The organism is candidate division KSB1 bacterium, assembly GCA_034521575.1.
In the GTDB taxonomy this organism is placed as follows: domain Bacteria; phylum Zhuqueibacterota; class Zhuqueibacteria; order Residuimicrobiales; family Krinioviventaceae; genus JAXHMJ01.
The window spans coordinates 57,672-115,342 of the sequence record JAXHMJ010000003.1 but is presented as its reverse complement, the minus strand read 5'-3'; the positions used below and the strand labels follow the sequence as shown (position 1 = coordinate 115,342).

52 protein-coding genes, 5 tRNA genes and 5 pseudogenes (2 of these 62 cut by a window edge) are annotated in these 57,671 nt (G+C 46.7%); 11 read left to right on the top strand and 51 right to left on the bottom strand.

Annotation, left to right across the window (positions count from 1 at the left end; translation table 11 throughout):
• From tuf (U5R06_08995) to U5R06_08860, 28 genes and pseudogenes are all read right to left on the bottom strand, one after another.
• A protein-coding gene (gene tuf, locus U5R06_08995; GenBank protein MDZ7722921.1) for an elongation factor Tu crosses the window boundary here: on the bottom strand, nucleotides 1–948 show its 5' portion. 255 nt of this gene lie to the left of the window's left edge; the window shows 948 of its 1,203 coding nt (coding positions 1–948); the start codon lies at nucleotides 946–948; its stop codon lies off the left edge, out of view.
• Between the two features lie 46 nt (nucleotides 949–994).
• Entirely contained in the window at nucleotides 995–3,082 is a 2,088-nt protein-coding gene (gene fusA / locus U5R06_08990; protein ID MDZ7722920.1) for an elongation factor G, read from the bottom strand.
• A 188-nt stretch (nucleotides 3,083–3,270) separates the two neighbouring features.
• On the bottom strand, nucleotides 3,271–3,741 hold the full coding sequence (gene rpsG, locus U5R06_08985; protein MDZ7722919.1) for a 30S ribosomal protein S7: 471 nt from the start codon (nucleotides 3,739–3,741) through the stop codon (nucleotides 3,271–3,273).
• A 25-nt stretch (nucleotides 3,742–3,766) separates the two neighbouring features.
• A complete protein-coding gene (gene rpsL, locus U5R06_08980) occupies nucleotides 3,767–4,138 on the bottom strand; it encodes a 30S ribosomal protein S12 (GenBank protein ID MDZ7722918.1) in 372 nt (123 codons plus the stop codon).
• Nucleotides 4,139–4,215: 77 nt separating this feature from the next.
• Nucleotides 4,216–8,466 (bottom strand): annotated as a pseudogene (gene rpoC / locus U5R06_08975) (DNA-directed RNA polymerase subunit beta').
• Between the two features lie 79 nt (nucleotides 8,467–8,545).
• Nucleotides 8,546–12,338, bottom strand: a pseudogene (gene rpoB / locus U5R06_08970) (DNA-directed RNA polymerase subunit beta).
• A gap of 98 nt (nucleotides 12,339–12,436) precedes the next feature.
• Entirely contained in the window at nucleotides 12,437–12,868 is a 432-nt protein-coding gene (rplL, locus tag U5R06_08965) for a 50S ribosomal protein L7/L12 (GenBank protein ID MDZ7722917.1), read from the bottom strand.
• Between the two features lie 24 nt (nucleotides 12,869–12,892).
• Nucleotides 12,893–13,429 (bottom strand): 50S ribosomal protein L10, encoded by a 537-nt coding sequence (gene rplJ / locus U5R06_08960; protein ID MDZ7722916.1) that lies wholly within the window; start codon nucleotides 13,427–13,429, stop codon nucleotides 12,893–12,895.
• Between the two features lie 30 nt (nucleotides 13,430–13,459).
• Nucleotides 13,460–14,158, bottom strand: a complete 699-nt coding sequence (gene rplA, locus U5R06_08955) for a 50S ribosomal protein L1 (protein MDZ7722915.1) — start codon at nucleotides 14,156–14,158, stop codon at nucleotides 13,460–13,462.
• Between the two features lie 32 nt (nucleotides 14,159–14,190).
• The gene (rplK, locus tag U5R06_08950; GenBank protein MDZ7722914.1) at nucleotides 14,191–14,616 is read right to left on the bottom strand and encodes a 50S ribosomal protein L11; all 426 of its coding nucleotides are present in this window, start codon (nucleotides 14,614–14,616) and stop codon (nucleotides 14,191–14,193) included.
• A gap of 70 nt (nucleotides 14,617–14,686) precedes the next feature.
• On the bottom strand, nucleotides 14,687–15,187 hold the full coding sequence (gene nusG, locus U5R06_08945) for a transcription termination/antitermination protein NusG (GenBank protein MDZ7722913.1): 501 nt from the start codon (nucleotides 15,185–15,187) through the stop codon (nucleotides 14,687–14,689).
• Between the two features lie 19 nt (nucleotides 15,188–15,206).
• On the bottom strand, nucleotides 15,207–15,389 hold the full coding sequence (secE, locus tag U5R06_08940) for a preprotein translocase subunit SecE (GenBank protein ID MDZ7722912.1): 183 nt from the start codon (nucleotides 15,387–15,389) through the stop codon (nucleotides 15,207–15,209).
• Nucleotides 15,390–15,444: 55 nt separating this feature from the next.
• Nucleotides 15,445–15,519, bottom strand: a tRNA-Trp gene (locus tag U5R06_08935).
• A gap of 10 nt (nucleotides 15,520–15,529) precedes the next feature.
• The gene (gene rpmG / locus U5R06_08930) at nucleotides 15,530–15,679 is read right to left on the bottom strand and encodes a 50S ribosomal protein L33 (GenBank protein ID MDZ7722911.1); all 150 of its coding nucleotides are present in this window, start codon (nucleotides 15,677–15,679) and stop codon (nucleotides 15,530–15,532) included.
• A 32-nt stretch (nucleotides 15,680–15,711) separates the two neighbouring features.
• Nucleotides 15,712–16,922, bottom strand: a pseudogene (gene tuf, locus U5R06_08925) (elongation factor Tu).
• Between the two features lie 60 nt (nucleotides 16,923–16,982).
• Nucleotides 16,983–17,055: transfer RNA gene (locus U5R06_08920), tRNA-Thr, on the bottom strand.
• A gap of 9 nt (nucleotides 17,056–17,064) precedes the next feature.
• Nucleotides 17,065–17,140: transfer RNA gene (locus U5R06_08915), tRNA-Gly, on the bottom strand.
• 102 nt (nucleotides 17,141–17,242) lie between these two features.
• A tRNA-Tyr gene (locus U5R06_08910) sits at nucleotides 17,243–17,324 on the bottom strand.
• Nucleotides 17,325–17,336: 12 nt separating this feature from the next.
• A tRNA-Thr gene (locus U5R06_08905) sits at nucleotides 17,337–17,409 on the bottom strand.
• Nucleotides 17,410–17,499: 90 nt separating this feature from the next.
• On the bottom strand, nucleotides 17,500–18,936 hold the full coding sequence (gene cysS / locus U5R06_08900) for a cysteine--tRNA ligase (protein MDZ7722910.1): 1,437 nt from the start codon (nucleotides 18,934–18,936) through the stop codon (nucleotides 17,500–17,502).
• On the bottom strand, nucleotides 18,927–19,412 hold the full coding sequence (ispF, locus tag U5R06_08895; GenBank protein ID MDZ7722909.1) for a 2-C-methyl-D-erythritol 2,4-cyclodiphosphate synthase: 486 nt from the start codon (nucleotides 19,410–19,412) through the stop codon (nucleotides 18,927–18,929). The genes cysS and ispF overlap by 10 nt, the downstream gene beginning before the upstream one ends.
• Entirely contained in the window at nucleotides 19,409–20,101 is a 693-nt protein-coding gene (gene ispD, locus U5R06_08890) for a 2-C-methyl-D-erythritol 4-phosphate cytidylyltransferase (protein ID MDZ7722908.1), read from the bottom strand. The genes ispF and ispD overlap by 4 nt, the downstream gene beginning before the upstream one ends.
• A 10-nt stretch (nucleotides 20,102–20,111) precedes the next feature.
• Nucleotides 20,112–21,148 (bottom strand): annotated as a pseudogene (queA, locus tag U5R06_08885) (tRNA preQ1(34) S-adenosylmethionine ribosyltransferase-isomerase QueA).
• A 48-nt stretch (nucleotides 21,149–21,196) separates the two neighbouring features.
• The gene (gene ruvB, locus U5R06_08880) at nucleotides 21,197–22,222 is read right to left on the bottom strand and encodes a Holliday junction branch migration DNA helicase RuvB (GenBank protein ID MDZ7722907.1); all 1,026 of its coding nucleotides are present in this window, start codon (nucleotides 22,220–22,222) and stop codon (nucleotides 21,197–21,199) included.
• Nucleotides 22,222–22,827 (bottom strand): Holliday junction branch migration protein RuvA, encoded by a 606-nt coding sequence (ruvA, locus tag U5R06_08875; GenBank protein MDZ7722906.1) that lies wholly within the window; start codon nucleotides 22,825–22,827, stop codon nucleotides 22,222–22,224. The genes ruvB and ruvA overlap by 1 nt, the downstream gene beginning before the upstream one ends.
• A 5-nt stretch (nucleotides 22,828–22,832) precedes the next feature.
• Nucleotides 22,833–23,327 (bottom strand): crossover junction endodeoxyribonuclease RuvC, encoded by a 495-nt coding sequence (gene ruvC / locus U5R06_08870; GenBank protein ID MDZ7722905.1) that lies wholly within the window; start codon nucleotides 23,325–23,327, stop codon nucleotides 22,833–22,835.
• 1 nt (nucleotide 23,328) lies between these two features.
• Entirely contained in the window at nucleotides 23,329–24,078 is a 750-nt protein-coding gene (locus tag U5R06_08865; GenBank protein MDZ7722904.1) for a YebC/PmpR family DNA-binding transcriptional regulator, read from the bottom strand.
• A 187-nt stretch (nucleotides 24,079–24,265) separates the two neighbouring features.
• Nucleotides 24,266–24,721 (bottom strand): SPOR domain-containing protein, encoded by a 456-nt coding sequence (locus tag U5R06_08860; GenBank protein ID MDZ7722903.1) that lies wholly within the window; start codon nucleotides 24,719–24,721, stop codon nucleotides 24,266–24,268.
• A gap of 535 nt (nucleotides 24,722–25,256) precedes the next feature.
• Here U5R06_08860 and U5R06_08855 point away from each other — a divergent pair.
• The 5 genes from U5R06_08855 to U5R06_08835 are packed head-to-tail and all read left to right on the top strand — an operon-like array spanning nucleotide 25,257 to nucleotide 30,200.
• Nucleotides 25,257–26,618 (top strand): 2-isopropylmalate synthase, encoded by a 1,362-nt coding sequence (locus U5R06_08855; GenBank protein MDZ7722902.1) that lies wholly within the window; start codon nucleotides 25,257–25,259, stop codon nucleotides 26,616–26,618.
• On the top strand, nucleotides 26,615–28,501 hold the full coding sequence (locus U5R06_08850) for a gamma-glutamylcyclotransferase family protein (protein MDZ7722901.1): 1,887 nt from the start codon (nucleotides 26,615–26,617) through the stop codon (nucleotides 28,499–28,501). The genes U5R06_08855 and U5R06_08850 overlap by 4 nt, the downstream gene beginning before the upstream one ends.
• On the top strand, nucleotides 28,485–28,988 hold the full coding sequence (locus U5R06_08845; GenBank protein ID MDZ7722900.1) for a hypothetical protein: 504 nt from the start codon (nucleotides 28,485–28,487) through the stop codon (nucleotides 28,986–28,988). Before U5R06_08850 ends, U5R06_08845 begins: the two co-directional genes overlap by 17 nt.
• Nucleotides 28,989–29,004: 16 nt before the next feature.
• Entirely contained in the window at nucleotides 29,005–29,340 is a 336-nt protein-coding gene (locus U5R06_08840) for a hypothetical protein (protein MDZ7722899.1), read from the top strand.
• The gene (locus tag U5R06_08835; GenBank protein MDZ7722898.1) at nucleotides 29,337–30,200 is read left to right on the top strand and encodes an isocitrate/isopropylmalate family dehydrogenase; all 864 of its coding nucleotides are present in this window, start codon (nucleotides 29,337–29,339) and stop codon (nucleotides 30,198–30,200) included. The genes U5R06_08840 and U5R06_08835 overlap by 4 nt, the downstream gene beginning before the upstream one ends.
• A 163-nt stretch (nucleotides 30,201–30,363) precedes the next feature.
• Here U5R06_08835 and U5R06_08830 read toward each other — a convergent pair whose 3' ends face one another.
• The 17 genes and pseudogenes from U5R06_08830 to U5R06_08750 form a co-directional block, all read right to left on the bottom strand.
• Nucleotides 30,364–30,909, bottom strand: a complete 546-nt coding sequence (locus U5R06_08830; GenBank protein MDZ7722897.1) for a C-terminal helicase domain-containing protein — start codon at nucleotides 30,907–30,909, stop codon at nucleotides 30,364–30,366.
• Nucleotides 30,899–32,671: a DEAD/DEAH box helicase gene (locus tag U5R06_08825; GenBank protein ID MDZ7722896.1), complete on the bottom strand. Its 1,773-nt coding sequence runs from the start codon at nucleotides 32,669–32,671 to the stop codon at nucleotides 30,899–30,901. The genes U5R06_08830 and U5R06_08825 overlap by 11 nt, the downstream gene beginning before the upstream one ends.
• 178 nt (nucleotides 32,672–32,849) lie before the next feature.
• Nucleotides 32,850–34,019, bottom strand: a complete 1,170-nt coding sequence (locus U5R06_08820; GenBank protein ID MDZ7722895.1) for a hypothetical protein — start codon at nucleotides 34,017–34,019, stop codon at nucleotides 32,850–32,852.
• A gap of 501 nt (nucleotides 34,020–34,520) precedes the next feature.
• Complete coding sequence (locus tag U5R06_08815) at nucleotides 34,521–35,099, bottom strand: hypothetical protein (GenBank protein MDZ7722894.1); 579 nt, start codon at nucleotides 35,097–35,099, stop codon at nucleotides 34,521–34,523.
• A gap of 60 nt (nucleotides 35,100–35,159) precedes the next feature.
• Entirely contained in the window at nucleotides 35,160–35,906 is a 747-nt protein-coding gene (locus U5R06_08810) for a BamA/TamA family outer membrane protein (protein MDZ7722893.1), read from the bottom strand.
• A 317-nt stretch (nucleotides 35,907–36,223) separates the two neighbouring features.
• On the bottom strand, nucleotides 36,224–36,874 hold the full coding sequence (locus tag U5R06_08805; protein ID MDZ7722892.1) for a hypothetical protein: 651 nt from the start codon (nucleotides 36,872–36,874) through the stop codon (nucleotides 36,224–36,226).
• Nucleotides 36,875–36,943: 69 nt separating this feature from the next.
• Nucleotides 36,944–37,384: a hypothetical protein gene (locus tag U5R06_08800; protein ID MDZ7722891.1), complete on the bottom strand. Its 441-nt coding sequence runs from the start codon at nucleotides 37,382–37,384 to the stop codon at nucleotides 36,944–36,946.
• A 14-nt stretch (nucleotides 37,385–37,398) separates the two neighbouring features.
• Nucleotides 37,399–38,379 (bottom strand): hypothetical protein, encoded by a 981-nt coding sequence (locus U5R06_08795; protein MDZ7722890.1) that lies wholly within the window; start codon nucleotides 38,377–38,379, stop codon nucleotides 37,399–37,401.
• Nucleotides 38,380–38,523: 144 nt separating this feature from the next.
• Nucleotides 38,524–39,075 carry an alpha/beta fold hydrolase gene (locus U5R06_08790; GenBank protein MDZ7722889.1) on the bottom strand — a complete coding sequence of 184 codons (552 nt, stop codon included), beginning with the start codon at nucleotides 39,073–39,075 and terminating at the stop codon, nucleotides 38,524–38,526.
• Between the two features lie 9 nt (nucleotides 39,076–39,084).
• Nucleotides 39,085–39,390 (bottom strand): thioredoxin family protein, encoded by a 306-nt coding sequence (locus U5R06_08785; protein ID MDZ7722888.1) that lies wholly within the window; start codon nucleotides 39,388–39,390, stop codon nucleotides 39,085–39,087.
• A 24-nt stretch (nucleotides 39,391–39,414) separates the two neighbouring features.
• Nucleotides 39,415–40,212 carry a DUF6544 family protein gene (locus U5R06_08780; protein ID MDZ7722887.1) on the bottom strand — a complete coding sequence of 266 codons (798 nt, stop codon included), beginning with the start codon at nucleotides 40,210–40,212 and terminating at the stop codon, nucleotides 39,415–39,417.
• A gap of 2 nt (nucleotides 40,213–40,214) precedes the next feature.
• Nucleotides 40,215–41,012, bottom strand: coding sequence for a hypothetical protein (locus U5R06_08775; GenBank protein MDZ7722886.1), 798 nt, complete (start codon nucleotides 41,010–41,012; stop codon nucleotides 40,215–40,217).
• Nucleotides 41,013–41,024: 12 nt separating this feature from the next.
• Nucleotides 41,025–41,831: a hypothetical protein gene (locus tag U5R06_08770; protein MDZ7722885.1), complete on the bottom strand. Its 807-nt coding sequence runs from the start codon at nucleotides 41,829–41,831 to the stop codon at nucleotides 41,025–41,027.
• Nucleotides 41,832–41,919: 88 nt separating this feature from the next.
• On the bottom strand, nucleotides 41,920–42,498 hold the full coding sequence (locus U5R06_08765; GenBank protein ID MDZ7722884.1) for a porin family protein: 579 nt from the start codon (nucleotides 42,496–42,498) through the stop codon (nucleotides 41,920–41,922).
• A gap of 322 nt (nucleotides 42,499–42,820) precedes the next feature.
• A complete protein-coding gene (locus U5R06_08760) occupies nucleotides 42,821–43,114 on the bottom strand; it encodes a helix-turn-helix domain-containing protein (GenBank protein MDZ7722883.1) in 294 nt (97 codons plus the stop codon).
• Nucleotides 43,115–43,257: 143 nt separating this feature from the next.
• Nucleotides 43,258–44,613: pseudogene (locus tag U5R06_08755) on the bottom strand (sigma 54-interacting transcriptional regulator).
• Between the two features lie 576 nt (nucleotides 44,614–45,189).
• Entirely contained in the window at nucleotides 45,190–45,348 is a 159-nt protein-coding gene (locus U5R06_08750) for a hypothetical protein (GenBank protein MDZ7722882.1), read from the bottom strand.
• Nucleotides 45,349–45,397: 49 nt separating this feature from the next.
• On the opposite strand from U5R06_08750, the gene U5R06_08745 reads away from it, so the two are divergent.
• The 6 genes from U5R06_08745 to U5R06_08720 all read left to right on the top strand — a co-directional run bounded on the left by U5R06_08745 (nucleotide 45,398) and on the right by U5R06_08720 (nucleotide 52,394).
• A complete protein-coding gene (locus U5R06_08745) occupies nucleotides 45,398–45,853 on the top strand; it encodes a carboxypeptidase-like regulatory domain-containing protein (protein MDZ7722881.1) in 456 nt (151 codons plus the stop codon).
• Between the two features lie 24 nt (nucleotides 45,854–45,877).
• On the top strand, nucleotides 45,878–49,237 hold the full coding sequence (locus U5R06_08740; protein MDZ7722880.1) for an FISUMP domain-containing protein: 3,360 nt from the start codon (nucleotides 45,878–45,880) through the stop codon (nucleotides 49,235–49,237).
• A 79-nt stretch (nucleotides 49,238–49,316) separates the two neighbouring features.
• Nucleotides 49,317–49,568 (top strand): hypothetical protein, encoded by a 252-nt coding sequence (locus U5R06_08735; protein MDZ7722879.1) that lies wholly within the window; start codon nucleotides 49,317–49,319, stop codon nucleotides 49,566–49,568.
• Between the two features lie 70 nt (nucleotides 49,569–49,638).
• On the top strand, nucleotides 49,639–50,097 hold the full coding sequence (locus tag U5R06_08730) for a hypothetical protein (protein ID MDZ7722878.1): 459 nt from the start codon (nucleotides 49,639–49,641) through the stop codon (nucleotides 50,095–50,097).
• Between the two features lie 266 nt (nucleotides 50,098–50,363).
• Nucleotides 50,364–51,671 carry an HNH endonuclease gene (locus U5R06_08725; GenBank protein ID MDZ7722877.1) on the top strand — a complete coding sequence of 436 codons (1,308 nt, stop codon included), beginning with the start codon at nucleotides 50,364–50,366 and terminating at the stop codon, nucleotides 51,669–51,671.
• A gap of 183 nt (nucleotides 51,672–51,854) precedes the next feature.
• A complete protein-coding gene (locus U5R06_08720) occupies nucleotides 51,855–52,394 on the top strand; it encodes a transposase (GenBank protein ID MDZ7722876.1) in 540 nt (179 codons plus the stop codon).
• Between the two features lie 562 nt (nucleotides 52,395–52,956).
• On the opposite strand, the gene U5R06_08715 is transcribed toward U5R06_08720, so the two are convergent.
• The 6 genes from U5R06_08715 to U5R06_08690 form a co-directional block, all read right to left on the bottom strand.
• On the bottom strand, nucleotides 52,957–54,096 hold the full coding sequence (locus tag U5R06_08715) for an ATP-binding protein (GenBank protein MDZ7722875.1): 1,140 nt from the start codon (nucleotides 54,094–54,096) through the stop codon (nucleotides 52,957–52,959).
• An 851-nt stretch (nucleotides 54,097–54,947) separates the two neighbouring features.
• Nucleotides 54,948–55,499 carry a DUF4416 family protein gene (locus tag U5R06_08710; protein ID MDZ7722874.1) on the bottom strand — a complete coding sequence of 184 codons (552 nt, stop codon included), beginning with the start codon at nucleotides 55,497–55,499 and terminating at the stop codon, nucleotides 54,948–54,950.
• 3 nt (nucleotides 55,500–55,502) lie between these two features.
• On the bottom strand, nucleotides 55,503–55,925 hold the full coding sequence (locus tag U5R06_08705; protein ID MDZ7722873.1) for a hypothetical protein: 423 nt from the start codon (nucleotides 55,923–55,925) through the stop codon (nucleotides 55,503–55,505).
• The gene (locus tag U5R06_08700) at nucleotides 55,889–56,368 is read right to left on the bottom strand and encodes an arylamine N-acetyltransferase (protein MDZ7722872.1); all 480 of its coding nucleotides are present in this window, start codon (nucleotides 56,366–56,368) and stop codon (nucleotides 55,889–55,891) included. Before U5R06_08700 ends, U5R06_08705 begins: the two co-directional genes overlap by 37 nt.
• 47 nt (nucleotides 56,369–56,415) lie before the next feature.
• A complete protein-coding gene (locus tag U5R06_08695; GenBank protein MDZ7722871.1) occupies nucleotides 56,416–56,718 on the bottom strand; it encodes a hypothetical protein in 303 nt (100 codons plus the stop codon).
• 196 nt (nucleotides 56,719–56,914) lie between these two features.
• Nucleotides 56,915–57,671, bottom strand: partial view of a SufD family Fe-S cluster assembly protein gene (locus tag U5R06_08690; protein ID MDZ7722870.1) — the 3' portion only. The gene runs 194 nt beyond the window's last position; only the last 757 of its 951 coding nucleotides appear in the window; its start codon lies beyond the right edge, outside the window; its stop codon occupies nucleotides 56,915–56,917.

The following is a 57,671-nucleotide window of genomic DNA, read 5'->3' as shown; positions in this document are numbered from 1 at the left end:
ATAAATCTCTGCCAAAAATTGGGTGTGAGGCGTAATCGAACCCGGCTTTGCAACGACCATACCGCGATCCAGCTCATCCTTGTTAACACCACGAAGCAGCAATCCCGCATTATCACCGGCCTGTCCTTCATCCAGCATCTTGCGGAACATCTCTATTCCGGTACAGACCGTCTTGCGATGCGCTCCCAGACCAATCACCTCGACTTCATCATTCACATGAATCACACCGCGCTCGATTCGGCCGGTACCTACAGTACCGCGACCGGTAATCGAAAAAACATCCTCAACCGGCATCAAAAACGGCTTGTCCTTGTCACGCGACGGGGTCGGTACGTAATCATCAATCGCATCCAACAGCGCTTTCACCGGCCCCCATTCTTCACCTGTAAAATCACCGGATATACCTTTTTCCATCGCCTTTAAGGCAGAACCCTTGACGATCGGAATCTCATCACCCGGAAACTCATAGTTCGAAAGAAGTTCGCGAACCTCCAGCTCAACCAGCTCAAGCAACTCGGGATCATCTACCTGATCCGTCTTGTTCATAAACACCACAATCGATGGCACGTTCACCTGACGGGCCAGCAAAATGTGCTCGCGCGTCTGCGGCATCGGTCCGTCGGCAGCAGATACCACCAGCACGGCGCCGTCCATCTGCGCCGCTCCCGTAATCATGTTCTTGATATAGTCTGCGTGTCCCGGACAGTCAACGTGAGCATAGTGACGCTTTTCTGTCTCATATTCCACGTGAGCGGTGTTGATCGTAATACCACGACTCTTTTCTTCAGGCGCATTGTCAATCTCATCATACTTTTTAATATCCGCCTGACCCATGTTCGCCAAATACATCGTCATCGCAGCGGTCAAGGTCGTCTTGCCGTGATCAACGTGACCGATCGTCCCTATATTCACATGCGGCTTGGTTCGTTCAAATTTTTCTTTAGCCATTGCTATCTCCTTTATTTATTGAGCAACGTCCATTCTTTACAAAATTCTATGCGGTGATGCCCATCTGCTCCAAAAGTTTTTTAAAGATTTCACCGCTAACGGTATTATAGTTTGAAAACTGCATCGTAAATACTGCCCGGCCCTGCGACATATTTCTCAGTGCAGTGGCATATCCAAACATTTCTGAAAGCGGCGCTTTGGCATCAATCACGGTGCTGTCACCGCGTTTACCGTGACCTTGTATTTTAGCACGCCTGGACGCCAAATCACTCAAAATCGTACCGAAATATTCTTCCGGGGTGATTACTTCGAGCTTCATCATCGGCTCCATCAATACAGAATCCCCCTCTCGCAGGGCTGTTTGCAGCGCCTGCGCTCCGGCAATTTTAAAAGCGAGCTCACTGGAGTCACTTTCGTCAAAGTCCGCGTCGATCAGCTTGACTTTAATTCCGATAACCGGATATCCTGCTATACTGCCTCCGGACATGGATTCTCTGATACCATCAGCAACAGGTTTTACAAATACATCTGGGATCTTGCCTTCAGGCAGCTGGTTTTCAAATTCAAAATATTTACCCTCAGCCGGCAAAGGTTCAAATTGAAGCTTTACATGGGCATAATGGTGATCGCCGCTGATCTGCCGTTCAATGGTCATTTCACGTGTAATGGGCTGAGTAATGGTTTCGCGATAGGCGACCTGGGGTTTGCCCACATTGGCGTTCACTTTAAACTCTTCCCGCAGCCTGCGGACCAAAATCTCAATATGAAGCTCACCCATGCCGGATATGATCATTTGACCCGTTTCAGGATCAGTTTTAAACTGAAAGGTTGGATCTTCATCGGTCAGAGCGTTCAACGCTTCAATCATTTTTTCTTCATCAGCTTTACTCTTGGGCTCAATGGCGACAGAAATAACCGGGATCGGGAATTGTAAAGTCTCTAACAAGATCGGATGTTTCGGATCAGTCAGCGTATCACCGGTTTTGGTTTGCCGTAATCCCACGATGGCCGCGATATCGCCGGCAGCTATTTTCTTTACATCATGCTGTTTGTTGGATGACATGAGCAGAATACGTTGAAACCGCTCTTTTTTATTGGCGCCGACATTAATCGCGGTATTTCCCGCCTCAATTTCACCGGAATACACTCGAATATAAGTCAATTTTCCCACATACTGATCGATCTGCACCTTAAAGGCAAGGGCCGCAAAAGGCTCTTCACGACTGGAAACCCGTTTTTCTTCTTTCTTCGTATACGGATTCACACCCTCTATGCTGGGCACATCCGTAGGACAGGGCAAATAGTTCACTACGGCGTCGAGAAGCTGCTGCACACCGATATTACGCAGAGCAGCGCCGCAGAGGACAGGGACTATATCATTTTTCAATGTAGCTTTGCGGATACAGTTATTCAGTTCAGCGGTACCAACCGTTTCTGCGTTTAAATACTTTTCCATCACTGCGTCATCGTATTCGACTACAGAATCCAACAGTTGATTCCGATAAGACCGGGCTTTTTCAAGCAAATCATCAGGAATATCGACAGTTTCCCATTTGGCGCCCTTTGATTCCTTGTCGTACACCAGCATCTTCATATTAAGCAGATCAATGACAGCTCGAAAATCATCTCCGGCCCCGACAGGGAGTTCAATGGGCACCGGATTTACGGAAAACCGGTCTCTCATCATATCCAGCGCATTATAAAAATCAGCGCCAAGTCGGTCCATCTTGTTGATAAAAGCCAGTCTGGGAATATGATACTTGTCAGCCTGCAGCCAGACAGTCTCCGACTGAGGCTCAACACCGCCGACTGCACAAAAAACAGCAACAGCGCCATCCAAAACTCTCAAAGACCGTTCGACTTCTGCAGTAAAGTCCACGTGTCCGGGTGTATCAATGATATTGATCTGATGATCTTTCCATTCGCAGGATATAGCAGCCGAGGTAATCGTTATACCGCGTTCTTTTTCCTGCGTCATCCAGTCCATGGTAGCCATACCTTCGTCGACTTCGCCGATACGATGCACCTTTCCCGTATAGAACAGAAAACGCTCTGTCGTCGTTGTCTTACCGGCATCAATATGCGCCATAATACCGATATTGCGAAATTTTCCCAAAGGTTTCAACTTTGCCATAAAAAAAACCACCAGATTCAAGCTTGGGCTTTGCAAGCCTTTATTGTGAGATACACAGAAAGAGCGCTTCTCACAATAACTTTTCTTGAACCGGATGGTCCTGAAAAATTTATTGAAGCGCCTTTCCCTGCAACTACTTTCCAATCAAACGACACTTTTTGGAGTTGGACTGCAAGGTCGGCAGTCTTTTACCATTTAAAATGCGCAAAGGCTTTGTTTGCCTCTGCCATTCTATGAGTATCTTCCTTCTTTTTTACCGAAGCACCTTCATTATTAAAAGCAGAAATAAATTCCGACGCCAGCCGCTCAGCCATCGTTTTCTCGGAACGATTCCGGGCGAAATTAATCAACCAGCGAATAGCTAAAGCCTGGCGGCGATCTGAACGAACTTCAATCGGCACCTGATAGGTGGCGCCGCCGACACGACGGGATCTTACTTCGAGAATAGGCTTTACATTTTCAAGCGCCTTTTCAAAACTCTCGACACCTTCACCGCCGAGTTTTTCATTGCTTCTGTCAATTGCTTCGTAAAATATCTTTTCGGCAACACTGCGCTTGCCGTCCTCCAACAGTCCGTTAATGAACTTTGTAACCAGCACGCTGTTGTATTTTGGATCCGGCAAAACCTTGCGTTTTGTCGCTCTTTTTCTTCTAGGCATTCAATAGTCTCAGAGTTTAAGTTCTTTATTTCTTTAATTTCGTACCGTACTTTGAACGGCTCTGCATACGATCCTGCACGCCACTCGTATCCAACACACCGCGAACAATATGATAACGAACACCGGGAAGATCTTTTACACGCCCCCCCCGAATCATAACAATAGAGTGTTCCTGCAGATTGTGCCCCTCACCGGGGATATAAGCAGTAACTTCGAAACCATTTGTCAACCGCACACGAGCCACCTTGCGCAAAGCTGAATTTGGCTTTTTCGGTGTTGTTGTATAAACTCTGGTACACACTCCGCGTTTCTGCGGTGAACCCATCAACGCCGGCGAATTTCGCTTCGATACAACTTTTTTCCGGCCCTTGTTTATCAGTTGATTGAGTGTGGGCACAATTCCTCCATTTTTTTCAATAAAGCCTATTAATTTAACAAATAAGTTGATTTAATGCAAGTTTTTTTTTAACTATTTTATTCAACTTGTTCTTCAACCGCTTGCTCGGCTTTTTCAGCCTCAGAGCCATCTGATTCTTCAAAATCTGCTTCGGGCATAATATCAGGCCCGGTTACCCGAATATTCCTAAACTTGCGGACACCGGTTCCGGCAGGTATCATATTACCCATGATTACATTTTCCTTGAGACCATTTAAATTGTCAATCTTGGCCTCCACAGAAGCATCTGTAAGGACTCGCGTGGTCTCCTGGAAAGAAGCAGCTGACAGAAAGCTTTCAGTCGTCAACGACGCTTTAGTAATGCCCAACAATAACGGCTGAAAAGTTGCCGGTTGCGCAGGCCGGGAAACAGGCAAAATCTTTCCGGTTTCTTCAAGTTTTGACAGACTGTCTCTAAATTCGGAAGACTTTACCACATCACCTTTCATGAAATCAGAATCAGCGGCCTCTGTCACAACAACACAGTCACGGATTCTTTCATTCTCTTTCAGGAATTTGAGACGATCCACCTGGTCTCCGGGCAGATACAGGGTGTCACCCGGTTCTTCAATTTTAACCTTTTGCAGCATCTGTCGCACAATCACTTCAATATGCTTGTCATTGATGCGCACACCCTGCAGACGGTAAACTTCCTGGATTTCGTTCACGAGATATTCCTGAACCCGATTTGCACCCATAATAGAAAGAATATCATGCGGCGCCACAGATCCTTCGGATAATTTTTCACCGGCATGAACAAAGTCGCCATCATGCACAAGGATATGTTTCCCATAGGGAATCATGTATACTTTTTCCTCATGTCCATCTTCAGAGGAAATATGTATTTTACGCACACCGCGTTTCATTTCACCATAGCTTACGATACCGTCAATTTCAGTCACAACAGCCGGCTCCTTGGGTTTGCGCGCCTCAAAGAGTTCAGCAACTCTCGGCAAACCACCGGTAATATCGCGTGTCTTGGCAATTTCGCGGGGAATCTTGACAATGGCGTCACCGGCTTCCAACTTGCCTCCGTCATTGATTTGCAGAAAAGAGCCGACAGGCAGCACAAACGAGGTTTTTTTATTGCCGTTCTCATCCAATATTTCAACGGTCGGGTTCAAGTTTCGCACACGGGTTTCAATAATGACCCGCTGTTTCAGGCCGGTGGTTTCATCCAACTCTTCCCGATAGGTTGTATTTTCAATAATATCTATAAATTTCGCATATCCTGTATGTGTGGTGACAATACTGGCCGAATATGGATCCCATTCAAAGATCAGGTCGCCTTTTTTCACCTTTTGACCATCTTCCACCTTGACACTTGCGGCGTACGGAACGGTCAGGCGTTCGATAACCCGATTGTCGTCATCAAGTATCTTGATGCGTCCGTTTCGCCCTAATGTCACCACGTCGCCATTGGATTTTTTTACGCTTTTAAGGTTATCCCATTCCACCCCACCATCCTGTCGCGCGTGAGTCTGGGACTGTGCCGCGATACGTGATGCTGTACCGCCGATATGAAAGGTTCTCAGAGTAAGCTGAGTTCCGGGCTCGCCGATTGACTGAGCTGCCATAACGCCGACAGCCTCTCCATTGGTGACCAGTCGACCGGTCGCCATATTACGTCCATAACAAGCCGCGCACACGCCGCGGTCAGCTTCACATGTCAAGACCGAACGGATCATGACGTTTTCAACACCGGCATCTACAATCTTTTTGGCCAGCGCTTCGGAAATCATGTCACCGGATTCGCAGATAATATCGCTGGTTTCAGGATGAAAGACATCTTCAACAGCCACACGACCCACAATACGATCTTCCATGGATTCAATGACCTCTTCACCTTCCTTAAGATCGCCGACCCGCAGACCGAGAATAGTTCCGCAATCCCGTTCCGTGAATAACATCCTGAGCCACATCCACAAGCCGCCGGGTCAGATAACCCGCATCAGCTGTTTTCAACGCCGTATCCGCCAGACCCTTACGCGCACCGTGCGTAGAGATAAAATACTCGAGCACGGACAATCCCTCGCGAAAATTCGCGGTAATCGGATTTTCGATAATTTCACCGGCGGAACCCGTCATTTTCTTTTGCGGCTTTGCCATCAGTCCGCGCATACCCGCCAGCTGACCAATTCGCTCTTTCGAACCACGGGCCCGGAATCCGCCATCATAAAAATCGGATTAAAACCCTGGCGGTCCTGACGCAGACGGTCAAACATCTTTTCCGCCACATCACTTGTGGTATGAGTCCATATATCTATAATCTGGTTATATCGTTCACCATCGGTTATAATACCACGTTCGTAACGTTTTTGGATAACATCAACGCTCTTGAATGCGTTATCGAGCATTTGCTCTTTTTCATCAGGCACAATGACATCATAAACACCGACTGTTGCGCCGGAACGCATGGAATAAAAGAACCCGGTATGTTTGATATCATCAAGCATCTTGGCTGTACGAAAGTTGCCAATCAGTTCATACGCTTTGGCAATTAGCGCCTCGATGCCTTTTTTGGTCAGCAATTCATTGACAAATCCGAGCTCTTTGGGAAGAATATCGTTCAGAACAACGCGTCCCACGGTGGTATCGATCATTTGGCCGTCAATACGCACTTTAATCGGGGCATTGAGCTCCACACGCTCCTGATTCAATGCAATCAGCACTTCGTCACAGGAAGAAAACATCATGCCTTCGCCTTTGGTGTCGCTGCGCCGCTTGGTCAGATAATAAATTCCCAAAACAATGTCCTGACTGGGAATGGCCAACGGTCGGCCATTGGCAGGCGACAGCAAATTGTGACTGGACAGCATCAGAATACGGGTTTCGATCTGCGCATAGTAGGACAGAGGTACGTGTACCGCCATCTGATCGCCGTCAAAATCCGCGTTAAACGCCGCGCACACCAGCGGATGCAGCTGAATAGCTTTTCCTTCAATGAGCACGGGCTGAAATGCCTGGATACCCAGCCTATGCAGGGTGGGAGCGCGGTTCAGCATAATAGGATGATCTGTAATAATCTCCTCCAGAATATCCCACACTTCCGGTCCCCGGCGTTCCACCTGTTTTTTGGCGCTCTTGACAGTGCGCACCAACCCGCGTTCAACCATCTTGCGGATCACAAAGGGTTTGAATAGTTCAAGCGCCATCTCTTTGGGCAACCCGGCTTCGTGAACCCTCAACTCGGGTCCAACTACAATCACGGAACGGCCGGAATAATCGATACGTTTCCCGAGCAGGTTTTGTCGGAAGCGTCCCTGTTTGCCTTTGAGCATATCGGAGAGGCTCTTCAGCGCGCGATTGCCATCACTGCGCACAGCAGAAGTCTTGCGCCCGTTGTCAAACAGAGAATCGACGGCTTCCTGAAGCATTCTTTTTTCATTTCTGAGGATCACTTCAGGAGCTCGAATCTCCAGTAGTTTTTTCAAACGATTGTTTCGGATAATCACCCGGCGGTACAAATCGTTTAGATCAGATGTGGCAAAACGGCCGCCTTCCAGCGGCACCAACGGACGCAGTTCAGGCGGAATAACAGGCACCACAGTCATTACCATCCAGTCCGGACGGTTTTCCAACCGTTCATTGGCTCTTCGAAAAGCCTCCACCACCCGCAGACGCTTCAGAGCATCGGTGCGGCGCTGAATGGACGTTTCATTGGCCACGGCATAACGCAGTTCTTTGGCAAGCTCGTCCAGTTTTACTTTTTTCAGCATCTCCAGCACAGCTTTGCCGCCCATATCAGCATAAAACCTTTCCGCTTCGGGCAGTTCTTTTTCGCGTTCTTTAACCTGCGCCTGAAGGTCCAGGTATTCTTCTTCAGTGATCAACGTGTTTTCTTCAAGATCCGTTGTTCCCGGATTGATCACCACATAATTTTCATAATATATAATGCGTTCGAGTTTTTTCATACTGATACCCAGAACATAACCGGACTTGGAAGGCAGGGATTTCCAGTACCATATATGAACAACCGGAACGGCAAGTGTAATATGTCCCATACGTTCGCGGCGCACACTTTTCCGCGTAACTTCGACGCCGCAACGGTCACAGACAATTCCTTTATATCGGATCCGTTTGTATTTACCGCAGTGACATTCCCAGTCCCGTACAGGGCCAAAGATTTTTTCGCAAAACAGCCCCTCTTTCTCTGGTTTAAACGACCGGTAATTGATCGTTTCCGGTTTTGTCACTTCGCCGCGGGAACGCTCCAGAATTTTATCCGGAGACGACAACCCGATAGAAATTGAAGTAAACTTTTTTATTGCCTGAGATTTTGATCCCATCAACGAATTCAAATTTTCACCTCCAAACTTACGAATGGTGAGCTTGGTATATTCTACCAAATCACTGTTAACTGTTTTTTTATTCATGGACGAGCTGAACATCCAGCCCCAATCCCTGAAGCTCCCGGATAAGCACATTAAAGGATTCCGGCAAACCCGGTTCAGGTAAATTTTCACCTTTTACGATAGCCTCGTAAGTTCGGGATCGTCCGCTCACATCATCACTTTTAACAGTCAGGATTTCCTGTAATGTATAAGCAGCGCCGTAGGCTTCGAGGGCCCAGACCTCCATTTCTCCAAATCGCTGTCCGCCAAACTGAGCTTTACCGCCCAGCGGTTGTTGCGTAATCAGAGAGTACGGGCCGATGGATCGGGCGTGTATCTTGTCCTCGACCAGATGTGACAGCTTGAGTATATAGATCATACCGACAGTAACACGATCCTCAAACGGCTCACCCGTCATACCGTCGTATAATTGTGATTTTCCGTCTTTGGGAAGCCCGGCTTTTTCCATCTCCTGGCTGATCTCTTTTAGATTGGCTCCGTCAAAAACGGGAGTCGCATAATTAATACCCAGCTTTTCAGCTGCCCATCCCAGGTTTGTCTCCAGAATCTGACCCAGATTCATCCGAGAGGGCACACCCAATGGATTTAGCACAATATCAACCGGCGTTCCATCCGGTAAAAACGGCATATCCTCAATCGGAACGATTTTGGATACAACCCCTTTATTTCCGTGACGTCCGGCCATCTTGTCACCCACCATTAATTTTCTTTTTTTGGCAACATAAACTTTGGCCAGCTGAGTGATACCCGGAGGCAGCTCATCACCTACGACTATTTTAAATTTTTGCAGTTCATATTCTTCTGAAATACTCTCAAGCTTGGCATTATAGCGATCAATGACCTGCTTGGCAAGTTCATTGACCTTCTCATCTTCGACCAGAGGCTGAGAATAGTCCACAGCGTCCAGATCAATCTTTTCCAGATTGGCTTTATTGATTTTAGTATTGGCGCGAATCACTGTCTTGCCGGAATGAACATCGCGTATGCCGACAGAAACCTGATCATCCAAAAGTTCAGCCAGTTTTTCATTACGCATCTGACGCGCTATGGAAATCGTGTTCTTTTTCCAGTTGTCAAGCGCATCGATCAGCTTCTTTTCTTCCTGCTTGGTTTCTGTATCTTTCTTCTTGCGGGAATACAGATGCGTATCAATGACCACGCCTTTTAATCCGGGAGACCCTTTCAGAGAAGCATCCTTGACATCTCCGGCTTTTTCACCGAAAATAGCTTTCAAAAGTTTTTCCTCGGGTGTGCAATCGGTACTTGCCTTTCGGCGTCACTTTTCCCACCAGAATATCGCCGGAACTGACTTCGGCGCCAATCCGGATAATACCATCTTCGTCCAGGTCCCGGGTGGCTTCCTCACTGACATTGGGAATTTCCTGGGTCAATTCCTCTTCGCCGCGCTTGGTGTCCCGAACCTGAAGTTCAAATTCTTCAATATGAATAGATGTATAAATATCATCGCGAACCACGCGTTCAGACAGAATAATCGCATCTTCAAAGTTATATCCCCGCCAGGGCATAAAAGCAACCAGCACGTTGCGCCCGAGCGCCAGTTCTCCGTGATCTGTGGAATGGCCGTCTGCAATGACATCACCTTCCTGAACCACATCACCTTCTTTGACCACAGGTCGCTGATTAATGCAGGTATCCTGGTTGGTTCGCTTGAATTTTGTCAAATAGTAAATACGTTTATCGGATTCATCAAAATCCAGCAACTGATCCATGACTTCTTTTTTGGTTTTTGCTGATTTCTTACGCACCACAATCTTTTGTGCATCCACTTTTTCCACCACGCCGTCCACCTCACTGAGAATAGTGGCGCGGGAATCAGAAGCAACCTTCTTTTCCATGCCGGTTCCGACCATCGGAGCCTCGGGGACAAGCAAAGGCACCGCCTGTCGTTGCATATTGGAGCCCATGAGCGCCCGGTTGGCATCATCGTGTTCCAGAAACGGAATCAGCGCGGCTGCAGCGGACACAATCTGATTGGGCGACACATCCATATAGCTGACTTTATCCGGATCAGTTACAGGAAACTCGCCTCGGGATCGACAAGTCACTTTATCATTGACAAAACTGCCGTCATTGTTGAGTATCTCATTCGCCTGAGCAACGATTTCATTCTCTTCATCGTCAGCGCTGAGAAAGACAATATCCGTGATGGCTTTGCCGTCTTTGACCTTGCGGTACGGCGCCTCGATAAATCCGAATCCATTAATGCGTGCATACGTGGTCAACGAAGAAATCAGACCGATATTGGGTCCTTCCGGAGTTTCAATCGGACACAGACGTCCATAATGGGTATAGTGAACATCCCTGACTTCAAATCCGGCGCGTTCACGCGTTAATCCACCCGGTCCCAGCGCAGACAATCGGCGCTTATGGGTCATTTCAGCAAGCGGATTCGTCTGATCCATAAACTGTGATAACTGACTGGTTCCGAAAAAGGTGTTAATGACGGACAATATCGTGCGTGCATTGACCAGATCCTGTGGAGTCGGATTTTCGCTTTCACGCAAATTCATGCGTTCTTTAATGGTCCGCGCCATTCTGGAAAGGCCAACCATCATCTGGGCGGAGAGCTGTTCACCAACGGTGCGGACCCGTCTGTTGCCCAAATGATCAATATCATCTGCGGCCTGTTTACCGTGCCGCAGACGGATCAAATACTTTAAAATTCCAATCAAGTCATCCTTGGTCAACGCCAGATTTTCGACATCGACTTTAACACCCAGCTTTTTATTCAACCGATGTCTTCCGACTTTGCCGAGTTCATAGCGCTTGGGGTTAAAAAACAAACGTTCGATCAGCTGCTTGGCGGTATCCGAATCGGGCGGCTCACCGGAGCGCAACTGCCGATAAATCAAATCCAGCGCTTCTTCCATGCTGTGGGTGGGGTCACGTTTCAGGGTGCTGGAAATAATTTCATGTCCCAGCTCACGTTCACTTTTCAATATCTCGAGCTTTTTAAGGCCCAGGCTCAGAATAATTTCAACCTTTTCAGGGGTTATTTCTGTATATTTATCAACAATGACCTCACCCGTGCTCATATCAATGAGATCATCGACAACTTTCTCTCCGATCGCTTTTTCAAGGCTGCTCTTGGTGGTCTTGATTTCGCGAATTAATTCAAATGCTTCCAAAATCTGCCGATCAGTTGAAAAACCGATAGCGCGTAAAAGTGTTGAAGCTAAAAACTTTTTCCTGCGGTCGATATAAACGTTTAAAAGATCGTAAATATCAGTGCTGAACTCAATCCAGGAACCTCTCAGCGGGATCACTCGCGCGGAATAAAGCTTGGTTCCGTTGGGATGCACCATTTCGTCAAAAAACACACCGGGAGACCGATGCAGCTGACTGACAATGATACGCTCCGCTCCATTGATAATAAATGTTCCCCGATTGGTCATAAACGGAAGATTGCCGAGATAGACCACTTGTTCGATCGAATTGGCAAGAGGGTCATCACCTTCATATTCATCTTTTATGGAGAGACGAAGTTTGGCTTTTAGTGCCGCGGAATAAGTCGTACCACGCTCCTGACACTCATCAACAGAGTATTTTGGCGTATCGACATTGTACTCCAAAAACTCGAGCTCAAAATTATCTCTGCTGTCCGTAATGGGAAAAACGCTTTCAAAAACAGCCTGCAGTCCTTTATGTACGCGTTTGTCGGGGTCTACACCCTGTTGAACAAACTCTTCAAACGACTTTAACTGAATATCCAAAAGATCGGGAAGTTCAGCCGCTGCAGTAATTTTTGAAAAAGATTTTCTCTCTTTTTTCTTTGTTATCGCCAAAGAGATCACTCCCTTTTAGAATTAGTAAACACTCAAAAACCGGGCTGAAAGCAATTATTCAGCCCGGCTTTTACAGTTTTCTTCAAAGTCGATATGTATTACTTGATTTCAATCTCAGCGCCAGCTTCTTCGAGCTTGGTCTTGATCTCCTCAGCTTCTTCTTTGGTCACGCCTTTTTTAACATCATTAGGGGCGCCATCGACAAGCTCTTTGGCTTCTTTCAGACCCAAGTTTGTGATACTGCGGACTTCTTTGATCACCTGAATCTTTTTGGCGCCGGCTGATTTCAAGACAACATCAAATTCAGTTTGTTCTTCAACAGCAGCTTCACCGCCGCCGGCCGCAGCGCCAGGCATTGCGCCGGCCATCACAGGAGCAGCAGCAGTTACACCGAATCTGTCCTCAAGCGCCTTGACAAGCCGCGAAAGCTGCAGAACGCTCATTTCTTCGATGGACGTTAAGATCTCTTCAATCTTTGGATCATCGATATCGACTTTTTCTTCAACTTTGACATCTTTTTCTTCGGGCATTTCAACCTCCCGTTAATATGATAGTTATAAATCGTTTTCTTCTTTAGACCGTTTAACAGCATCGATTGTGCCGACTAATTGACGCAAGATGCCTTGCAATCCGCCAACAAACCCTGTCAGGGGTGAAGAGACCGCTGAGACGACCTGACTCAACAATACCTCGCGCGGAGGGATGTCTTTGATCTTGGTCGTTTCTTCGGCACTCAAAAGTTGTCCTTCAAGAACAGCTCCTTTGATAGCCGGCTTGCCTTTTTCTTCATGTTCTTTCAAAAAATCGGCTATTACACGAGCCGGAGCAGCCGGATCACCTTTGGCTACAGCTATAGCATTGGGGCCGGTCAGATAGGAATTAAAGCCCGTCAAACCCGCTTTTTCACAAGATCGCCGCGCCAATGTATTTTTTATGACCAAATAAGAGACATCGGCATTGTGAAACGCGCGTCTTAGCTCGGTAATCTCTTCAACAGTCAGCCCTGAATAGTCGGTCAAATAAATTCCTTGAGAAGACTCGAGAAGTTCGGCCAACTCTTCAACTTTTTGAATTTTTTCTGGTCGTGGCATAATTCATTCCCTAGAGAAATACAAGCTATGTTATGTTACATCGATAATCGAATTTTTATCAACCTTAATGCCGGGCCCCATTGTGCTTGCCAGGGTTATATTTTTGATATAAACCCCTTTCGTGGAAACCGGGCGCAAACGATTGATAACGTTTAAAAAAGCACGAATATTTTGAGTCAGACTTTCTTCAGAGAAAGAACGTTTCCCAATTGAGGTATGAACGATTCCGTATCGATCCACCCGAAAGTCAATTTTTCCAGCTTTGGCTTCTTCTACAGCCGATCCGACGTTTTGGGTCACAGTTCCGCTTTTCGGATTCGGCATTAAACCACGCGGACCAAGGACTTTGCCCAACTTTCCGACTTTGGGCATCATATCAGGAGTGGTGATAACCACATCAAAATCGAGCCAGCCGCCTTGTATTTTTTCAACAAGATCGTCAGCCCCAACATGATCAGCGCCGGCATCTTTGGCTTCCTGCTCCTTGTCCGTTGATGTCAACACCAATACCCGTATGGTTTTTCCGGTACCGGCAGGCAACACCACTGTACCGCGGATATTTTGATCGGCTTTACGCGGGTCTACTCCCAGACGCACATCAACTTCTACACTTTCATCAAAACCCGCATTGGCTGTCTCCTGGACTAGAGTGATCGCTTCTTTAAGGCTGTAAATTTTTTCACGATCAACCTTTTCCAGATTTTCTTTATATCTTCTGCTTCGCTTCATTATATCTCCATTAAGCCATTCTGCAGAATCATTTATCCTTCAACAATGACGCCCATGCTTCGGGCCGTACCTTCAATTTGACGCATCGCCATTTCCACTTCATTCGCATTCAGATCAGGCCGTTTAATTTCAGCAATTTCTTTGATTTGTGCTTTGGTGATTTTGCCGACTTTTTCACGATTCGGTTCACCAGAGCCTTTATCCAGACCTATTGCCTTTTTAATCAAAACAGCCGCAGGCGGCGTCTTTGTGATAAAACTAAAGGTATGATCCTGATATACCGTAATGATAACCGGTATGATCAGACCCTGCTGGTCTTGGGTTTTGGCGTTAAACGCTTTACAAAACTCCATAATGTTTACGCCATGCTGACCCAAAGCAGGGCCGACAGGAGGTGAAGGATTTGCACTTCCTGCAGGAATTTGCAGTTTGATGTTTCCAATTATTTTCTTTGCCATAATAAATCCTAAGATTCCAGTTCAACTTGCAGAAAATTCAGTTCGACCGGTGTGGATCTGCCAAAGATACTTACACTGACTCGAACTTTGCTTTCTCTTCATTGACTTCTTCAATACGGCCCGTGAAATCCGTAAAAGGTCCGTCAACGACTTTGATGGGAATTCCAATTTGGAATGGTATATTCGATCGATCCCGAGAGCCTTCGGTCTTGCCGATAATCCGCTCTGCTTCATCCTGCTTAAGAGGGACCGGCTCATCTTTTCTACCAACAAAATTTGTAACACCGGGGGTATTCAGCACAAGATGACGTGTTTGTTTGTCAAAGTGCATGCGTATTAACATATAACCAGGGAACATGATCTTGTTTCGAACCCGTTTTTTGCCATTCTTCATCTCTGTAATCTGTTCAGACGGTATAAGAATCTTTTCAATCTTTTCTTCGATACCGGCATCGACAGCTTCTTTTTCGATAAAGGTCTTTACCTTATTTTCATGCCCGGAGAGCACATGAATGGCATACCATTTTGCTTCGAGTTTATTTTCTTCGAGTTCAGTCACAGGTAAATTCAAATCTCCCTTTCGGTTCACATTAATACAGCAGGTTCATTACCCACGTCAGTACATGGTCTACGATAAATACGAAAAGAGAAAGAAAAAGAGAAAGCATAATCACAATAATCGTCTGTCCCTTTAGCTCTTCCCGCGTAGGCCAGCTCACTTTGGACATCTCTTGCTTTACATCCCGCAAAAATTTGCCGATCTTTTGAATCATAATGTACCATTCCGTGTGGATAGTTCTATCTTGATCTGTTGGATTCTAAAAAAAGCAGGCCTGGAGGGACTCGAACCCCCAACCCCTGGATTTGGAGTCCAGTGCACTAGCCAAATTGTGCTACAGGCCTACATAACATCCTAGCGCGTTTCCTTATGGATTGTGCGCTTGTTACACCATTTACAATACTTTTTTTGCTCGATTCGCCCGGAATGCTTGCGTTTGTTTTTATCGCCAGAGTAATTTCTTCTCTTGCACTCGGTGCATTCCAGGATCACAAGGTCTCTCATAAAGTACTCGTCTATTTAAACGTGAATAAATCCTACTCTATAATTTTGGTTACAACACCGGCGCCGACCGTACGACCGCCTTCGCGAACCGCAAACCGAAGCCCTTCTTCCATGGCGATCTCGGTGATCAACTGAGCCGTCACCTTGACATTATCTCCCGGCATCACCATCTCTGTGCCTTCCGGCAACGTTATCTGGCCCGTCACATCCGTCGTGCGAAAATAAAACTGCGGACGATATCCATTGAAAAACGGCGTGTGGCGTCCACCTTCGTCTTTACTTAATACATAAATCTCTGCCAAAAATTGGGTGTGAGGCGTAATCGAACCCGGCTTTGCAACGACCATACCGCGATCCAGTCGCATCCTTGTTAACACCACGAAGCAGCAATCCCGCATTATCACCGGCCTGTCCTTCATCCAGCATCTTGCGGAACATCTCTATTCCGGTACAGACCGTCTTGCGGATGTCGCTCCCAGACCAATCACCTCGACTTCATCATTCACATGAATCACACCGCGCTCGATTCGGCCGGTACCTACAGTACCGCGACCGGTAATCGAAAAAACATCCTCAACCGGCATCAAAAACGGCTTGTCCTTGTCACGCGACGGGGTCGGTACGTAATCATCAATCGCATCCAGCAGCCTCTTCACCGGCCCCCATTCTTCACCCGTAAAATCACCGGATATACCTTTCTCCATCGCCTTTAAGGCAGAACCCTTGACGATCGGAATCTCATCACCCGGAAACTCATAGTTCGGAAAGAAGTTCGCGAACCTCCAGCTCAACCAGCTCAACAAGCTCGGGATCATCTACCTGATCCGTCTTGTTCATAAACACCACGATCGATGGCACGTTCACCTGACGGGCCAGCAAAATGTGCTCGCGCGTCTGCGGCATCGGTCCGTCGGCAGCAGATACCACCAGCATCGGCGCCGTCCATCTGCGCCGCTCCCGGTAATCATGTTCTTGATATAGTCTGCGTGTCCCGGACAGTCAACGTGAGCATAGTGACGCTTTTCTGTCTCATATTCCACGTGAGCGGTGTTGATCGTAATACCACGACTCTTTCTCTTCAGGCGCATTGTCAATCTCATCATACTTTTTAATATCCGCCTGACCCATGTTCGGCCAAATACATCGTCATCGCAGCGGTCAAGGTCGTCTTGCCGTGATCAACGTGACCGATCGTCCCGATATTCACATGCGGTTTGGTTCGTTCAAATTTTTCTTTAGCCATAATTCCTCCGAACTATTATAATGCTTTTAACGCACATTTGTTCAAATATTCAAAATCGCGAGCCCACGACCGGATTGAAACCGGTGACCTTATCCTTACCAAGGATACGCTCTACCGACTGAGCTACGTGGGCACCTTGCAGAGCGGGAGACGGGATTCGAACCCGCGACCAACAGCTTGGAAGGCTGTGGACTCATAGCCGGCTGAGTTACTCCCGCGAGCAGTCTCTACAGCACAGACTCATAGAGCACCTATGACAAAGAAAATATCGGCTCAACTTTTCCGACACACACTGAGACCGATATTCTTTCAATCTGTCGTGGGGAGGGGAGGATTCGAACCTCCGAAGGCTTCGCCGACAGATTTACAGTCTGTTCCCTTTGGCCGCTCGGGAACCTCCCCGCGATATTTGCGAGCCACCAGCAGGGATCGAACCCGCGACAGCCTCATTACAAGTGAGGTGCTCTACCAGCTGAGCTATGGTGGCCAGCTGCTTTCTCTAAAAATATTTACTATACGAGAAAGCCCATTAGTTTAACGATTTATTATCTAAAAATCAAGATATTTTTTGAAAATTTCATAAATTTTTTATCCTATAGCGTGTTCCCTGCTTGCTATCCCGGATTTCCACGCCGTTTTCCTGCAAGTTATCCCGAATCCAGTCCGCCAATTCCCAGTTTTTCTGTTCGCGCAGATCTTTTCTCAAATTCACCAACATATCAATAAACGGTGTCGCCTGCATCGAATTTTGCTCCGCTGAACTCAGAATTCCAAGAACATCTTCACCCAGACTATAGTAAGCCTGCTGAATAACTGACAAGGTCTCCCGAGACAGGTCATTCTGATCGAGCCATTTGTTGATCTCTTTTGAGAATTCGAACAGCATTCCAATCGCAGAAGGCGTGTTGAAATCATTATTCATTTCCGCTTCGAACGCCTGACGATGTTTTGAAACGCGATCGATGATATTTTGTTCCGCTTTACCCTGTTGAGCAGAATTAAGAGCCTCATTCAGAACGCGCATTGTATTCTGAAGCTTGCTTAATCCCTGCGCGGCAGCGTAAACAGCCTCTTGCGTAAAATCCACAGGACTGCGGTAATGAGTCTGAAGAATAAAGAAACGGATTTGGGTGCCGGAAAATTGTTCCAGGGCCTCGGACAGGGTCGTAAAATTTCCGAGCGATTTTGACATTTTATTGCCGTCCACCAGCACCATATTATTGTGCATCCAGTATCGGGCAAACGGTTTTTCCGTAGCCGCCTCTGCCTGAGCAATTTCGCATTCATGATGCGGGAACTGGTTATCGAGTCCGCCGCCGTGAATATCAAATGTTTCTCCCAGATATTTTGTCGACATCGTGGAACATTCCAGATGCCACCCCGGATAGCCCATCCCCCAGGGACTCTTCCATTGCATGATATGTTCCGGCTCGGCTTTTTTCCACAGAGCAAAATCCGCAGGATGTTTTTTTTCAGTGTTCACATCCAGACGGGCTCCGGCCTGCTGGTCATCGACTTTGCGGCCGGATAGCTTGCCGTATCCGGGCCATTTCGATATATCAAAATAAACCGACCCCTTTACGTTATAAGCATATCCCTTTTCGAGCAAAGTTTCCACCCATTCTATCTGTTCGGGGATGTGGCCGGCTGCATGCGGAGAAATATCCGGCCTGAGGACATTGAGAGCATCCATAGCATCAAAATAGGCGCGCGTATAGCGTTCCACCAGCTCCATAGGCTCCAGTTTTTCGCGTTTGGCGCCCTTTAGTATACGGTCCTCCCCGTCATCCAAGAGGTGGCCCACATCAGTAATATTCTGCACATAGCGGACCTTGTACCCGAGATAGCGAAAATAACGGACAACCACGTCAAATGAAATATAGCTCTTGGCATGACCGATATGCGGATAGTCGTAGACAGTCGGGCCGCAGACATATATATGCACGCGTCCTTTGATAATCGGCTCGAATTCCTGCAGTTCCCGTCCCAGGCTGTTAAATATTTTTAATGACATGATGATTCCTTTTCAATTAACGCGACTGCCATAGCGGCAACACCTTCTTCGCGTCCTGTAAATCCGAGTTTTTCTGTTGTCGTGGCCTTGACCGACACAAGATCAATCGATATGTTCAGCACATCAGATATCGTTTCACGCATTTTATCCACATAACTGAAAACCTTGGGCTGCTGCATAATCAGAGTGCTGTCGATATTTAGGATTCTGTACTTGCGTTCTTTCAAGAGTTCATCGACCTGCTGCAACAGACGCAGGCTGGAGATATTCGCATACCGGTTATCAGAATCCGGGAAATGCTGACCAATATCACCGAGAGCGGCAGCGCCGAGCAGCGCGTCGTTAACGGCATGTACCAACACATCCGCATCCGAATGTCCCTGCAGACCCCGATCATGCGGAACAGTCACACCGCCCAGGATCAGCGGGCGTCCCTTGATGAACCTGTGCACATCAAAGCCTTGTCCGATTCTCATTCTTGGCTCCGTTCTCTGAGCAGCCATTCGGCCACCTTTAGATCTTCAGGTGATGTTATTTTAATATTTGTCCAGATGCCCGGCACCAGGGTCACCGGATATCCGGCCATTTCCGCCAGCGCCGCATCATCCGTACTGAATCGATCGGTGTCGAACGCAGACCGGTTGGCTGCTAAAATCACATCCTTGCGAAAAGTTTGCGGTGTCTGCACCAGGATCAAATCATCGCGTGGAATCGTTTCGACAATCCGGGTATCTTTAACCCGTTTTATCGTATCTTTGGACTGCACACCAACGACTGCAGCGCCGTCTCTGGCCGCGGTATAAATACTGTTTCGGATGATATCGCGCGTGATCAGGGGTCTTACACCGTCATGAATGATAACAATCTCTGTATCATCCGGTAAAGCCTGCAATCCGTTCCACACAGACAAGTGACGCTGACCGGCTCCCGCGACTGTTTGCATCAGTTTGCTGATTTTCCAATCGGACCTAAAGATCGGGTCATAAACACTCACCCATTCCGGGGGCAGAACCACCAAAATATCATCAATATCATCACAGCTCTCAAACACCTGAAGCGTATGCTGCAGGATGGGTTTGCCTGCGATTTCGATAAACTGTTTGGGCGTTTTACACCGCATTCTTTGCCCGGAGCCTGCGGCTACAATAATTGCAGTCTTGTGCATAATCCTTCTGCTATTTGATCAGCATGGCGTCGCCATAACTGTAAAACTGATACTTTTCTTTGATCGCCTCTTTGTAGGCATTGAAAATCATCGAGGTGGACGCAAATGCAGATACAAGCATCAACAAAGTCGAGTCAGGCAAATGAAAATTGGTAATCAGCGCATCGATAATGTGGAAATCATACGGCGGATAAATAAATTTATCCGTCCACCCACTGGACGCCTTGGACCATCCTTCCGAAGTTACACTGGTTTCCAAGGTGCGCACCACACTGGTGCCCACTCCAAATACTTTTTTATTGTTGCGTTTGCTTTCATTCACCGCATCCACGGTTTCTTGGGGAATCTCATAATACTCTGAATCCATTTTATGACGCCCCAAATCTTCCACCACGACAGGCCGAAAACTGCCGAGTCCGAGATGCAGCACAACGGGCACTACCGTTACACCCTTTTTCTCCCAGTTTTTTCAAAAGTCCTTCGGTAAAGTGCAGTCCGGCAGTCGGAGCTGCAACCGCGCCCCGCCGTTTTGCATAAACAGTCTGATAGCGGTCTTTATCCATAGGCTCCGGTTCACGTTTGATATAAGGCGGCAGCGGCGATTTTCCAAGTTCATCCACCCGCTGATAAAAATTGTCAATATCATTAAAGCGCACCACTCGGCCGCCTGATACTGTATTATCAATCACATCGCAGGACAGCACATTGCCGATAGTCAAACGATTGCCCACCCGTACTTTGCGAGCCGGTTTGACCAAATACTTCCCAAAGACCTTGTGAATGTTCAAGTTCCCGAAGCAGAAAAACCTCAACCTTGGCGTCGGTTTTATCTTTGGTTCCCTCCAGACGTGCGGGAAACACTTGTGTTTCATTAACGACCAGAGTATCCCCGTTTTGCATATAATCGACCACATCTCTGAATTTTTTATGGTCTGTATTTCCGGTTTCACGGTCCAGCACCATCAGCCGGCACTCGTCTCGTTTTTTACTGGGATACTGTGCAATCAATTCTTCAGGCAATGTGTATTTAAAATCCGATAGTTTCATGGGGCGTAAACCTCCATTATGTATAGTGTATATAAAATTTCCAGCGCTTTAATTAAAAAGGTCGCGCTGGGACGATATTGTTTTCTCTTTATTAAAATGCTTGTAGGCGCGTTCTGTTGCGATTCGGCCGCGCGGAGTCCGATTGATAAAGCCCATCTGAATCAAAAAGGGCTCATACACCTCTTCGATGGTATCACCTTCTTCACCGATGGACATGGCCAATGTACTCAATCCCACCGGGCCGCCTGCAAACTTTTCAATCAGGGCCAAAAGTATACGTTTGTCCATATCATCCAGACCGTGGCTGTCCACTTCCAGCCTGGAAAGCGCATCCCGGGCCGACGGGAGATCAACTTGTTCTTTGCCGGCGATTTGTGCAAAGTCGCGAATTCGGCGCAGCAGCCGGTTTGCAATTCTCGGCGTGCCGCGCGATCGTCTGGCAATTTCCAGAGCTGCATCCGAATCAATACCGATTCCGAGAATCCTTGCGGAACGCTCAACAATCATCCGCAGGGAATCGGCTTTGTAAAAATCCAGACGAAAGGAAACGCCAAAACGTGCGCGCAGCGGAGACGTTACCAGTCCGGCTCGCGTAGTCGCGCCCACCAGCGTAAAGCGCGGAAGAGACAGCTGCACGGTGCGGGCATTGGCGCCCTTGTCAATTATGATATCCAGCGTAAAGTCCTCCATGGCCGGATACAGATATTCTTCGATCACCCGATTGAGACGATGAATCTCGTCGATAAACAACACATCACGCTCACCCAGATTGGTCAAGATTCCGGCCAGGTCAGCCGGCCGTTCCAGAGCCGGACCGGATGTGGTGCGAATTTCACTGCCCATCTCGCGGGCAATCACATTAGCCAGGGTTGTTTTTCCCAACCCCGGAGGACCGTGAAATATCACATGGTCCAGAGATTCCCGACGCTCAAGTGCAGCTTTGATAAAGACCGAAAGATTTGATTTTAGCTTTTCATGCCCGACAAACTCGCTCAAACGCGTCGGCCTCAAGGTCAAATCAAGATCGTTATCCCCTTGCATCGGGTTTGGGTCAATATAACGTTCGTCTGTCATCAGTTCGATTCCCCGCCAAGTGCAATACGTATCAATTCTTCAACACTGGCCAGGGAACCTTTTACACCCGCAGCGCGCATGATCGCTTTTTCCGCCTCCGAGCGTGTATACCCCAGAGACATCATTGCCCGAACACTCTGCTCTTCGGTTTCCGATTTCAGGTCCATTGTGGAATCCGGCGCCGGAGCGCGCTTCTGCACTTTATTCAAAGCACGGTCTTTCAAATCCAATATCAGCCGCTGTGCTGTTTTTTTACCCAGACCTTTAATTTTGACCAGACTGCTTTCATTTCCATCCGCAATATTCTGATAAATCTGCTGAACGTGACTTTTGGATAGAATTGTCAATGCCAGCTTTGGGCCTATGCCGGATACAGACAACAAGTCCAGAAATAACTGTCTTTCCTCAATCGTTGAAAAGCCGAACAGGTTCATCGCATCTTCACGTACATGCAAATACGTATGCAGTTGCGATTCATGACCCACCTCTCCCAATACCTGGTAAGTAGAGACAGGTATGGAAATTTCATAACCGATACCACCTGTTTCGAGGAGGGCAAACGTCGGTTGTTTTTCAATCAGCAAACCGCGAATAAAAGAGATCATAGGGCCTACAATTTAGAAAAAAGTTCATGCATCTCACGTCTTCGGGCATGACAAACGGCAATGGCCAAAGCATCTGATGCATCCAACGGTCGCACCGGCTCCTGAAAGCGCAAAAGCGACTGTATCATTCTCTGTACCTGCTCTTTGGATGCAGCGCCATTACCGGTCAAAGCCTGTTTTACAGCGCGGGCGGCATAAGTGAATACGGGTTTCTCATTATTCGCAGCGGCAAGTATCGCCGCTCCCCGGGCTTGACCCAACTTGAGAGCAGATTGTATATTTTGACCAAAGAACACATCTTCCAGAGCGATATCCCGAGGATTATATTCACGGATCAGTTCATCCAGGGAACCATAGATGATTTTTAATTTGTCTGCCAGATCTTTTTCATGCGGCGTGCGAATTGCACCGTACGTCACGCATTTTAACTTTTTTCGCTCTGTATCAATAACACCATATCCCGTAACCGCGCTCCCGGGATCAATACCCAGAACAATCATCTCAGGAGTTGTACTCCTCGATCACACTGTCATCAATATCAAAGTTGGCGTAAATATTTTGCATATCATCCTGGTCTTCCAAAGCATCCATCAGCTTTAAAACCTGTTCCGCTTCCTTGCCTTCCACAGCTACCGTATTCTGGGGTTCCATGATTATTTTGCTGTCTATATATTTTAACCCGTTTTCATCCAGCGCACTTTTAACATCCGAGAGATCACCGGGATCTGTTTTGACAATAAAATAATCCGGATCATTCTCAATATCCTCGGCCCCCGCGTCCAGAGCCATCATCATCAAATCATCTTCTGAAATAGAATCCGCGGGCACATTGATCACACCGAGCTTGGTAAACATCCATCCCACACTGCCGCTTTCACCCAGACTGCCGCCGTGTTTGGACAAAATATGACGAATTTCTGCAACGGTACGGTTCTTGTTGTCAGTCAGAGTTTGCATATACAATGCCACACCGCCCGGAGCATACCCTTCATATACCACCTCTTCATAACTGACACCGGGAAGCTCTCCGGTGCCTTTTTTAATCGCCTTTTCTATATTAGAAACCGGCATATTGGCAGCCTTGGCATCCTGAACGGCTGTTCTCAAACGAGGATTCGATTCCTCATCACCGCCGCCTTCCTTGGCAGCCACCGTGATCTCACGAATCAGCCGCGTAAAAACACGTCCTTTTTGTGCATCCTTGGCTGCTTTTTTTCTTTTAATGGTACTCCATTTTGAATGTCCTGACATGCAACCTCCTGTAAAAATAAAAACCCACACCTGCAGGTTCCGAGATGGGGTTTATTGCTAATCTATATTCTGCATCCGTGTACAATTTATCAAGAATAAAGCTTACAAGTCTGGAATATACTAAAAAAAAGGCTCAATTTCAACAAAAAAATTGAGCCCTTTATACGCCGCAGTATTCAAAATCCAACTATATACCTGTTGTATCCGCCTCTGCCTCGGTTGTCTCAAGCGGTTCTCCTTTCCAGACACGTTCCCGCACAACCCAGGCTTCGAGATAATCATTCTGTATGGCCTGCTCTCGCACCTGATCGGCTTTCATTCGAGACACAAAATCACCGATGCGGACCTTGTAATAAGGATCGTCAAAGGTGCGGTATACCCGATATTCAAAGGTGAGAATCGCTTCGCGCATGACGGCATGAGCCTCTTTTTCATCACGTGTGGCGATTAACTGAACACGGTACCCGGATACTTTTTGTGACTCGTTTAAAGCCTCAGCTGTAGACCGACCTTTTAACAGCTGCTCAATATTGACCGTCTCAAGATCCGGTGACTCTTTACGTCCCCAATCTTTTTCATAGTCATCAAGACTGGTCGGATCAAACGATTCATTCAGCTTTTTCTGCTGTTTTTTACTTTTCACATCTTGTCGTTGCTGAAGTTGCTGCAGGTTAGACGGACCCGCACAATAGAATAAAAGCATAGACAGAGCTGAACACACACACAACCGGAACATCATACAAATCTCCTGTACGTTGATATTTTACACCCTTAAATTAGAGAAAAAGAATATGAAAATCAACAGAGATTATTTTAAATCTTGACTTTTGTTAAAAAACAACGTATTATTTAAAGCATATAAACTTATTTTTTGGGAGAACGGGTTGTTACTAAAGCAAATCATTTTTTCAAGCCATCCAACGGAACGGTTTGCGCGCGCCTTGACCGCAACATCCAAAGGCCGTGGTTTGCTTGCCCCTCCCCATCTACGTTTGACCTCATATCGTTCCGGGGGCGGCACGGTCCCTGCGGTATGGATTCTCTATCCTCTTCTATCAGACGACCGACCGCTTGGTCGAATTCTATAACTTTCCTGCACGTAAAACTCTGAATGGTCTGATCGAGGTCTGTTAACTCGATAATCACGGAATAACATTATAAATTAATTTGGAGGGCATATGAGCACAAACGACAAAACAAAGAAACGCAAACATCCCCTTGTTGATGTGCAAGAGCCTAATCTTTGGAGAGAATATTTTCCATATTCAGAAATACCCAGAACTGTATTTGATAATAAAATAGTTGATGTAAAACCAGCCAAAGACATATGGATTACAGATACAACCTTCCGCGACGGCCAACAGGCGCGGCCCCCGTATTCAGCGGAGCAGGTATCAAAACTATTCGATCTGATGCATCGTCTATCCGGCCCGAACGGTATCATTCGTCAATCTGAATTTTTTATTTATTCCGATCAGGATCGGGAAATTCTGGAAGAGGTCCGCAACAAAGGATACCGCTATCCCGAGGTCACGGCATGGATTCGCGCCAATCCCAAAGATTTTGAACTGGCGCGCAAGGTCGGGATCAAGGAAATCGGCATTCTGACATCGATTTCTGATTACCATATCTTTTTAAAATTCCGTAAAACCCGGCGTCAGGTTCTTGAACAGTTCATGAACGTTGTCCAGTCCGCAGCCGACGCAGGACTGGAAACAGTACGCTGTCATTTCGAAGATGTGACCCGAGCTGATTACTGGGGTACGGTGGTTCCGTTTGCAGAGGAATTGATGCAGTTTTCCCAAAAAAGCGGACTCAATATCAAAATCCGCCTCTGCGACACCATGGGATACGGTGATCCGTTCCCCGGTGTGGCGCTGCCGCGCTCTATCCGTAAAATTGTCTATCATCTACAGCAGGAAGTGGGCATCCCCTCGGAAAAACTGGAATGGCACGGCCATAATGATTTCCACAAAGTCCATGCCAATTCACTCTGCGCCTGGCATTCCGGTGTTTCCGCGGTCAACGGCTCCCTGATGGGATTTGGTGAACGTACCGGTAACTCGCCGATTGAGGCCCTGGCGATTGAATACGCTTCGATTAAAGGCGATACAGCAGGGATGGATTTGCTGGCCATCAATGAAATTGCCGAGTACATGAGAGAGATCGGGACGCATATTCCCACCAATTTTCCGTTAGTCGGCGAGCATTTCAACGTCACCAAAGCAGGTATTCATGCCGACGGTGTGATTAAAAATGAAGAGATCTATAACATTTTTGATACCGGAAAAATTCTCGGCCGCCCACTGGACGTCAACATCACAGACCGCTCCGGCATTGCCGGCGTGGGGTTCTGGGTGAACCAACAGCTGAAACAACACGGTCTGCCCCTAGTCGACAAACGCAATCCCCAGGTAGCCAAAATCTTTGAATGGGTCGAAGAACAGTACAGAAAAGGCAGAATCACTGCCATTTCTCCAGAAGAAATGATCGAACAATTTAAACGACATTTTCCGCAAGCCGATCAAAACAAGTCATGAGTGATTCCCCGCAACAACGAGGCAATACAGCAGAGGCCATAGACAAGCTGTTTGTCTATGGTTCTCTGAACAGCGACTATCATCTGCAGCTGCTCACCGGCCGGCATTTCGAAAGCGAACCGGCTGTGCTGCTCAACCATCGCCGCATACAGCCCGAAAAAAGTTTTCCGTTCGCCCTGCCCTGGCGCGGTTACACCATTAAAGGGCGGCTGCTTTACAATATTACGCCGGAAATCATCGAGATACTGGATGAATATGAAAATGAAGGTTCGTTGTACGAACGCCGTATCGGAACCGTCCGGGTGGATGATCATGAAATCCGCGCATTCATTTATATCGGAATTGTCAAGGCAATCAAACCCTATATGAAGCGAGGCTTTCAGGAACGTGATCGGGTAGAAGAATTTGTAGAAAAAAACGTTGATCGCTATTTAAAGAACAAAGCTGATTATCTGCTCAGTTATGACCGCGAATCCCTTTCCGTCAAAGTAACCCGGGAACTCTTGTCTGAAGAGGTGCACAGTCTGATTCGACAGTATTTTCATGATTACGGACTGCCCTGGTTTATCATCAAACATGAAATTGAAAAAGCAAGCATTCCGCGTCTGGACTGGCTGCGCCGGGAACCGGAAGCGCAGCCGTACGCGGACCGATACATGTCGCTTTCTGTGTTTTTTATGATTTTCAGTCGGCTGGAAGAACGCTTCCGCAACGATTATCGCTTTTACGTCAAGGTGACGGACGCGTATTTTTTACACACCATGTCCACGCTTATGGCGCTGAAGCTTATTATTGACAACCATCAGGCGATTCAGGCGGCCATAATGCAGCTCGGCATTGATCACTGGGAAACCAATATGGTGTATACAGACTATGCAGTGGGCGCCATCTTTATCACCGAGGAGCTTTACAGCCGGGAAAAAGGCGATCATATTCTGGAATGGATTCGCCAAAACCGGCATATCGGCCTCACTCCGCTGGGAGCAGAACTCGAATTCTCAAATCTGGGGCATCGAGCCATTGGCGCGTCCTCCGGCCAGGACTCGACGTTTGATGCCTTTTATTATTTCTACGACTTTGACTTGATGCGGCGCGGCTGGAAACTGGGCGCGCATGTGGATGATCATGGATTTTTGACATCAACACATACGCGCACACGCGGATTTCTGGAACTCGCATTTGGACGCTATAAACTGCTGGGCGACGTTTCCAAGCCGGCCACTCAGGACCCCTGGGTGCTTTCCCAGATCATTGATCTGGCGGTACGGTTTCTGGATATCCGGCCGCACAGTGTACATTTAACCTTCGGCGCCCCGGATACGGAGCATTTTAAACGAGTTGAAAAATTAGAATACTATTTATGCCTTTTGATTCTCGGCGGTGATTTGCGCGAGGATGCTCAGGGAAACTTGCGTGAAATGAGAATTTACCGCAATGAAATCATGTCCAGAGAAGGTAATATGCTTTTTTCACGCCTGAACAAACACCATAAAAACCCCGAAGAACGCAAATGGTCGTTTGTGGTGGAATATCAGTTTCCACGACTTTTTTACGAATACGACTATCAGCCGTTGATTATGGCGCTGAAAGGTTTTCAACAGGAACTCAATCCCTATCCTTTTCAGGGATGCCGGGAAATTGAGAATGATCCTGGAATACAATCGCTTCAGGAACAGTTAAAAATATGGGCTGCTTCCCCAACGCCGCTCAGCGATTCGGAGATTAATGAATTTGTTGCGGTCGTTGAAAAAGGGTTAACGGCAGAATCGGAAAAAGTCGACACCTCATACGAAAATTATGCCATGCGCATCATCGGAAGAATAGAAGAACGTCTGAACCGACGTAACAAACGGATCAAGAAATACCATGAATCCAAAAACTGAACTGATTGAAGAAATCAGCGCACATTTTGACGAAATGATCATCAAAATTTGCAATCAGCTGCAGAAACTCTCCCCGTCCCATTATGAAAACATCGACTTTGAACGCCACCAGGAGCGCGAGGAAGATTTTATTCACAAGGTCGAACATTATCTAAAAATCAATGAACCCGACGATTTGCTTTCCTATGTTCGATATCTGGCAGAAAAACGCTCCAATGAGGGCTATACGCTGGAAGAAGTTCAGCAGGCGTTTGACATCATTGAGAAAGAGCTTTGGCGGGTCATTACGGAAAGCAGCAGAGAACACAAAGATATGATCAATATGCTGCGGGTGTGCCGGGATTTATTTGCGAGGGTCCGCAACGAATTTGCACGAACCTACTTGAAAGAACAGCTAAAATTGCAAAAACGCATGAACGAACTCAAGGAACGTTTTTATATTTATCGGCACGACCGAAAAGACCGTTCAGAAAATAACGAACCTTAAAAAAAGAGGACTGATCATGAGCGATGAAATACTGGATCGGGCTGCACAGCATTTTCAAAATCTGGTTAAAGCACAGCTGGACCGGGTTGAACAGCTGAAACAGGCCAAAGACTGGATCGACTATAGCCAGGAAAAACCGATCACCGTTGGATTTTGTTGGGGAGACGGGATTGGTCCAAACATATCGCAGGACACCGAACGGGTATTGCAGCATCTTTTGGAGGATGAAATCAAAAGCGGGAAACTGGAATTCCGCACAATCGACGGGCTGACCATCGAAAACCGGGTCAAACATATGCAGGCCATTCCGGATGATGTGCTCGAGGAACTGCAAGCGCTGTCATGTGACTGAAAGCGCCGACGACGACTCCGGAAAAAGGCGGTCCCTACCCCAATATCGAAAGCGCCAATGTGGCGATGCGCCGGGAACTGGATCTGTTTGCCAATGTGCGGCCGGTCAAGGTACCGTCGCAGGGCATCGACTGGGTATTCTTTCGTGAAAATACAGAGGGCGCCTATGTGCTGGGCAGCCAGGGTCTTCAGGTGACGGAGGATCTGGCCATTGATTTCAAGGTGATTACCAAACAGGGCGCAGAGCGTATCATCCGTATGGCGTTCGATTACGCGAAAAAGAACAGCATCAACTCTGTAACTGTGGTCACCAAGGCCAATGTGGTGAAAACCACCGATGGTCTGTTTCTGGAAACGGCGGAACGCCTGGCCAAGGACTATCCGGACATCAACTGGGAAGGCTGGTATATCGATATCATGACCGCAAAACTGGTTGATCCCAAACGCCGGACTCAATTCAAAGTGATGGTGTTGCCCAATCTGTACGGAGACATTTTGACAGACGAAGCAGCGGAATTCCAGGGCGGCGTCGGCACCGCCGGCAGCGCCAATATCGGCAAACGCTACGCCATGTTTGAGGCCATCCACGGCTCGGCGCCGCGTATGATCAAAGAGGGACGCGGTCACTATGCAGATCCCTCCAGCCTGATTCGCGCCGCCACCATGATGCTCAATCACATCGGTTTCACAGAACGCGGCAAAAAACTGGAAATGGCGCTTGAAATTTGTCAGCAGTATGAAAAGAAATATCAGATCACCGGTCGGGATACCGGCGTGACCGGACGCGAATTCTGCGATTATATTCTCGATACGGTCAAGGACCCGAATCTTGAAAAACGCTACGAATCCTATACACGATAAAAGCATGATCCGTCCGGCCCAATCCCGGGCGGATATTAATTTGCTCTCGAAAGCTATGGGACGTTATGTTCATCAAAGAACAACGTATTCATCTCATGAGAATACCAAAGAAATGAAAAAGGCTTAATACCAGAATCAAGTTAACAGATAAATGTAATAAAATTTACCGTCTGAACCATTTGAAAAATGTCGTGACAATCTTCCCCATGCGACGCAACAGAGATCGTTTCGGCTGTTTTGCCGCCGGTTGTGGCTGCTTTTTTTGTTGAGAGTGAACATTGCGTGTAACCGGATTTTTCCCGGGCCGGCTAACGGAATCAGGTTGATTCGCTTTATCTTTTGAACGCGGTTGAGGTTTACTCTTTATCTTTTTTTCTGTGGATTTATCGTCCTGCGCCTCTTCGCGGGTCAGTGTTTCCACCGTCTCCATAAAACCGCCCATATGCTTGTCATCCAGCCTGACTGTATCTTTTTCTCCGTCCAAAGCGCCGCTGAACAAGGATTTTTTGAATCCCAGCAAATGGTAAATGCGGTTTTCAATGGAATCTCTGGAAATAAAATTGTAAATATAGGCATGCTGATTCTGTCCCAGACGATAAACCCGTGCAATTCGCTGCTCCAGTCGGGCCGGATTCCAGGGCAAATCCAGATTGATGGCAATGTTGGCACATTGCAGGTTCAACCCCAGGCCGCCGGCATCAGTGGACAAAAATATCTTTACGATTCGGCTCCTGATGATAGCGGCTGATGATATGCCTGCGCTGCCGGGGTGACAGTCCGCCGTGCAGATACACGTATTCGATACCGCGTTTTTCAAGTTCAAGGATCACCAACTCGAACATCTTTTTCCATTCGCTGAATATCACCACTTTGTTCTGCGGCGTTTCCAGGATTTCAGTTAGAAGAAACATCAGTTCATCGATTTTGACATCATTACGTACATCCTGATTGAGAATATACGTAGAATCCGCAACCATACGCATACAGGACAAGTTGATTAGCAAATATTCACGTTCTTTTTCCCGAAGAAATCCCTGATTGCGCCATTTAGTGACCAGACGGCACACAACTTCATAATAGTTATCATGATCGCTTTTCTGTTCATTCGTCATATCCACAAACAGGTTTTTATCAATGCGGCCGGGCAGCTGATCAATGATTTCAGTCTTGGTACGGCGAATAAGGATAGGTTTCAGGGTTTTGTTGATGGATTTTAGCTTTTTGTAACCGATAATCTTTCCAAAAGCATCCGTGGTTTGATGAGTGTCCAGGAACCGAAACAATGGACCCAGTTTGTACATATCGATAAATTCGACGATCGAATGCAGTTCCTGAAGCCGGTTTTCCAGGGGGGTGCCGGTCAGGACCAGGGCATAAGATGACTGGATCTGTTTGACCGCCTTGGCGGTTTTGGTTTGCCAGTTTTTGATGCGCTGCGCTTCATCGATGATCACCAGATCCGGTGACATGTGTTTGATCAACTCTTGATCATTGCGCGTGATGCCGTAACTGATGATTTTATAAAATTCAGGTTCTTGATACAGGGATTTGCGTTTGTGAACCAGCCCCTCGACCACCAAAGACGAACGCCCGGTAAATTTTTCGATTTCCTTTTGCCACTGATATTTCAATGATGTGGGGCAAACAATCAGTACCTGCCTGACATTTAAATAACGCGCAAACAGCTCCACAGCAGCCAACGCCTGAACGGTTTTGCCCAATCCCATTTCATCGGCGACGAGAACCCGGCCGGCAGTAAACGTTTTGATCACCGCTTCCTTTTGGTAAGGGTAGAGTTGGGTTCGGATCAAGTCATCGAACACCGGACTCTGAATACCTTGTGGGAACAGGGTTTGCGCCAGTTGCCGGCGTTGCCGTTGCTTTTGGTGTCCCTGTATGAATTCGTACACATCCGGGTAAACTCTAAAATCAGGATCAAGCGCTACAACTTTTTCTATAAGAGGCTCAAGTTCAGCCAGTTTTTCCGGTTTCACAAATCCCTTGCGGTCGATAACAGGTTTTAGAACCTCCTTTACAGCGCCGCCGTTTTCCCCACCGATTTTCAAGCGCAGACGCCGTTCATGCCCATAGTACAAACTCAGAGAGGAATAAGCTTGGGGATGCGTTTGATTAAAATAGGTCCAATTTTTTTTATTTTTCTGAAGCGTCAGAATCACATTTTCGATATGCTTGCAGGTGCCCAGACCGTTGGTTCTGAAATCCGGGCAGGAGCAAAAATGATGGCTGTGTTCATTGTCCCGAATACAGACCTTGTAGGTATTCCCGGATTCCGGATTAAACACCGTAAAATCGGAAAACACCGGATGGTCTCCCCTGTTCCTGATTTCGAATTCCTGATTTTCAGCAAACTGACGCCTTAGAGCCGTTTGCCATTCATCGACGTTTAAATCCGCGGGTTTGCGATAATAAGGGACTTTTGTAGAGCGGGGAATCTCTTGTTTATCAGCCATTGATCCATATCCGATTTTACAGGTGCAGTATTTATTACAAGTTTTAGTATAAAATTAATAAAACCAAATCTGGAATGCAAACTCTTTTTTACAAGCAATTAGGACAGCTAAACACACAGCAAACCCCAAGTATTCATCCCCCTGAGACGTCCAAGCTCGTCTGACAATGAAAAGAACATCATTCAACCAGTGGATTCGGGGTCTCCGGTCTGTATTCCGACAGCTTTTCCACATAGCCGGTGACCGTTTCAACATTATTTTGGATCAAAAATCTTTCCAGATCATGTCCATGCATCACCCGTACCCGGTGTTTTAGCTCTTTTTTGAACGCATCGGTATAGTAAAATTTGGTGTGTGCGCTGAACCGCGTTTCTTCAAGCGGTTTCAGAAAAATCAGCGCATCATAGGCATCGTATTGCGTCTGTCTGGGCAGGGCATCCGCGGAATGATTGCCGGTATACGCTGTCTCTCCGAAACCGTTCCCCTCAAACGGCACCGCCACCGGCTGATTGGCGTTTTGTTCAAAGGCCTGATCCCAGCGTCCATCGTCCAGCCGAATCCATTCATAGACCAGACGATCCATTCCTTCCATTGAAGCGTTTTCCATGTTCTTTTCTGCTTTGACGTTCAGGCTCATATTATGAAAGCGGATGGAAAAGGTTTGTCCCGGATGCCACTGGTGAAAAAAGGTACCGCTATTCCAGTAGATATCGCCGCCTGAATCCCGGATGCATTTGTAGGCATGCCGGGTATTGGTCATAAACAGACCGTTTAATCCGGATTCAAACCCGTTCATATGCCCCAAAATAGTTTTGTACATGAAATAATCACGTCCGATCAAGCTTTTCTGGAATGTGTTATAATCCTCACGGGTGTGCAGTCCCTCCCAGTAAATCGGCTGATTCACGCCCACAATGCGGATGTCCGCATCGGATTCATGGTTGATCTCCCACACCGCGCAGAACAGATCCAGATAGGTCTCGTACGGCCAACCGTAACGAAAATCCTCCTGAAACACCGGCGCCAGCAGCATGGTGTCCCTAACTTCTGAGTGCATAAACGAATCAATGTCTGCCTGGACATTGATGGGAATGACTTCAAGAAACAGCACGTCCACACTGTGCGGATATTGACGTAAATAATCGGTAATAAATTCAAACGGCTCCACCGCTGCATGCAGTCCATCATCCAAAATTAACAGATCATGCTGTATCAGCTGTTCCCTGACAAATTCGGCCGGCTGCTGTCCCTGACCCCGCAGCACCTGCAGATAATCCTCCACCTCGGCTGAATACCCGGACGATACCAGTATCATAACAACAGTAATACTGTAAAACACTGTTTTCATAGGATCACCAAACCTGATATTTTTTATATATTTTACTTTTGATTTTTAGGCCTTTGACTTTGCCACAGATTGTTTTACGCATCATACGGCCCAATGGTACAAAAAAATCCCCGACTGGTTTAAACCGCTCTTTGCGGGATCGTCGGTATTAAAAGCATGATGACCGGTTTTCGGTTGATTGATGTTTGACAATCCGGGTTTTGGCCAATTTGTCTCCGATTCGGGCATTTTCCTGTGAAAGCAATATGGAAATGATTCCAGCGATATTTAATGCCGGCAGACCGTCGATCATTCGTAACACATTTCTGATCAAGGATTTTACAATGCCCGGATGTCCACCATCTTATTTTTCTACCCGAATGCTTGTTATTAATTTTCCAACGGTAAATCCGCGGTATCCCTCTAATAGAATGAAATAATATTTTTACGGTTCACAGTTTTCATTCCTTGAATTAAAAGATCAGGTGTAATTAATTATTAACCGATCACATTGAGTTCATTTCAAAACTTGAGACCGACAAATATCAAAGGAAATTGATAATAATATTTATCACCAAAGCCCTGGTTCATGCGGTCATAAAAACTGTCGGGTTTGTTTATACTATAGAGACCGAAACCAAACGGCCAGGCGACATTGACGAACATGGGCACTTTTTTGATCTGGAAATTAAACTGATAGCCAAGCCGAAACTCATTCCAGAGATCGAAACCCCGATAGTAAGTATCCTCGTTTTTTTCATAAAAGGCATCATAACACGGCCATAATTCATACTCTATGTATAATTTTTTCCACACATACCTGCGGTATCCCAGGATCAAACCGGGTGAGTTGGTATTGCCTTCATCAAAATGAATGTTCATATAGGCAAGACCTACCTTTAGCTCATCGTGTGGTGTCAAAGCATATTCATACTTTATACCCCAGATACCTTTATCTGCCATTTGCAGCAATGGCGACAACGGACTCGTCTCTATTGAATGCCTGTAATTCGATTGTGACCATTTTTTTTCAGACTGCGAAAAAAGGCTTGAAGCGGTCAGACCTATCAGGCATAATAAGGTACAAAACATTCTCATCATGTTCGGGTCCTTTCTCATTCTTGTTCATGACTTGTTCATTTGTCGATTTACACCCGTACATCATTTTTGAACCACAATTTCAGCTAAACCGAAAAAAGCGCTTTTCCCCAGACTCAACTGACAAGGACAACCATACAGAGCCTGCGTGAGAGAAAATTCGCCGTAATATTTACCCGCTGGAAACCAGCGGCGCCTTTTTAATCCACTCATTTTATGACTCACATCGCCAATACCCCCAAACACAGCACAGCCAAAACGCCACCAGACCGGCATACGATACTCTGTTTGCAAAACAAGGATATTATTATCCCGATATCGTCCCTGATAATAGCCGCGCATGACGTTTCGTTCGCCAACTTGGCCGAGTAAGGAAAGCATATGAAACGGCGGATTGCCGGTCATGAAACTCGCATAGCCATTGATGGCGATTATATGGGATTGGAACGGTCGGAGATAGCTGCGAACATCAGCACTCAATCGGGTAAAATCATAATCGCTGCCAATCAGGCCGTCGAATCGCTGTACTGCAATTTTAAACAGCGTCCCTGCAGACGGATAAAAAACATTGTTCCGGGTATCCCGGGTCAGACTCACTCCCAAACCGGATGCCGTACCGGTTCCTCTGCCGACAATATCGCCGCTGCTTTGAAATTCGCCATCCGCGATGGTGAGTATCTTGTGATATTTTAAATTAGCTTTAAGACCCACATAGGTCTCGGCGGACAGTTTCCGCTGCATGTTGGCGCGGACCTGGAAAATCCGGGGCGTATAGTTCTCTTCATTATCTTCTTTTGTATCGTTACCGATTCAATCATTTTCAAACACCTTATTATTCAAGGATTTGTTTTAATATCTTTTCATATACAATAAAACATGACTTTCGTTCATCTGAAGTGATTGCACCTGTAATGTGTCCTTTTTTCTAAACATGAACAAGTCATTCTCTTATATGACAAAGCTTTTTACTGGCCTTTGTATACTCGGCTTTGACTTTTCACCATAGCCCACACGAATAACAAATTGAATCGGGTCATCCCATTCATACCCAAAGCTTCTGCTGTCAGCCCATCATGCCGTTTTTCAATATTATCTTTGGAAAAGCGCAACCATTGGCAAAGTTCCTTCTATTTGGCATCGTTGAACGTTTGTTGCTGAATAGCTTCCGGCAGATGATCAGCAATCCATTGCCCTTCCTGACTCTGCAATGGAAAATAATGTACATGCTTGCGATCCAAATCCATTAAAGGCATAACTGTATTATTTGCAAGCTCACGGGTTTCATAATTGCTGCGCGTGGTGGAGCGTTTTTTAATCAGGTTTAGATCATTATGCTGCATGCCTGATTTTTGCTTCAAGGTTATTTTAAACACATTCTGATCCTTCCTGCTGGTGGCAATCAGTTCGACCTCAGCATGCAGACCTGATGATCGGGCTGCCAGCCGAATGCTTTCTGCAAAGGCTGACAGGGAGAGAAAGGTTTCCCGGTTGTCCGGATCGACCTGGGGGAGCCATCGACTTTGATCCGATTGGACGATCAACTCGGAATCGGATATAATTTCCACAAGCCATGGTTGTGTATTATGACCACTGGGGGCCAAGGCCCCGTAGTTTAATATGTGCATCATTCGCCCCGGTACACCAAGTAATAAGCGTTCCCCACTTTCGAATTCCGCTAGTGATCTTCTGTGCACGCCGGCACAGGAAGTGATTATGGGTAAGCTGCTCAAGGCACCCGCAAACGTCAGTGATGATTTTAGAAATTCTCTTCTTTTCATAGTTCTTCTCAACTTGACAGAATATCTTGTTAATACTCATTCTATTGATTTAAACAGAGCGTTTTAACATCAATAGTTTTTATAAATAAAAAGGTAGTTTTTCTTGACCGAAGGTAACAATACAGTTGTCAATATACCAATCCCAACCAGGCCGTAAATCACCTGCAGCGGCGGCTGCGGCTGGTATCCGATCACCATGATTTCGACAGTCAGCCAGATCATAAGCGCAATGCCAATCAAAAGCGATGCATACCAGGCGAGGCGCCATCGTTTCAGCAGCCCGATAAAAACGACCAGCGGAAACAATCCAAGTACGGCAAAAAGCACAATGCCCGGGATTAAATAAGTGGTGAACGGCGAGCCCTGCAGCCATTCCAGCGGAATCTGCATGGATTTACCGCTCGGATCCAGAACAAGTCCGATTCCCCCGGCTAGTCCGCTTAATCCCTGAAACAGCATTAAAATCATGAGCAGATAGACGCTGACGGGTCGTGATGGTTTCGATGACATGGTTTTTTCCTCCTTTAATTGATGATAACCTGTTCAACCGGTCTGCGCAGAGAACAGGGCATGGGGTCGGCATAACCGATTCTCAGCAGCAGCAGCGGTTGTTCCCGAGTTAAATTCAAATGATTCTGCAGTTTTTTGCGCAGATGTTGTTCCTCGCACGGCATATTCAGATGCGCATGCCGGATATTCAAGCGGGTGGCGGTTAACGCAACACGTTCAAAGCTGCGGCCCAGATTGATCCAGGCGCGTTTGCTGTTATCCTCTGCAATGAACATCATCAATGCAGAGGAGCTTTTGATGGCCTTTTCGCATTTTTTCGCTTCACCCTCGGCAGACGCCATGTTTAGAAACAGCCTGCCGAGCCATTGAGGCACGGAAGGCGCGCCCATTGATGCTGAATTCAGACCGTCGCCTTGGCGCTGCGCCTCCGATTTTTTAAAGCGAATCCACGAGATCAGCTCATTGACAAACGCATTGTTGCTGAACTGGAGACGATTGCCCTCTTTGACAAATTCAACAAGCGGTTCAATTTCGACAGGGTCTTTGAAAATCCTGAACAGCACATCATCCTGAACAGATGCATTTCGCAGCGCCTCGAGATCCTTTTCCGGAATCGGGTTTCCGTCATAGGTTCGGCGGGCGGCCTGACGCTGCGGAATGGCCTCAAAAAGACGGTTATCGTCTGCACCACCATTTTTTGTGAATGCAACTTTTATTTCATCAGATTCCGGGTCCAAATCAACAGACGGTTCAAACCCGTAATGACGAGCCGCGATCACCATATTTTCCAAAGCACAGCCCAGACTGATGAACAAAGCGTGATCATCCGGATCCACGACCGGCAGACGTTTGCTGTAATCCGGGTGGATTGTAATGACATTTTCATCAATCGAAAACAGCCAGGGCTGCGTGTTGTGTCCCGAGGGCGCCATGATGGCATACCGGATTATATCTTTCATGACTGTTACGGCCCGTGATTTATTTTCAGATAACATATTGACCTCTGGTTTTTTTATTCATTAAAAGTGATGAACCGATTGAAGCTATGAGTTTATCCAATAAAATATGTTTATTCATGATAAACCTTTCTATTTTTAAAAAAACAAGCACAGCCCCCTTGACCAGGGGGCAAAAAGGGATTATTCTACATCTTTGTTTTGCAAAAAGACCAAGACCTCCCGGTTAAAACACTCGGCTGCAACCAAATTGGAGGGATCCATGCTGTTTTCCAGAACGACAAATCGGCTTTGGGGTATGTTTTCGGCTATCTGACGATTGCCTTTAACAAACCAGCCGCCGATTTTGGTTTTGATTGACCTGACCGCACTAAACGTGTCGCAAAGGATCAGCTTGTCCAGAGCATCCGGATAATCACATGCAAGCTGCTGCGCAATCACCCCGCCCATACTCACACCGACCACGGTCACGGTTTCAATCCCGAGATGATCAATCAATTCCACCATATCCCGGGCACAATCCTCTATGCTGAACGTCTCAACCTCTGATGATTGTCCATGACCGCGCACATCCGGTACAATCAAATAATATCCCTGGTCCGGAAACAGTTTGATTTGCGGCCCCCACATCTGTCCGTCCGCGCCCAATCTGTGTATCAACAGCATGGCACGATTGCACGGATTCCCATATGTTTGAAATGACAATCTGACCGAATTCGATGTTGTAAAAAACATAATGATTCCTCAATCTTTTTTCAAAAACAACTTTTCGATGAGATTGATCATATCCGAGCGCGACGCTGTGCCCTCCAGAATCTTGACCACCTGCCCTTGTTTGATAAACACCAGTGTGGGAATTTTCTGAACGCGGTATTGTGCGCATAATGGCCCGGATTCGTCTGCATTGATGAAAAACACTTTAAACCGAGCAGCATATTCGCGCTGCAGCTGTTTGAGCAGCTCACTCATCATAAAAGATGACGCGCTCCAGTCTGTGAAAAACTCGACGATAATATTTTGTTTTTTCTGTATAGCTTGATTCAACTTCATCGTGTAGGATCCGCCTCTCCGAATTCAGTTCCGTTCAAAACGCCGCGGCACATCATATTCAAAGGTGTCGACAAAAAAATGTGCATAGGTGTATTTTCCCTCATCCAACAGCCAGCTTGCCTTGATTTCCGTCGGCACCAGCACACCGTCCACCTCGCGGTATTCACTGACCTCTCCGACCCAGTCTTTCAGCGTGTTCTCGTCCATATAACGTTCGGTTTCCAGTCGGGTGATTTGTCCCTGTTCATTAACATGCACGATATAGTACACCGACTGACCGTTCCAGGTGAACGTGATCCTGGCGGTTTGATCATCAATGGCGGACCACTGTTTATGCTCATCCGGCAGCAGGTTGGTGGGCATCCACACGCTCTCGCCCAGCCAGCGCAGCAGTTCGGCCTGGTCGATGGTTTCGCCACTGCTGTTGACAATGCGCAAAAGTCCGAACAAATACACCGAAAGATTTCCGGTATTATTCACATACGAGTCATGCGCCCGGAACAGTCTGGTTTTGCCGATCCAGACAAATCCCGGCGGTTGAGCAGTAAAGTACTGTTCGCCTTTGATATCCATGGCCGGTTTGCCCATTCCGGTTTGAAACGTGCCGCTGTGCTGCAGACGCAGATAACTCAGGTAAGGCTGTCCGTCGGGCAGTGCATATTTAAAATAGCGCTGCACCGGCTGCGGCAGACTGTCCAGTTGCTCATAAGAAAAGCGGGCGCCGCTGACCGGATTTGCATTTGAAAAAAACCGGCCGACCTGCTTGTTTGAACTGCAATTCAATAGTCCCATCATGATGACACCCAATAGTATTTTTTTCATTTTTAGTGTTCCTTTAATTGTTGTAAATATTGATCATAATCCGACTCCATACGTGACCAGGAGATCCCGGTTGTCTTAAATTTTTTGATAAATTGCTCACGGCTCACGGTAAAAAGTTGATTCAGTTTGTCAATCCCATAGGTTTCTGTGGCAAAACGAACCCACATTCCGGCATTCGGATAGTAGATGCGTTCGGCATCCACGGTTTCCTGCAGCAACTGTGTGGGTGTCAGCAGAAAGTCAGGATGCTGCTCGTGAAATGCAGAAATATGATCCTCAATATCCCGCCGACCATAACTGCCGTCCAGCCATACCGCATAACCTTCGCTCATCAGCCGGGTTCCCGGATGACCCAGCGCCTGATGCGTGATCACATGCACCAGCTCATGCGCACCCACATAGGGACACTCGATACCATACTGGTCCGTATACGCAGCATTATCATGAAGAAACGTGTAATAAATCGTCAAGTGGCGCGGCTGCGCCAGTCCGCCGCCGGAGGTGCCGATGGCCTCCTGCGCCTGATCCTTATTGTACAAATAGATCAACACCGGATCTTTGAATGAACGCTGAATGCTGTCCTGAATAGCCTGATAATAGAATAACTGATTTTCCAGAATCGTATTGATCTGCTGTTGGTTTGGCGAGGGTGCGTCACCGGCGCCCGCAGGTTTGGTATACAGCCTGATCGGTCCGTTTTCCGCCAACTGCCAGTTATCATCCAGGTCCGGCTCTGCGATAAATTCCGTACAGGAAAACAGCAGCAATATGCACGGTATCATTATTTGAACAGATTTCATCAATCAGGCCTCCTACAACTGATATTCCAGATAGATGCGGTGTAACTCATCCATACGGTGATGGATCAGTTCATCGATATAAAACAACGGGGTTCGATTGGCAAAACCCACGGTTCTCTCATGCCGGTAGCCCAGTTTCAATAGATCTCTATCCTCAATCCTGTAAACCAACGCACAATGAAACCGGGTCCTGTAGTAAAATCCGTGATATGGTGTAGATTCAATTTGATCATGTCTGCTGTTCCATCTCTTCAGGCTGCCCATATTTAAATACGGTAGATAAAAAAACGAATCAAAACCGGACTGCAAACTAAACCGTTCTGTGAGCAAAAGCCGGGGCAGTGTTCGAATACCGAAAAAGACATTGACATCCGATGTTTTCAGTTCAGCCTGACCGGGATAAATCAAATGCCTTTTTTGATATTCAATCCCGGCAAGCGGGGCAAAATCCACATCAAAGGCGTAAAACCGAAGGATATCCATCTGCATTTGATGTTCGAGCTGCAAGCAGGTGAATTTGCTGTCTGCGCTTTGCAGAATATAATTATGACCCAGACCGTCATCAGAAATCAAAGAAGAATGCGACAGGCTGAATAAAAAATGATGCTCACTGTTTTCGCCGGGAATGGAAACACGCATGCCTGCATGCAGCGGCTGACCCTTGAGCACCGGATAACCGGTTTTCATGATCATGGTATTTTTTTTCCGAGTCCTGGCCTCAAATACATCCAGGCCGGCAGAGACCCGGAATTGTATGCCGGAATTTGCAGAGACAGAACCAATCAATCCAATCAAAAATATGAAAATTGTGTATTTCATCTTGCCTTTGTATGATTTTAGTGCAAACGTTTCAGCTTAAAAAATGCCGGACGCACAGGATACGCCCGGCATCTAATACCTCCAGGGTCTAGAATGACCGGGATATACCAACTCCGATTGAAATATAGTTTAGATCCACATCTGTTGCGGCTGCGTCAATTTCAATCTCACTTGATAACGACCGATAACGCACACTGGGTGTGAGACTCCAATGGGTATTCAGGGGAACCAAAAGTCCGGCACCGACTTGCCAGCCGAAACCATGTTCAGAGTCGCCTATAAAATCCCGTTCCTGGTCTTCAACTTCGATGTGGTTAAAGACACCACCGGCCCGGACAAGGTAACTTGTTTGTGTATCACCGAGAGGATGAACGAATTGTATACCAAAGGTGTAGCCGGTCTCTTCAAAATCAATGTCTGAACCGGCAAATGACTGGTCTGCGTTAAAATGATTCCAGCCCCATCCCATATAGACTGCCATATGCGGCATAAAACGATACGCCGCAGTGCCTTCGAAACCGAGCCCAACATTGAGATCCGCGTCACCCAACTCTGTTGTCGCATAGTCGGCTCCGCCCCGGATATCAAAGCTCCAGCGGTCCTGCGCTTGCAATGTCATGAACGACAATAATAAAACTCCAACTGCTGCAATTCGTGCACATTTCATGATGTTTCCTTTCGTTTGTGTGTAAATAATAAAATACCGATGCCTGATCGTCACATCTGTACATTCTGAGGACCGGACCTCCATTCTGACCGGTCAAAATATGGCCGAAAACGGATCGATTCCGGCAATCAGAATTATGCAGTTGCCAGGATCAAAGATCATCGATCATCTTTGGTCTTCTAATAGACAAGGACCGTGCCACAAAAATATATAAACCCCTATATCCTTTGAATACAATTACTTGTAATTTTTTTAAACTATTTTGTGTTACAGAACTGTTGTCAAATTGCCAATATTTCGGCATCATGTCAATATATTGGCATTATTGAGGTCGCTGGATCCCCAGTTTTTTCATACGCGCCTCCAGCGTGGTGCGTTTGAGTCCGAGCAGCTGCGCCGCGCCGTTTGCGCCGCTGACGCGCCAGTTGGTGGCCTGGAGTGCTTTGAGAATATGTTCGCGCTCGTGTTCTTCCAGCGTAGAGATATAAGCCTGTTCTTCGCCTTTAGACGCCGGTATCCAGCTCCCCGGTTTGATGCGTTCCCCTTCACACAGAATTACAGCGCGTTCAATCACATTTTCGAGTTCCCGGATGTTTCCGGGCCAGTCATAGCTCATCAGCTGATCCATGACTTTTTGCGAGGTTTCCCGCACTTGTCTGCCTGTTTTGGCCGCGTATTTTTTAATGAAATGCCGTACCAAAAGCGGAATATCCTCTTTACGGTCGCGCAACGGCGGCACCCAAATCGGAAACACATTCAGCCGGTAATACAGGTCTTCTCTGAAATCGCCGCTGCGCACCGCGGCCTCAAGATCGCGGTTTGTAGCGGCAATCACGCGAACATCCGCCTGGATGGTCCGGGAACTGCCCAGCCGCTGGAATTCGCCTTCCTGCAGCACGCGCAGCAGCTTGGTTTGCAGATTCAAAGGCAGATCGCCGATCTCATCCAGGAAAATTGTGCCCTGGTGCGCAAGCTCGAACCGTCCGCTCTTTTTTCATAAGCGCCGGTGAACGCACCTTTTTCATGACCAAACAATTCGCTTTCGATCATCTCTGCAGGCAGGGCGGCGCAATTGACTGTAACCAATGCGCGATTGCTGCGGCTGCTGTTGTTGTGCAGCGCCCGCGCAACGAGTTCCTTGCCGGTCCCCGTTTCCCCCAGGATCAGCACCGTGCTGTCCGTATCCGCAACTTTTTCCACATGGCGCAGCACCTGATGAAACACCTCGCTGCGGGAAATAATCTCTTCAAAATTGCTGGTGGCCTTGATCTCCTGGCGCAGATACACGGTTTCTTCCTGCAGCCGGTCTTTGAGCTGGCGCAGGGTTTTTTCTTTTTCAATCAGCTCCTGCTCGGCGTTTTTCATATCGGTAATATCAGAGATAAATCCTTCAATCACCGTGCAATCGGATTCTTCACACGGCACCGGCGTGCCGCGCTCCCAGACCCAGCGTTCTGTTCCGTTTGACGTTTGAATGCGATAGGTGACTTTAAAGTGTTCACCGCTCTTGAGCCTGGCTCTTACGGCTCTTTTCACACGTACGCGGTCTTTGGGATGAACGAGTTCATTAAAGGCCACCACGCGGTTGCCGATCAGATCTTTTGCTTTGTATCCGGTCAGCGCTTCACAGCCCTGACTGACAAACTGCATGGTCCAGTTGTCGTCATTCAAACAGCGGTAAGCCATACCGGGCAGATTGCCCATCAGTGTAGACAGACGCCGTTCGCTCTCCCGCATCTGCTGCTGCATTTCATACTCGCGCGTCTTGTCTTCAACCAGACTCACCGTATATTCGGCGCCGTCCACCTCAATCAGATTCTGGGTGACTTTCATGCGCAGCCAGCTGCCATCCTGGCGCGGCTGCCATTTTTCAAAGACAACGCGTTTCTTGTCCTGCAGCTCCCGCCACCGTTCTTTCCAGGTGTGCTCGTTTTCCTGGGGATGCAGGTCATATATCTTTGTTCCCACAATGTCGTCATAGGCAAATCCGCTGTAATTCAGAGCCGCTTCGTTCAGATGTACAATTTCACCGTCAGATTTGATCCAGAAAACGGGTTCATTGGACTGTTTGATGGTGAAATAGGATAATCGCTGGATGTCTGGAATTTTATTCATAGTATCTTGTGACCATTAACGGAGAATTGACAGGGTGTTGTTATCATTCGCTATCTTTTAACTAAACATAATAAATTGATGGAACGCGGTCAAGGGATAATTTGCACTGCGCTTTATTCGCAGGTTACAAGCTTGCTGCAGCTCGGAACAAACACGAAACACAGTTTCACGGCCAATCCAAAGGGCTAAATCAATAAATCTCAAAATACCCCTTGAAATTCAAACAGAAAAGCCCTATGTTTCAAAAACGGAAAGCCAATTCCAAGGGGTAGTATGAAACGCTTACTGTTTATTATTTTGATTCCAGCCTGTTTATCTTTTGCTCAGGACATACCGGAAATGCGTTTGGTGGGGCAACCGATACGCATTGAAAACGAATTTGTCGGTGTTGACGATGTAAATGGACGCATATGCGCGGGTCTCAAGGTCATCTCGGACCTGGAAGGACTGCGTTATACATCCTATAACGGCGTTGTACGAGTGGACCATCAGCCGGGACAGGATTTGGTGTATCTCTCACCGGATGAACGCGTTCTTGAAATTTTTCATACCGGATTTAAACCCAGTCAAATTATATTACTTGAGGCGGGAATTCATCTTAAAAGTCGACAGGTTTGGCAAATCCAGATCACCGGTGAGCCGCAAAAGCATCCCGTTCCCGTCACAATCCTCACTGATCCGGAAAATGTCTCCCTGCGCATTGACGGCGGCGACCCGAGCACGGATATCCAGCATTTGTTGACGCCCGGCCAGCACCGCATTTCAGCATACCAAACCCGGATTCATGAGCAAGGATACGGTGGTATCTGTGGACCTCGAGCATGCTCTGGTTCGGATCAACCTGAACGCCCGCTCCGAATACGCCGTTGTCGATCTCTCGCTTACTCCCCAGGACGCCTCGATTGTTTTAAGGCACGAAAACGGCGAGACGTTTACAGCAACCGGCAGTCACACTTTTACTCAGCTGCCGCCCGGAACCTTTAAATACCGCATCACGCACAGCCATTATGAACCGCGAACCGGGAAATTTTCGGTTCCGGCCGGACAACGGATCAAAGGACGCATCAGTATGCTGCCTGTGGATGCAAAAAATGCAAAACTAAAATCAAAGAAATGGTACTGGTGGGCGCTAGGCGCCGCGGCAATCGGCGGCGGTACCTATTATTACATCAACCATGTCAGAAAAAACGAGTCATCCGCGGTCTTGCGGATTGATATGCCGGATCAGGTCGGTAATTAAAAATTCCAAACCGGTGGGATGATTATGCAGAATATGCAGAATTCCAAAATATACGCTAATATTGCAGCTATTTTAACGCTTCTTTTTGCTTTCAGTTGCGGTATTTTTCAACCGCAGGACCGGTCGGCGTATCTGCTGCTGCAAGTGCGGGAGACGGAACAGGAAGCGCTGGCCAAAACCATGACGTCCATTGACAGTCTGCAGTGCATGGTTCAGCGTAGCAACAAGATTGTTTACAACGAAAGTTTGACGCCCGAAAACGGCCGGTTTCAGAACGACATCAAACTGGAGCCGGGCAACGGCTATTCGGTGAGTCTGCTGGGACGGCATCAGAGCGTGACCGTCGGGCAGGCCTATACGGACAGTATTGATCTGAATAAAGGTGAAACGCGTACGGTCGTCCTGACCTGGAATGCGTTCACCGTCAAGCTTTTGCAGCCGGGAGCGGATAGTCTGCTGTTTCAGAATAAACCGGCACTGGCGTGGCAAAACTGTCCCGGAGCTGTCAGTTATGACCTGCAGATCGATGATCAACAGGATTTTTCGGCTCCGGAAATCAGCGAGTCTGCTCTGACCGCTGCTGAATTGACGCTCGAAACGCCATTGAGCGACGCAACCTGGCACTGGCGCGTGCGGCCGCGCGATGAACAGGACACTCCCGGACACTGGTCGGATGTCCGCACATTCCGCATCAACACGGGCGCACCGGACGCGCCCGTGTTAATAGCGCCTGCGGATCAATCGGTGCTCAGCGCCCTGCCGAAACTGCAGTGGAAGGACCAGCCGGATATTCAGGCCTGGCACGTGCGCGTCGATGATCAGCCGGGCTTTTCCTCTCCGGAAGCGCAGGACTTGACTCTCACCGAATCTATGTTTTTCCCGGATTCTCTATCAGATCGGTTGTACTATTGGCAGGTACGCGCCCGCTACACCGGACCCTGGGGCGGTTGGTCGGATATATGGCGCTTTACCCTGGATACCCGCGGTCCCGAGGCGCCGTCACTCACCCAACCTGCAGACGGCAGCGTGCTTGATACAGACACTCCCACCCTCAGCTGGCAGCAGGTGAGTGAAGCGCAGACCTACGAGGTGGTGATTGACACCAGTTCGGCGTTCACGGCACCGGTGGCTCGAGATACAGCCTTGAATGAAACCTTGTACACGCCGTCATCCCTGGACGATGCGTCCTATGTCTGGCGGGTGCGCGCCCGCGACGCTCAGGGACATTGGGGTGCTTGGTCGGAGACTTGGTCGTTTGTCGTTGATGCACGGGTACCGGAGGCACCGCAGTTGAGAAAGCCGCAGAATGATATAGTAATTACTGATTCATTGCCTATATTCACTTGGGGCCCAGTGGATGCAGTCTACTATCAAATACGCATTGATGACGACACCGACTTTGGCACGCCAGTAATTGCTGAAAGCGGCTTCGAACAACCGGCATACACGACTTCCACAGCCTTATCGGACAACCAATATTACTGGAGTGTACGCGGTAGGGATGCGCATGGTAACTGGGGCAATTGGTCGGATATATGGTCGTTCAGTATTGATACGAAGGGGCCGGATGCACCGCAGCCGGTGGCGCCTGCGAATGACATGGAATTGAGCAACAGTACACCTACATTACGTTGGTCAGCTGTGAGTGATGCTGAATACTATCATCTTCAGGTCTATGATGACATTGGTATTATAAATCCTGAGATTGATATTGATAATTTGTCAGATTCAGAATATACTATTTCACAATCTTTGGACGATAATAAATATTTTTGGCGGGTGAGAGGTAAAGATGCATATGGAAATTTCGGAAAGTGGTCAAAAGTATGGCAGTTTGAAATCGAAACCACAACAACCGGAACTGTCATAGACATCGACGGCAACACCTATAAAACCGTGAAAATCGGCGATCAGTGGTGGATGGCGGAAAATCTCAGGGTGACACATTATCGGAATGGGGATGATATACCGAACGTAACCATTGATATAGAATGGAGTAATTTATCATCCGGAGCTTACTGTGCTTATAATAATAATGAAAATAATGTAGGTAATTATGGCTATCTATATAATTGGTTTGCCTTATATGACAGTCAGAATATAGCCCCAGAAGGTTGGCATGTCCCGACCGATGAAGAATGGAAGCAGTTGGAAATGACGTTAGGGATGAGTAGAGTAGACGCAGATGATTATCAAGGACGTGGAACAAGTGAGGGTAAAAAACTTAAAGAGGGAGTATTTAATGCATTACTAGCAGGCTATCGTTTATATGATGGTGAATTTAGAAAAATGAAAGAAAATGCACTATTTTGGACCAGTACGGAAGATAATAATGAGAAAGCGTGGGATCGTGAGTTGTATGATAATGGATATACGAACGTGTGGCGTATGGACAAAGACAAAAATAACGGCAAGTCAGTAAGATGTGTTAAGGGTGAAGTAGGTACGCAAGCAAATATCCCCCCCAATGCTTCATTTTCCATCTCCCCAACCTCTGGCACAACCGAAACACCCTTCACCTTTGACGCCTCGGGCTGTTCCGATAATGATGATGTCGTCTCGGCCCTGCAGGTCCGCTGGGACTGGGAAAACGACGGCACCTGGGATACCGGCTATTCGACAACCAAAACCGCGACTCACACTTTTTCAAGCCCTGGCAGTAAAACCGTGAATTTGCAAGTTATGGACACCGGCGGATTGACCCATTCGACCACCCGGCAGATTTCGGTGACTGACAGCGTTTCTGAAACCAGTACCGTCATCGATATCGACGGCAACACCTATCAGACCGTCAAGATCGGCGATCAGTGGTGGATGGCGGAGAATCTCAGGGTGACGCATTATCGGAATGGGGATGCGATCGCTAATGTGACAATTGATTCAGAATGGCAGGCGTTATCATCCGGTGCCTATTGTGCCTATGATAATCTGGAAAGCAATGCGGATGTTTACGGGTATTTGTATAATTGGTATGCGGTTGATGATACACGAAATATTGCACCGGAGGGCTGGCATGTGCCGACTGATGAGGTGTGGAAAGAGTTGGAAATGGCGCTGGGGATGAGTGAATCTAATGCCTATAATACGGGATTTCGCGGCACAAATGAGGGCAGTAAGCTGGCAGGGAACGCGTTATTATGGCGAGATGGTGAGTTAGATAATGATCCTTTATTTGGAATTAGCGGTTTTTCTGCACTGCCTGGAGGATTTCGCGCCGGTACTGGCCCCTTTCACAACATAGGTAATTATACTTTTTTCTGGACTTTAACAGAATATGATACAGATAATGCTTTTTATCGCGAAATTTACTATAGTAATTCATTCATATCTCTAACTAGCACTGATAAACATTATGGATACTCTTTACGTTGTGTACAAGATTAAGGCAACTTGAAAAAAAGTTTTATCATTCTAAAAAAGTTTGTGATATGTTAAATAAATCAAAATAATTACAAGGAAACACATGAAAGAAATAGACATCCAAACAGCGATTCAAGGTCTTCAATCAAAAATACTAACCACTGACTCGGATTTCATTGAATATCATAATTCAGCATATGATTATAATTTTCCTTGGAGGATTGATTCATGTTTTTTACAACTTTTGGCATTACTCGAAATTTTAGAGCTGCCCGAAATGAGAAAAATGGCATTACAAGAATACCTTGAGATGAAAAAATTCGGAAAATGGTTTTTATTCCTTAGAATCTACTGATGATGGTTTATCACATTCATTAGCACTTGGAAGAATAATTTGTTATCTAAACGCCTTAAAAAATATTTTTATGATTGACAGTACGACAATTGTAAATAAGGATATACTCGAGATTATTAGGAACATTCATTATGTTATTACAGATACAAAAGTGTTTCATGGGAAGCCCAGATACGAGTCTGACGTACACCAAAGGATTGAATCAATTTTAAAATGTGTTTTTCCAGACTTGAAACACAAGCCAACTTTAACAAAACAAATCAAAAATTTTGAACCGGATACGGGCATACAATCAATTAATACGTTGATTGAATACAAATATTTATCTCGTAGTGAAAATGTGAGCAGAATTGCAGATGAAGTACTTGCGGATACGCGTGGATACACATCTCCTGAATGGAAACGTTTTATTTATGTTATCTATGAAACGAGTCGAATTCGACCAGAAAGTGAATGGAATTTATTTTTAAGACAATCAAAAATTCCAAAAAATACTTGTATTGTTGTATTAAGTGGTGAACCTGCTTGAGACTACTAGAAACATATAGATTTAATAAAAGTAATCCATGAGCTTTTCCTGGTTCCCAAATTCCATTTGGGAACCCATTGGGACGAAACTTTGTTTCGTGTTGCATATAAATTCCCTCGGTGATAAAGCAAATTCATAGAATTAAAGGATTACAAAACAGAATTCCAAAATCAAACAGTATACAAAAAAGTATTTCCAAGTATTATTAAAAGTCAAACCACATGACCCAAGAATTTTGGCATCATTCATATATCCCCAGTTCATTTATGGAACGAGTTAATATTGAACAATTGATATATGAAAACAATATTGATCATAATCATAGCAGTGAATCAACATACTTGCACTGTGTGATGTGCCAAAATGTCCAAAATCCGGGAATTTTATTAAACAACAGAGCTTATCTATGTCAATCGTGTATTGAAAAAATATCTGGAATATCCTATCCTGAAAAGTATGAATATCTACTTAAAAGCTACAAACAAAGATATCAAACATGGCGGGCAGAACAGGAGTTATTAATTGAAAAAATCAATAGACATGTGTCAAGAAAAAAATTGGAATGGATTCAGGGTCGGTGTGAATTCAAGTCCAATTCTCCATATACAGGTGTACCCACTCTATTCTGGATTGCAACTGCAATTTTTTTATTATTAAGCTTGTCAATTCCTTTAATTGGACTTGCTGGAACGGTTTTTTGCTTTATATCAGCAAAAAAAATATCTGATTTGGATTCAAATAGAATGATGATGTGGGAAATAAAACATCCAAAACCAGACATAATAAAATTTGATTTTTCCATGGAAATTCCCGAATGGGATACAGAGCATCCCGAGCCACAACAGCCAATCATGCGTCATTTCCATGATCCATCAGCTGAACTCTCACAACAAGACCGGACTGTTCTATACGTTTTTAGACACTGGCCGGATTATCCTCCTTTTTGGGACGCTTTAAAACAGTTTGTTATTAATAGGGATGAAAATAGATGTCAAGTCACTGGATGTCCTTCTCGTGTAAGTATTCAAGTTCATCATAAGAAGCCCATCTCTCAAGGGGGAGAACATACACCGAACAATCTCGTTTGTTTATGCGCTTTTCACCATGGCTTGGAACCAGATATTGGACATGAACGGGTCTGGGGGGACATAAAAAATCGTTATTTTACTATGGTACGGGCTCATCAACGCAAAAATCGATCGGGAAACGGGTATCACCCTGTCCGCGCCCATGTACGGCGTCTGGAACTAGTGACAGCCGAAAACATTAAATCTCTGGCTAAATTTTACGGATTTTGCTGTCCAGTATGTGATAGCAAAAATATAAAATTCACACTAAAACGATCTATTGAGGAAATTGAGGTGTTATGTAAAAGCTGTGGCTCAACATGGACTGCGAAGCGGGCTTTGGCTGAAGAAAATGGTCCACGACTCGCTGAAGTGTTAAAGCCAACAAAAAATATAGGACGCTATAAAGCGAATTGGCAGATGTTCGAAATGAGAAATGAAGCAGTGTTTAAAAATAAACACATCAAGAAACATAGAGATGGTTCTATAAAATCAAATATATCATAAAATTATCAAGTTTTAACAAAGTCTCTGCGCACAAGACAAACGCGAAACACAGGTTCGCGGACAGGCCCGTTCCAAAATGAAATTTTGGAACGAGTAAAAGTGTGAGATTGTGCGGAGAGACTGTTTGTAGATTCTTTTGCAATAATAAAAAATAATAGAATCAGAAAACAAAAGGGGACACCCATGCGGGATCGCTATAAAATCCTGACGGATGAAGGTATTTATTTTCTCACATCCACCATAGTCGAATGGCTGCCGGTGTTTACCAAACGCCGCTATTTTGAAATTATCATTGATTCTCTGAACTATTGCATGAAGTATAAAAATCTGGAATTGTATGCCTATGTCATTCTGGACAATCATCTGCACCTCGTTGCTGCAGCGGAAAACTTGAGATCGGTTGTCGCGTCGTTCCGCAAGTTTACGTCAAAAGCCATTATCAAACAGCTCGAGTTGGATCAGATGACCTGGCTCTTGAATCAACTAAAATTTTACAAAAAGGCGTACAAAACTGAAAGCCGGTATCAGGTCTGGCAGGAGGGTATGCATCCGAAATATATGCAGTCTCCGGACATGATGCGTCAGAAAATCGAATATATTCACAGAAATCCAGTCGAGCGGGGGTATGTGCAGCAGCCGGAGCACTGGGTGTACAGTTCGGCGCGAAATTATTTTACAGAGGACGAGTCGATTATTTATGTTGAGAGGGATTGGGGGTTTTGAATTCATCAAAGGATGGGCAGACCAATGCACGTACAACAGACGCGAAACAATAGTTTCGCATACAATCCCGTTCCAAAATGAAATTTTCCAACGAGAAGGATGGGTATCGGCAGGTCCGAAAGGGTCTATGCTTTGCGCGTTGCATGATCTGCACGGCTCCAAAGCTGCGGGACAAAAGGCCGAGCCCTGCCCTTTGTATTTGTCGCACAGCCGGGGAGCAGTACGACAAAGGACGGATTCCAACGCATGACCGCGGCTCACGGCACGTCCTGAAAACAGAGGGGGCAGCGGAAAACAGGCGGCCAGGCTGCGTTGTTCAGCCCGGTAAACCGGGGCGCGGGAACAGGGGAATTGGAAATCACATCATCTGCTGTGTGACCGCAGAGGGGAGCTGTTGCAAAGCCGGTTTAGCGAGGTGGTGCCCCGCCCTGTGAGATCATGCAACCTCGTTGAAAAAAATAAATAAAATACCCCGACCGCTTTTACCCGACTATTACATCAAACACCTATCTCACGGGGCAGCGAGGGGGAAACCTCCCCCTCTTTACATTCAAATAAAACATTAACTAATAAAATTCATATAGTTCTCCGTATGAACGACCGAGTATTCAGCATTCGGATAGAACATTTGCCACTTTTTCGGCGCCTTGCCCTTGCCTTTTTGCCATTTAATTTCATAGCCATTCAGTTTTCCACCCGCTTCTTCAACAAGATCAATCTCGTTGCGATCATAGGTGCGCCAGAAATAAAAAGAGGCGTGATGATTCAGATAGTCGTTACGTTTCAAACGCTCTGTCAGCACGTAATTTTCCCAAAGCATACCTTTATCATTTCTCAATTGAATCGGATTGAAATTCTGAATACATGCATTTCTAACACCGGTGTCATAAAAATAAAATCGATGGTTCTTTGTAATTTCTTTTCTCGGATTGCGGCTAAAACCTGTTCGACGATAAATGACAAATACCTTTTCCAGCAAATCAAGATATTTATCAACTGTATTTTTACTCATGCCCAAATGAGTTCCGAGTTCATTCAACGATACTTCTTTACCGATCTGAAATGCCAACAGCTGCAACAGACGAAGCAGTTTGTTAGAGTGCCGAATGCCTACCAGTTCGAGAATATCTTTGAACAGATAATCTCTTACCAATTCCTGCAGGTATTGCTCACGCAGTTTATTATCCCGCATCATAACAACTTCCGGGTATGAACCATAGATCAATCTGGTCTCTAAATTGGCTCGAGTCTCATGCACTTTTTCCTTATGAGCCAATTCAAGCTGTGCGACAGGATAAAGTCGAAGAACATATTTTCTACCGGTCAAGGGTTCACCAATATCATTTGCCAGATCAAATGATGAAGAACCGGTCACCAATATACAAAGATCGGGGATATGATCAATCAAAAGCTTCAAATTCAAACCAACATTCTTTATATACTGCGCCTCATCGATAACCAACAGCGAATGGTTTCCTACGAAATCCTGCAATTTTTGGATCGATTGGCTTTCCAGATACTCCCGGCTAACAATATCATCACCATAGACCATTAACAATTTATTCTGATCCCATCGACTGTTTTCGAGAAATTTCCGGAGCAAAGTCGTCTTTCCCACCCGCCGCGCCCCGTAAATGACCAGCACTTTTCCCGGCTGTAATAATCGCTGGATATTGTCAATTTGCTTCCGAGGTATATACATATTAATATCCATTTTTTATTTATTTTTGACAATATTTAATATAATTCTGTCAATTTATTGACAAAATTAAACATTATTTTGATAACTATCAAGTGTTTTTCGATCATGCTAAATTCATGTCCATCATAAAAAAAGCAACGTCTGTTTATATCGTTTTGGCCTGCTGCAAAATTGTCTTTCCACTGAACAAAAATATGGTTTTTTCCTCTTTAGAATTCAGTACCTGGAGCACATCGGCAGGTCCGCAACACACAGGGCAGACGCAAAATAAAATTTCGCGGGCAATGGCGCTGCAAAATAAAATTTTGCAGCGAGAATGGTGGGGATGGGCAGGTCCGAAAGGGTCTATGCTTTGCGCGTTGCATGATCTGCACGGCTCAAAAGCTGCGGGACAAAAGGCCGAGCCCTGCCCTTTGTATTTGTCGCACAGCCGGGGAGCAGTACGACAAAGGACAGATTCCAACGCATGACTGCGGCTCACGGCACGTCCTGAAAACAGAGGGGGTAGCGGAAGACAGGCAGTCGAGCGGCCGGCCTGCGTTGTTCAGCCCGGTAAACCGGGGCGCGGGAACAGGGGAATTGGAAATCACATCATCTGCGGTGTGACCGCAGAGGGCAGCTGTTGCAAAGCCGGTTTAGTGAGGCGGTGCCCCGCCCTGTGAGATCATGCAACCTCGTTAAAAAAATAAATACAATACCCCGACCGCTTTTACCCGACTATTACATTAAACACCTATCTCACGGGGCAGCGAGGGGGAGACCTCCCCCTCTTAAAGACCGGTCATACAAAACAATGCTTTGATTATTATCCACATGTATGCAGAGCTGAATTTTCCCAAAAACAGAAAAAATCAATCCGATTTTTCCCGCCCGTTTCTCATCAATTTCCGCAGCTGCCCCTTGTACTGCGCGCGGATATGTAGAAAGGTCTCGTCATAGCGTCCGTCTTTGAAATCGGGAAAGCAGTACGGCGATGGATCGAACCGGCCTTTTTGATAAAACAGAGTGACGTCGGCGTAAATCCCCTGATCCAGGTATACTTTGTGGCCGTTGTACTTTGCAGAGGCGAGCACAAACTTGTCGTAATCCAGGTAGCCGGGGTCCAGATTGACCTTGCGTTGACCGTCCTGCGCCAGGTCATCTTCGATCCGGTTGCAGTCGATTTTGATACGCGCGAGGTCGCCGGGACTGATCAGCTGCCGAAACGAATAAAACAGGCGCACAATCGGTGTTCCCATTTCGGGATCGTAATAATCGGTGACATTAAAATCAACCTCTTTGCTCTTGTAATCTACGCGACCATAAAGCGATTCCAGGCGCGAACGCGCCTGCTCGCACAATGACGCATCACTGTACAGAACACCGCAAATCAGTTTCACCGGTGTGACGCTTTGCGGCTGCATCTTTTAATCCTTCTCCGAATCTGAATAATACCCGTATTCTTGTCCCAGTCGGATGATACGCGGGATGGCTTGCTGAGCGCGTTCAACCCAGTCGGGCGCGATCTGAAAATTCTCTTTTACCAGTTTATAGATATCCGTGACGTGTCCTTTGCGTTTGCCTTTGAGGTTCTGCACCTGCACGTAATCATTGTGCACATACACCATGCCCTCGTCATTGACACGGGTCAGGCACATACCGCGCATGCCCGGCCAGTAGAACGACCCAAGCCAGTGATCCAGAAACTCCTCCGAACTTTGCGGCACATTCTGAAAGCGGTAGCGGAATTTCATTTGATTCTGATTGAACGTATGCACCTCATAATACTCGTCATCCTGACAGAACCGCAACTCTACACCGGTGTGCGGGTGCGGTACATGCGGCTGCAATCTTTATCCAGACGCATGGGTTGATTCAACAGATACCCCGGATCGGCAAGCCAGTGCTCGGTTCCGCGCACAATGATCAAAGCGCAGTGTGAATGGCGCATGCGGCTCATATGCGCGATCACCGGATAGCAGGTGAAATCCAGATACACCAGAATAGACTGGAGAAAAAAAGTCAGGGAAAAGCACGTGCCGCCCAGCCGGTGACGGGCGTGACCTTGCATCACTTCTTCCGGCAGGCGGATGCGGTTCGGGGCCGTGTAATCGCGCTCCAGTTTGACGATTTTGCTCAGATTCTCATACGGAAGTCGGGAAAATGCTGTGAGAATATCACGCAGACTTTTAAAACCGCGTTTACGCTCGTCAATATTGTAAAATTTTAGGAATTTCCGGGCGCTTTGCGCATGCGCACCCGGATTTAGAGTAACCGGTTGTATGTTTTGCATAATGAAAAGATAAGGAACAAAAAATGATAAATCAAGGGCGGGATTTGCTAATCATCAGAATCAGCTTTTTCCAGCATGGCGTCTTTGATGATTTGAAAGGCCGCCTCCGTGCTCAGTCCAATCAGCGAAACCGGATTCCAGTTGTCTTTGGTCAGATACACGCCGCCATGTTCAAAGGTGGACGGGATTTCCTGCCTCTGTTTCTCAACGCCGCAGGCCGGGGTGATATAGAAAACGTCGTCACCCTTGACCTCATTGACCATATTCTCACCGGTCTCTTCGCACAATTCCGGATGCAGTAAAAATTTTTCATCCGGAAATTCTTTGTGCAGCCGGTCCTTGAGCCTCATTGAAATCAATCCGGCTCAATTCCGGTGATGTATATCGGCATGTGCACATGATCACTGATTTTTTCATAACCACCTCGTTGTTGCCGTATTCAATACTGCGAGTTACATAAGATAGATGAAACGAAAAAGATCAACAACTTATTCCGGTCAGGCAGCCAACTAAAACCCGTGAATCCTGACAAACCCTGAACCGATATTATCTCAAGAGTCCGCCGACGATCATATCTGTGGCCTGCTGTTCGTCCAGTCCGCGCGCCATCAGGGTCTGGATTTGCTTTTTGTCGACACTGCCGATCGCCGCTTCGTGGGTCAGATGCGACGTCTCGTCCACGACCTTGAGTCGCGGCACAGCCGAAGCCATCGCGGTTTTGCCCTGCACAATCTCGGTACAGTCCACATGTCCGCGCGAGTTTTCGCCGGTGCCGACGATCTCGCCCAGCACTTCAGCCCGGGCTTTTTCTGCAACCACAATACGGCTCTCCGCCAGTCCGCGTGAGTTTTCGCCGTCCAGATAAATTGATTCTTTTATCTTGATATCATCCGAGCCTTTGCCGTAAATTTTGGCAAACATTTCCGCGACTGCATCTTTTTTAAGCCAGGCATCATATTTGATATCCACACGTCCGGCCGCGCCTTTGACCAGTTTAAACGTCGTGGAATAGCGGCCGCCTTCGTCCACATACACTTTAATATCCGGCAGCACCTCCACCCCACCGCCGGCGCCGTGGTAATGGGTTTCGTGATACTGCATATGCGCCTTTTTGCCGATGCGCGCCACACCGTGCATGATATGCTGAACTTTGACCGCTTTGGGAAACGTACAGTGCGCCAGAAACGAGGCGCTGGCATTGTCCTGGATGTCAAACTCGACCTCGATTTTCTGCACCCCTTTTTCCGGCAGCACACCAAAGCACATGTGCACCGGATTCTGCAAATGATGGTCTTTTTCTACG

What these genes read in the sequence shown, in the direction of transcription:
- U5R06_08695 (MDZ7722871.1), bottom strand. Translation starts at nt 56,718, where the DNA reads ATGAGGCTCAAGGACCGGCTGCACAAAGAATTTCCGGATGAAAAATTT.
- U5R06_08865 (MDZ7722904.1), bottom strand. Translation starts at nt 24,078, where the DNA reads ATGTCAGGACATTCAAAATGGAGTACCATTAAAAGAAAAAAAGCAGCC.
- ruvC (MDZ7722905.1), bottom strand. Translation starts at nt 23,327, where the DNA reads ATGATTGTTCTGGGTATTGATCCCGGGAGCGCGGTTACGGGATATGGT.
- U5R06_08765 (MDZ7722884.1), bottom strand. Translation starts at nt 42,498, where the DNA reads ATGAAATGTGCACGAATTGCAGCAGTTGGAGTTTTATTATTGTCGTTC.
- U5R06_08840 (MDZ7722899.1), top strand. Translation starts at nt 29,005, where the DNA reads ATGAGCGATGAAATACTGGATCGGGCTGCACAGCATTTTCAAAATCTG.
- U5R06_08745 (MDZ7722881.1), top strand. Translation starts at nt 45,398, where the DNA reads ATGAGCAAGGATACGGTGGTATCTGTGGACCTCGAGCATGCTCTGGTT.
- U5R06_08775 (MDZ7722886.1), bottom strand. Translation starts at nt 41,012, where the DNA reads ATGAAATCTGTTCAAATAATGATACCGTGCATATTGCTGCTGTTTTCC.
- U5R06_08845 (MDZ7722900.1), top strand. Translation starts at nt 28,485, where the DNA reads ATGAATCCAAAAACTGAACTGATTGAAGAAATCAGCGCACATTTTGAC.
- rplJ (MDZ7722916.1), bottom strand. Translation starts at nt 13,429, where the DNA reads ATGCCACGACCAGAAAAAATTCAAAAAGTTGAAGAGTTGGCCGAACTT.
- rpmG (MDZ7722911.1), bottom strand. Translation starts at nt 15,679, where the DNA reads ATGAGAGACCTTGTGATCCTGGAATGCACCGAGTGCAAGAGAAGAAAT.
- rplA (MDZ7722915.1), bottom strand. Translation starts at nt 14,158, where the DNA reads ATGAAGCGAAGCAGAAGATATAAAGAAAATCTGGAAAAGGTTGATCGT.
- U5R06_08720 (MDZ7722876.1), top strand. Translation starts at nt 51,855, where the DNA reads ATGCGGGATCGCTATAAAATCCTGACGGATGAAGGTATTTATTTTCTC.
- U5R06_08795 (MDZ7722890.1), bottom strand. Translation starts at nt 38,379, where the DNA reads ATGTTATCTGAAAATAAATCACGGGCCGTAACAGTCATGAAAGATATA.
- U5R06_08780 (MDZ7722887.1), bottom strand. Translation starts at nt 40,212, where the DNA reads ATGAAAAAAATACTATTGGGTGTCATCATGATGGGACTATTGAATTGC.
- U5R06_08790 (MDZ7722889.1), bottom strand. Translation starts at nt 39,075, where the DNA reads ATGTTTTTTACAACATCGAATTCGGTCAGATTGTCATTTCAAACATAT.
- rpsG (MDZ7722919.1), bottom strand. Translation starts at nt 3,741, where the DNA reads ATGCCTAGAAGAAAAAGAGCGACAAAACGCAAGGTTTTGCCGGATCCA.
- rplK (MDZ7722914.1), bottom strand. Translation starts at nt 14,616, where the DNA reads ATGGCAAAGAAAATAATTGGAAACATCAAACTGCAAATTCCTGCAGGA.
- U5R06_08700 (MDZ7722872.1), bottom strand. Translation starts at nt 56,368, where the DNA reads ATGCAAAACATACAACCGGTTACTCTAAATCCGGGTGCGCATGCGCAA.
- fusA (MDZ7722920.1), bottom strand. Translation starts at nt 3,082, where the DNA reads ATGGCAAAGTTGAAACCTTTGGGAAAATTTCGCAATATCGGTATTATG.
- U5R06_08725 (MDZ7722877.1), top strand. Translation starts at nt 50,364, where the DNA reads ATGGAACGAGTTAATATTGAACAATTGATATATGAAAACAATATTGAT.
- U5R06_08825 (MDZ7722896.1), bottom strand. Translation starts at nt 32,671, where the DNA reads ATGGCTGATAAACAAGAGATTCCCCGCTCTACAAAAGTCCCTTATTAT.
- ispD (MDZ7722908.1), bottom strand. Translation starts at nt 20,101, where the DNA reads ATGCACAAGACTGCAATTATTGTAGCCGCAGGCTCCGGGCAAAGAATG.
- U5R06_08850 (MDZ7722901.1), top strand. Translation starts at nt 26,615, where the DNA reads ATGAGTGATTCCCCGCAACAACGAGGCAATACAGCAGAGGCCATAGAC.
- ruvB (MDZ7722907.1), bottom strand. Translation starts at nt 22,222, where the DNA reads ATGACAGACGAACGTTATATTGACCCAAACCCGATGCAAGGGGATAAC.
- secE (MDZ7722912.1), bottom strand. Translation starts at nt 15,389, where the DNA reads ATGATTCAAAAGATCGGCAAATTTTTGCGGGATGTAAAGCAAGAGATG.
- cysS (MDZ7722910.1), bottom strand. Translation starts at nt 18,936, where the DNA reads ATGTCATTAAAAATATTTAACAGCCTGGGACGGGAACTGCAGGAATTC.
- U5R06_08805 (MDZ7722892.1), bottom strand. Translation starts at nt 36,874, where the DNA reads ATGAAAAGAAGAGAATTTCTAAAATCATCACTGACGTTTGCGGGTGCC.
- U5R06_08770 (MDZ7722885.1), bottom strand. Translation starts at nt 41,831, where the DNA reads ATGAAATACACAATTTTCATATTTTTGATTGGATTGATTGGTTCTGTC.
- U5R06_08735 (MDZ7722879.1), top strand. Translation starts at nt 49,317, where the DNA reads ATGAAAGAAATAGACATCCAAACAGCGATTCAAGGTCTTCAATCAAAA.
- U5R06_08710 (MDZ7722874.1), bottom strand. Translation starts at nt 55,499, where the DNA reads ATGCAGCCGCAAAGCGTCACACCGGTGAAACTGATTTGCGGTGTTCTG.
- ispF (MDZ7722909.1), bottom strand. Translation starts at nt 19,412, where the DNA reads ATGAGAATCGGACAAGGCTTTGATGTGCACAGGTTCATCAAGGGACGC.
- ruvA (MDZ7722906.1), bottom strand. Translation starts at nt 22,827, where the DNA reads ATGATCTCTTTTATTCGCGGTTTGCTGATTGAAAAACAACCGACGTTT.
- U5R06_08750 (MDZ7722882.1), bottom strand. Translation starts at nt 45,348, where the DNA reads ATGCTGGATATCCGTGCTCGGGTCGCCGCCGTCAATGCGCAGGGAGAC.
- U5R06_08815 (MDZ7722894.1), bottom strand. Translation starts at nt 35,099, where the DNA reads ATGATGAGAATGTTTTGTACCTTATTATGCCTGATAGGTCTGACCGCT.
- U5R06_08730 (MDZ7722878.1), top strand. Translation starts at nt 49,639, where the DNA reads ATGATTGACAGTACGACAATTGTAAATAAGGATATACTCGAGATTATT.
- rplL (MDZ7722917.1), bottom strand. Translation starts at nt 12,868, where the DNA reads ATGCCCGAAGAAAAAGATGTCAAAGTTGAAGAAAAAGTCGATATCGAT.
- U5R06_08715 (MDZ7722875.1), bottom strand. Translation starts at nt 54,096, where the DNA reads ATGTATATACCTCGGAAGCAAATTGACAATATCCAGCGATTATTACAG.
- U5R06_08800 (MDZ7722891.1), bottom strand. Translation starts at nt 37,384, where the DNA reads ATGTCATCGAAACCATCACGACCCGTCAGCGTCTATCTGCTCATGATT.
- U5R06_08760 (MDZ7722883.1), bottom strand. Translation starts at nt 43,114, where the DNA reads ATGAGCTATGACTGGCCCGGAAACATCCGGGAACTCGAAAATGTGATT.
- U5R06_08740 (MDZ7722880.1), top strand. Translation starts at nt 45,878, where the DNA reads ATGCAGAATATGCAGAATTCCAAAATATACGCTAATATTGCAGCTATT.
- U5R06_08820 (MDZ7722895.1), bottom strand. Translation starts at nt 34,019, where the DNA reads ATGAAAACAGTGTTTTACAGTATTACTGTTGTTATGATACTGGTATCG.
- U5R06_08785 (MDZ7722888.1), bottom strand. Translation starts at nt 39,390, where the DNA reads ATGAAGTTGAATCAAGCTATACAGAAAAAACAAAATATTATCGTCGAG.
- U5R06_08855 (MDZ7722902.1), top strand. Translation starts at nt 25,257, where the DNA reads ATGAGCACAAACGACAAAACAAAGAAACGCAAACATCCCCTTGTTGAT.